We start from the raw sequence: 57,671 nt of genomic DNA, 5'->3' as shown, positions 1-57,671 counted from the left end.
CGACCGCGGTGAACAGCGTGTCCTGAACGGGCTGTCGTTCTCGGTCGACGACGGCGAGTTCGTCTCGATCGTCGGACCGTCGGGCTGCGGCAAGACCACTCTCCTGCGCACCCTCTCCGGCCTCCTCAAACCGACAGGCGGCACCATCTCACTCGGAGGACGGGTGATCGACGGCGTTCCCGAAGGACTCGCGATGGTCTTCCAGGACTACCGCGCTTCACTGTTTCCCTGGCGAAGAGTTGGAGCCAACGTCGAATTCCCCCTGCTCGGAATCGTCGGAAAATCCGAACGACGCGCCCGCACAGCCGAATCCCTCGCCGCCGTCGGACTCGAGGGAATGGAGGAACGCTACCCGTGGCAACTGTCCGGCGGTATGCAGCAACGTGTCGCAATCGCCCGGGCTCTCGCGATGCAGCCGAAACTGCTACTGATGGACGAACCGTTCGCATCCGTCGACGCCCAGACACGATCGGACCTCGAAGACCTTCTCCTACGGGTACGCGATCGATACGACATGACGATCCTGTTCGTCACGCATGACGTCGACGAGAGCGTCTACCTGAGCACTCGGGTCGTCTCGCTGAGCAAAGCACCGACAGTCAAGACCGCGGACCTGCGTATCCCGCTCGATTTCCCCCGCGACCAGATCCGCACTCGCGAAGAGGAACTGTTCGTCACCACCCGCGGCGAAGTCGCCCGCCTCATCCGGCAAGCGTGTCCCGGCGGCCTGCACGTCGAAGTCTGAGCCCGTCACACCCCCCGAAGTTCCCCCCTCGACCGGAACCTGGAGAACACATGAAGACACGATTCGCACGAGTGTGCGCGGCCGTGGCCACCCTCGCACTGGCCGGCACCGTCGCCGCCTGCGGGGGCGAGACCTCCTCCTCCGGGGCCCCCTCCGAAGACGGCATCACCCGCATGACGCTGTCCATCCCTCCCGTCGGAGATTCTCTGCCGGTGTACGTCGCCCAGATGAAGGGCTACTTCGCAGACAACGATCTCGAGATCGAACTGACCCCGGCAGCCAACGGGGCGACTACGATCAATGCGTTGATCTCCGGCAGCACCGACCTCGCGCTGGTGTCCTACCCGTCGATCATCAAAGCAGTCGACTCCGGTCTGCCCGTCACGATCGCTGCAACAGGCATCGATGGAACAGACGATTACAAGGGCGGCATCTACGTACGGAGTGATTCCTCCGCCGCCACGGCAGCAGACCTGCTGGGCAAGAAGGTCGCTACCCCCTCCCTCGGATCCGTGGGCGACATCTTCCTCCGAGGCGTTCTCCTCTCCGAAGGTTTGGATTACAACCAGGTCGACTTCGTCGAGCTTCCTCAGGCGAACATGGCTACCGCCCTTGCAGCCGGCGACGTCGACGCGGCATTCATCACCGAGCCGACACTGAGTTCCGCCCTCGAGACCGTCGATCTGCGCTCCATCGCATACCAGAACGGCCCGCAGGGTCTCTTCGCCACGTCGGAGAAAGTGATCGAAACCAATCCCGACGCCATTCGTGCCTTCCGCGCGGCGCTTGCAAGGGCCGTCGAAGACATCGAGCTCGATCCTCACGCAGTAGCTGCAGAAACGCTGCCTCGGTTCTCGGACATGGACGAGGACACCGCGCGAAACATGAATCTGCCGGAGTACGTCACCGAGTACGACGCCGAGGACGTCCAATCCGTGATCGACCTCATGGTGGAAGTGGGCATCGTCAAGGAATCGTTCAGCGCCGACAAAATGTATCGATCGCTGTAACTGCGCCGGCTTCCTCACTTCATCACGTCACCTCATCACGTCGATCCACAAGCAAGGACATCATTTTGAGCGGCACAGCACTCGTAGTGGGAACTGGAGAGTCCCCCTACACACGGCACGCCCCGCCAGGGACCACCACCGGATCGGTCATCGCCGACGCTGTCCTGCGCGCACTCGCGGACGCAGGTCTGTCCATCCGTGACGTAGACGGTTTCGGAGTCTCGAGCTTCACCCTCGGGCCCGATCATGCTGTCGACCTCGCTTGGCGAATGGGTCTTCGCCTGACGTGGTTGATGCAGGACACCAATGGGGGTGCGAGCGCAGGCGGAATGCTCCAACACGCCGTACGTGCGATCGAAGCGGGTGACGCCTCCGTCGTCGTTCTTGCTGCCGGTGACGTGATGGACAAAGCAGCGCACGAACGGCTCGTTGCCACGTACAACCGGGCGACCGAAGAACATCTGGCACCGCTGCCGATGTCGGGACCCAACGCACTGTTCGCGCTGCAGACGACACGTCAGATGCAGACCTTGGGTCTCGAGCGAGTGGACTACGGAAGGATCGCCACAACACAACGGACCTGGGCGAGCGCCAATCCTGGTGCTGTATATCGTGACCCGTTGACTCTCGACGAGTACCTGAACGCCCCGATGGTCGCCGGCCCCCTCGGACGATACGACTGCGTACCTCCGGTGACGGGCGCAGATGCGGTCGTGGTCGTTGCCGAACATCGCGCCGCGAAGGGTGGGCCCCGCGCTCGTGTCCTGGCCGTCACCACGTCGTACAACAGCGATGACCAGCTCGGCGACGGACTGGTTACAGGTCTCGCCGCTGTCGGACCACGAGCGTGGGACCTCGCCGGCGTGGAGCCGAACGATGCGGATGTGGTGAGCGTCTATGACGACTATCCCTCCATGGTCGTCGCCCAACTCGCAGATCTGGGGTTCCTGACCCCGGACGAGGACACGAGCAAGTTCATCGCCGAGCGAATTGCGACCCGCGATCTTCCCGTGAACACCTCCGGCGGTCAGCTCTCCGCCGGCCAGGCCGGGTCCGCCGGAGGCATGCACGGGCTCGTCGAAGTCGCGCGCCAACTTCACGGACGGGCACCGGGTCGGCAGGTCGACGCCCGAATCGGTGTCGTCAGCGGCTACGGCATGGTGCTCTACAGGCACGGATCCTGTGCCAATGTGGCGATTCTGGAGGCGGCATGAGCATCATCGTTCAGTCCTGCCGGAACTGCGGCGAACACTATTTCCCGTATCGCCTCGTCTGTCCCGCATGCGGGGAAGCGAGTTTCGCCGACGTCGAGATCGATTCCGGCACCGTCGAGGATGTGGTCCGGACCGCCGCCGACGTGGCCATCGGCACCGTACGGTGCGGGCCGCGCCTGTGCGTCATCGCCCGATTGACGCCGACCGACCTGCGTCCCGGCGCGGTGGTGGCACTGAACCACACGATCACCGACGGTGCCGATCCGGCCGGTTTCGTGCCGGCCCGTACCCCCGGTCTGCAGTGAAAGGAAACCTACATCCAGTGAACAGCAATCGATTTCCCGACGATCTGAGCCCGACCGACATGACGTTGCCGGGCATGTTGAGCCTTCGAGCACGATTGACCCCACACGCTCCCACCCTCATCTTCGGTGAGACCCGCCGTACTGCAGCGGAGATGCGCGAAGCAGTGGCCCGAACCGGGCACATGCTGCACAGTCACGGCGTGCACCGAGGGGATCGAGTGGCGCTGATGTCCTCGAACCGAATCGAGTTGCTCGACCTCATTCTCGGCTGCGCATGGATCGGGGCCGTGGCCGTCCCCATCAATACGGCGGCGCGCGGCACCCAACTCCATCAGGTCCTCAGCAACTCCCAGGCACGTCTGCTGGTCATCGAATCCGCGCTCATCGAGCATGTGCAGGCCATCGCGCCGCTGGAGGATGTGACCGACGTCTGGCTGATCGACTCCCGCCCAGGTCACGACGATCTCCCGTGGCGGACCGTATCGTTGCCCACAGCTACGGAACAGATTGATCCGATTCGCCCCGAACTCGGCGATCCGGCGGTGATTCTGTACACCTCCGGCACCACGGGCGTTTCCAAGGGCGTCGTCTGCCCTCATGCCCAGTTCTACTGGTGGGGCTGCAATGTCACCGCTCAGCTCGGCATCACATCCGAGGACACTCTCTACACCTGTCTCCCCCTCTTCCACACCAACGCACTCAATGCGTTCAGCCAGGCGCTGGTGGCAGGCGCATGCTACGCCGTGGGCCCCCGCTTCTCGGCCTCCCGGTTCTGGGTCGATGCAGCGCAGAACAACGCCACGTTCACCTACCTGTTGGGTGCGATGGTGAGCATTCTCTGCAGCAAGCCCGAAAGCTCCGCCGATCGAGCACACAATGTCCGCGCTGCCCTCTCTCCCGCCACACCGGCAAAGCTGCTCACCCCTTTCCGAGAGCGTTTCGGAGTGACCCTGATCGACGGATACGGCTCTACTGAAACCAACGCGATCATCTCCTCGTCCCGCACCGAGCAGAGGGCCGGATACATGGGACGGATCCAGCCCGGCTTCGTCGCCCGAGTCGTCGACGAGCACGGTCTGGAAGTCGAACCCGGAACTCCCGGGGAACTGCTTCTTCGCAGCGAACAACCGTTCGCCTTCGCATCGGGGTACTTCCGAATGCCCGAAGCTACGGTGGAAGCCTGGCAAGACCTGTGGTTCCACACCGGTGATCGCGTGGCGATCGACGCCGACGGCTGGGTTCGCTTCGTCGATCGGATCAAGGACGTCATTCGTCGACGAGGCGAGAATATTTCGTCGGTCGAGGTGGAGCAGGTACTGCGCCTACATCCGAACATCGACGACGCTGCCGTCTTCGCCGTCGAGTCGGAACTCGGCGAGGACGAGGTGATGGCCGCCGTGGTGGTCGAACCGGGCGTGAGACTCGACTTCGAGGAAGTCACTGCATTCTGCGAGCCCCGCCTGGCCTACTTTGCCATCCCTCGATTCTTCTCGGTGCACCAGGCGCTCCCCCTCACGGAGAACGGGAAGGTGAACAAGAACGTTCTTCGCAAACTCGGAGCCGACGCCGCCGTCTGGGACCGAGAATCCGCCCGTATTCGTGTCAGCGCACCCTGACGGTCACTCGTCCACATCAGCGACTCACCAGGTCCACATCATTCGCAGGAGGTAATCGAGTGCTCGAGTACAAGAACTACATCGGCGGTCGATTCGTGGATGGGACAGGGGCATTCGCTGCTATCGACCCGGCCACCGGACAACCCGCAGCCTGGGTACACGAGGCCGATGTACGCCTCGCCGACCGTGCTGTGGACGAGGCGCACGACATATTCGACCGAGCATGGGGTCGAATCGACAGCGTCGAGAGGTGCGGAATCCTCTACGCTGTCGCCGCAGCTATCGAAGATCATTCCGATGCCCTGGTCGCTGCGGAGGTCACGGATACCGGACAACCGTCGAGCCATGTAACCGAGTTCGACATCGTCCACGCCGCCGCACAGTTTCGTGCCTGTGCCGACGCACTCGCCACTGCGATTTCGCACGTTACGCCCGGCCGCCGTCCTGCGACCTACCAGATCCGCAAACCGCTGGGTGTGGTCGGGGTGTTTCCCTCGTGGCGTCTACCACTCCTGTCCCTGGCCTCCGGCCTCGCTCCCGTTCTCGCCGCGGGAAACACCGCTGTCGTGAAACCGGCGGTCGATACACCGGGGACCGCGACGTTGCTGGCCGGAATTGCCACCGAAGCCGGTCTGCCGGCCGGCGTCTACAACGTCGTGCACGGGTTCGATACAGGGGCGGCATCGGAACGGTTGTCCAAACATCACAGAGTACGCAGCATCCTGCAGGAGGAAGGACGACGGCTGCGACACCGGTCGGCGTCAGGGACACCGGAGCGGGTCACCTGCGTCGCGATCGTATGCGCGGATGCCGACATCGCTGCCGCGGCCGGGAGCATCGCGAGATCGATTGCGTTCAAGTCCGGCCAGTCCGATGCAAGCGTCGATCGCGTGTATATCGACCGGTCCGTGTACGACGAGATGTGCAGTCGCCTGACGGAGATCCTCGACAGCCAACATGCCGGCGCGGACTTCGGACCGCTCATCTCGCGACCACACTACGAAGCGGTAGTCCACGCTTTCGATCGCGCAGCAACATCCGGATCGAAACGCATCACGGAACACGACCCGACCGACGTACCCCGCGACCTGCGTGACGGCTTCTGGATTCGGCCGACTCTCTGGGCGGCGGACGATCTGCCCCGAGCCCGAGCGTTCCAGCGCATCGACGGGCCTACCGCGATCCTCGTACCGTTCGACGACGAGCGTGAATTGAATCGGCGCGCCTTCTGCGGAGAGGGCCGTCTCTGGACCTCGATATGGACAAGGGCTCCCGAGCGGGGTCACGACCTCGCTCGAACGATCGACGCCGACACCGTCTGGGTCGACTCGTGGTTCGTCGACCACCCCTATCTTGCAGAACCTCCGGGAAAGACACACGACATGTATGACGCCGGAGATCCGGCGACGCGAATGAACTCGCACACCCACCTCACCAGAATCTTCTCCTTACCACCGGACTGACCGTCCGATCGCCGGAACACCAGGGTCTCTTCCCGATTCGGCAAAAGAGAAAGGAAGTCACCATGTCAGCACACGCCCCCGTACGTATTCTGTATCAGAGCTACACGGACCCGGCCCTCCACCAGCCGTATCTCTCTCGGCTGGCCGACTACCTTGCCGGGATCGCCGCACCGGGTGTCTCGTTCGAGGTCCGCGGAATCAGCCCCGCAGACACTCAGCTGGGACGTCTGAGTGAGCTACGGTGCAGTGTCCAGTCCATCGCCGGCATCGTCGAAGCGGAACGGGAGGGGTTCGACGCGGTACTCGTCGGGCACTTCCAGGACGCGGGCCTGTTCGAGGCACGGACCGCCGTCGACATCCCGGTCATCGGACACGGCGAAGCCAGCATGCATCAAGCATGCATGCTCGGTGGACGGGTCGGGATCGTCTCCATCGACCCCGTCTACCTCCCGTGGCATCACGAACAGATTCGTCGGTACGGACTCGAATCGAGAGTTGTCGACGTCCGATGCATGCAGATCACCCCCGACGAGGCAGTAGCTGCATACGATGATCCGGCCGGATACGACGCAATCAAAAAGATGTTCCTCGACGCGGCACAGGCCATGGTCCGTGAGAGCGGCGTCGAAGTAGTGATGTCCGCAGGAGGATTGTTCGCATTGCTGAGCGCCACCGACACCGACCTGCAGTTGGACGGCGCCATGGTTGCCAATCCCACCTACCTCGCCGTGCGACAGGCAGAGCTCGCGGTCAGCGTTGCGCGGGCAACCGGCACACCCGTCTCGCGCGGAGGCACATTCGCCCGAGCCACTCCACGTGCAGTGGAAGAACTTCTCACTCTGATCGGAAGGAACTGAAGTGACTGTGATGGAATACACCGCAGAGGCAACCGCAGACGGCAACGGCCGAAACGGCCGTGTCGCTTCGAACGACGGACTGGTCGACGTCGCTCTCGGCATCCCTGTCGAACTGGGGGGCGCCGGCGGCGGATCCAATCCGGAACAACTCTTCGCTGCCGGATACGCCGGTTGTTTCCTGTCGGCATTGTCGTCCGTTGCGCGCGTGCACAAGGTGCGGCTCACCGACCCCACGGTGACCGCGCGAGTCACGATCGCGGATCACGGTGAGGGGTTCGGTCTCTCGGTCGAGCTCGTGGTGAACATGCCCGGAGTCGACGAGGACGTTGCACGCACCGTGGTCGAGGGCGCACATCAGAAGTGCCCGTATTCCAAGGCAGTCCGGAACAACGTCGATGTCGCACTGACGCTGAAATAGTGCACTCCATGCGAGCCGCCCTACTCCACCGCTACGGGCAGTCCCCACGGATCGAGCAGACCGAAGTCCCTCACCCTGGAGCGAACGAATCTCTGGTCGAAGTGGCGGCCGCCGCGGTCGGCCACCTGGACGTGACCATCGCGTCGGGCCGATTCTCGGTTCCGCCCCGCCTCCCCCACATCGGGGGGACCGACGCAGTCGGGACCATCGTCGAATCCGATCGATTCGAACCGGGAGTACGCGTGTTGGTCCGTGGCGGGGGGGTGGGCGTCGACCGGCCCGGATGCTGGGCCGAGTACGTGGCAGCCCCTGATACCGCACTCATGGAGTTGCCCCGGTCTCTACCTCCAGCCGCAGCAGCCACTTTCCTCTCCCCCTCCACCTCCGGCTACCTCGCGGTCACGGGTGTCGCTCGGATAACACCCGGCGAACGGGTGCTCGTCACCGGAGCGTCGGGTGCCGTGGGCGCCGCATCCGGCCAGTTCGCCCTCCATGCCGGCGCGGCGAGTGTCACCGGACTCGTCTCGACGCACGCCAAGGCCGCAACTCTCCCCCAGGGAGTCGAGCCGCTCGTGTCGTCTCCGGATGTCCTGGATCGTCTTGCATCGAAACCGATGTTCGACGTACTCATCGATACTGTGGGCGGACAACAACTGGCGAGCCTGCTCGGGGGCGTCGTGCCGGGAGGTCGGGCAGTCCTGATCGGCTACACACGCGGTGAAGCCGTCAGCCTCGACCTGCCCAACTTCCTCCTGCACGACGTGGCGCTACTACCCTTGAACATGATGCGCCGACGAGAGGAACAAGCGTCGCTCGTCCCGATGATGTGTGACCTGATCACCTCGGGCCGACTGGCGCTTCCCGTGCACGAGTTCGCTCTGCACGAACTACCCTCTGCTCTCGATGCCCTGAGGAGCGGGCACGTCAACGGCCGCGCTGCCGTAGTCCTCTGAAGCACGCAACTTTCTTCCGGTGACAGGTTCACCCTGTCCCGGAACCGATTTCGAGATGAACCGGGCCGCCGACACAAGCGCATCCGAGTCCTCGGGACCGATTTGCAGTGACGACGCCTCCTCACCGTGTCGGAGTGCCCGGTCGATGACATCGGTCGGACCCGAGATGCCCTCGTTCGGGGCGCCTTCTGTGTTCGGAGAACGGATCGGCCGAGTCGTCGACAAGAGCAAAGGCTGCGGCCCCTCTCCATTGCTATTACAAGATGGGCATAGCAATCACGTGATTGGCATTTGCCCGTAATCGTTCGAGAACTGAGGATTGAAACATGAAACCCATCCAGGACGGTTGGATTCGCAATTTCGTCGACGGCGAATTCGTCGAACCCGATTCCCGACGCGGGTTCGATCAGATCGACCCCTCGACGGGCCGGATCGTCGCCCGAGTCCACGAAGCAGACCGCCCTCTCGTCGACCGTGCGGTCACCGCGGCGCGCCACGCACTGGACAGCGGCTGGGCCGACACTCCCGTACGAGAGCGCACCGCGCTGCTACGTCGAGTCGCCGATCGGATCGAAGAACGGTTCGACGAGTTCGTCGCCGCCGAAATGACCGATACCGGAAAGCCTCTCACCCAGGCCCGAGAACTGGACGTCACTCGGGCGATCGTGAATTTCCGCACCTTCGCCGACATCGTCGCAGCCGCCGGACAGGAGTCCTTCCTCACCGATCTTGCAGGCGGAAGACAAGCCCTCAATTACGCTGTCCGCAAGCCGCTCGGCGTCGTGGCCGTAATCGTGCCGTGGAATCTCCCACTGCTCCTGCTGACGTGGAAGGTCGCACCCGCACTCGCATGCGGCAATGCGATCGTGGTCAAACCGAGCGAGGAGACCCCCTCGACAGCAACGCTTCTCGCCGAGGTACTTGCCGAAGCCGGCCTGCCCGCCGGTGCCTACAACGTCGTGCACGGCTTCGGCGCCGACTCGGCGGGTGAATATCTGACCACCCATCCGGGTATCGACGGTGTCACCTTCACCGGATCGTCAGCGACCGGTGCCCACGTGATGAAAACGGTCGCACCCCGAGTTCGTCCGGTCTCGTTCGAACTCGGCGGAAAGAACGCCGCAATCGTATTCGACGATGTGAACATCGACGAAGCAGTGACCGGGCTGGCAAAGTCGATCTTCACCAATACCGGTCAGGTGTGTCTGTGCACCGAGAGGGTGTACGTCCACCGGGCGATCTTCGACGACATCGCGGCCGGACTCGCCGAGCGCGCCGAGAGCCTTCGACTCGGCGACCCCAACGATCCGAACACGACGACCGGTCCGCTGATCTCCCAGGGGCACCGGGACAAGGTCCTCGGGTATCTCCGGCTCGCCGAGGAATCCGGAGCGAAGGTACTGACCGGGGGCAGCATTCCCGAGCTCGGACCGGACCTCGACGGCGGATCCTGGATCGAACCGACACTGTGGACCGGGCTGACGAACACCGACCGCATACTCCGAGAAGAGGTTTTCGGTCCCGTGGCAGCACTCGTACCGTTCGACACCGAAGACGAAGCGATCGCACTCGCGAACGACACGGAATACGGGCTCGCATCAGCCGTGTGGACGAACGACCTCCGTCGAGGCCACCGCGTCGCCCAGAAGATGCACGTGGGCATCTCGTGGGTCAACACCTGGTTCACCCGCGAACTTCGATCTCCGTTCGGCGGGATGGGACTCTCGGGGATCGGACGAGAAGGGGGGGAGTCCTCACTCCACTTCTATTCCGAACCGACCAACGTTTGCGTGCAACTGTGACCGAGAATCACCGATGAAGGACAACCACATGAACATGGCCACGGACACTGTCACAGAGCTGGCCGCCCGCCTGGACTCGGCTGAGCAGGACCGCATCGAAACGAACAGCTTGGCAGACGACATCGACATCGACGTCGACGCCGCCTACGCAATCCAGGAAGAACTCGTCGCCCGTCGATGTGCACGGGGAGAGAATCTGGTCGGCGTCAAACTCGGCTTCACCAGCCGAGCGAAAATGGCCCAGATGGGCGTATCGGAAATCATCGTCGGGCGACTCACGGACGCCATGGAGGTCGCCGACGGCGAGAGCGTAGACCTCTCGCGCTTCATCCACCCGAAGATCGAACCCGAGATCGCGTACCGCATCTCCGCCGATATCGACTTCGACGGACCTATGCCGAATATTGCCGCATACGTAGATGCTGTCGCTCCCGCGATGGAGATCATCGATTCACGGTATCGGGATTTCCGTTTCACCTACACCGACGTGGTGGCGGACAACACCTCCGCAGCAGCTTACGTCATCGGGCCGTGGCATCCGCTGCAGGATGTCAGCAATCGCGCTGTCCGCCTCTCCACATCCGGCACCGTCGTGGAAGGCTCGACGAACGCTGTCCTCGACGACCCGGCCAATGCCGTCCGCGAGTTGTTGGAAATCGCACGACGTCGGCAGATTCCGTTGCGCGCCGGGTATGTGGTGCTGGCCGGAGCCGCAACTGCGGCAACACCGCTGACGACAGGCAGCGTCGAATGTGAAGTGGAAGGTTTGGGAACCGTGAGCCTGAAGGGAATCGCATGACCGGGAACGCACGAGTGATCGAGGGGCTCGCCACACCTCGGGGTAGGTTCCCCCACGTCAAGGTCGCCGGCGATTTCGTTTACGTCTCCGGCACCAGCTCTCGTCGGCCCGACAACACTTTCATAGGTGTCGAGGTAGACGAGATGGGCACGACACGCCTCGATATCCGCGCCCAGACGCGCGCGGTTATCAGCAATATCCAGGCAATTCTCGCGGAGGTCGGAGCCGACCTTACCGACCTCGTCCAGGTCACTACCTACCTCGTGTCGATGAACGACTTTGGCGGATACAACGAGGTTTACGCCGAAATGCTCGACGAAGCAGGCCCGACACGGACGACCGTGGCAGTGCACCAGCTGCCCCATCCGCACCTGCTCATCGAGATGCAAGCAGTAGCCCATCTACCTGGCGCCCGTCACCACTGAACCGAAAGAGAACGCCATGACAACCATTCCGCCCGTCATCGACTTCCACAAGTGGATCGCCGACAACCGGCACCTCCTCGCTCCGCCGGTGAACAACCAGACCATGGCTCTCGGGGACGACTTCATCGTGCAGGTCATCGGTGGTCCCAACCAGCGCACCGACTACCACGTGGATCCATACGAGGAGTGGTTCTTCCAGATCGAAGGCGATATCCACGTCAATGTCATGACCGAGGAGGGCACTCGCGCGGTGCACATTCGCGAGGGCGAATCCTGGCTGCTCCCCGGAAACATCCCCCATTCGCCTCAGCGCCCCACCGAAGGCATCGGACTCGTAATCGAGCGTGTACGGCGCGAAGGAACACTAGAGAAGTTCCAGTGGTACTGCCTCGAGTGCGATGCTCTCATCCACGAAGTCGAACTGCAGGTACGTGACATCGTTGCGGACCTGCCGCCCGTGTTCGTCGATTTCTATAACGACGAGACCGCGCGGACCTGCAGTACCTGCGGCGCACTGCATCCCGGAAAGGGATGACATGAGCGACATCATCGACGTACACACCCATTACGTTCCGAAGGGGTGGCCCGACCTGAGTGCCGACGCCGGGGTCGACGCACCGTGGCTTCGGGTCGAAAGCGAATCCGACGCAATCATCATGATGGGTACGCGTGAGTTCCGCCGTATCCAGTCCGATGCGTGGGATTACGAAGTGCGACTGCGTGACATGGATGCGGACGGTGTCCGGGCACAGGTCGTCTCCCCCACCCCCGCTTTCTTCAATTACGGACGTACGCCCGAAGAAGCCGAGCGGATCGCGCGCATCTTCAACGACCTGGCTCTCACGATCGTCGAACCGGCACCGGATCGGCTCATTCCGTTCTGCCAAGTCCCCCTGCAGGACACGGATGCCGCATGCCGCGAATTGGAACGGTGTGTCGAAAATGGGCACCGCGGCGTCGAGATCGGTAATCACGTCGGTGATCGCGATCTCGACAGCGATGGGATAGTGACCTTCCTGCAGCACTGCGCCTCGCTGTCGGTTCCGGTGTTCGTGCATCCGTGGGACATGGCAAACTCGCCACGCTTGGACCGGTGGATGGCCCAGTGGCTCGCAGGAATGCCGGCCGAGACCCACTTGTCGATTCTCTCGCTGATTCTGGGCGGAGGATTCGACCGGATTGACGAGGGTCTGCGAATCGCGTTCGCTCATGGCGGTGGGTCCTTCGCATTCTGGCTCGGTCGCGTCGACAACGCGTGGCACCGCCGTCACGACATCATCGGCACGTCGGCCAAGCCACCCTCCCAATATGTGGACCGGTTCTACGTCGATTCCGTCGTATTCGACGAGCGAGCCCTTCGACTGCTCGTCGATACGATGGGTTCCGAACGGGTACTCGTCGGTAGTGACTATCCGTATCCCCTCGGCGAGCGACCGGTGGGAAGCGTGGTTCGTAAGAGTGAGTTCCTGACGCCCGAGGCCCGCGCCATGATCGAGCACGAGAATGCAATGCGGTTCCTCGGGGTGAGTTGAGACGGATTGTTGAAAGCGATGGGAAAACGCCTGTCGCACACGAGTCTCGACGGACACGCCTGGGACTGGCAGAGTCGGGCACTCTGCCGGTTCTACGGCGCGGAGATGTTCTTTGCACCCGAAGTCGAAACCCGAGGTGCACGAGCGCGCCGGGAGCAGCTGGCATGCAGTATCTGCATGAGCTGCAGCGTTCGTGGAGAGTGCGGCGACTATGCGCTCGCCGCCGGAGAAACACACGGCATCTGGGGCGCCATGACGGAGCACGCCCGACGAAGAGCGGTGAACCGGTCGACCGGACGTGACACGCACAGCCCACACCGGTCCGGCTTCTGCCCACCGCGCAAGCGCGTTCGTCGCGCGTCTTTGGCGGTGACGTCGAACACCGTCGTCACCTGGGTAATACGTTCGTCAGATCTGTCTCAGGTCAGTCGTCCGTTCACACGCAGGCGGGCGATGCCGCCGTCGGGATAGACGTCGAGCCGCACGAACTCGACCGGCGTCGGCGAATCGACGCGGAAACGATGCCGGCAGTCCGGCAGCAGTGCGGTCCGCGGCACGAGGTCGACCCAGGACGATTCGTCGGACATCGCGTCCTCGCTGGGAATTCCGCTCAGGCGTGCCGCTCCCGGTGCGTTGCCGACGAAATAGGAGGTGTCGATCTCGACATGATCGACGCAGCCCTGCCCGGCGAGGCGGATCACCACGTAGTCGTTGCCGTCGTCGCGGCGACGGGCGTTCTCCCAGCCCTCCCCCATGTGCCGCGAGCGACCGAGGCCGATGATGTTGCGCGGCGACGAATAGAAACGGTTCGAGCACGCGACGACGTCGCCACCGTTCTCGAGGGCCGCGAGATCGATCGTGCCCGTGAGGAAGGCCGGGTCCGGGCGCGCATGTCCGTGCACGCGGAATCGGGCCACATCGCCGTCGGGAAAGATGTTCAGGCGCAGGTGCGTCCAGCGCCGGTTGTCGTCCACCGCGAAGGCGTTCGCGGTGTCCCCCTTCAGGGCCACCCGCTCGAGGACCGGTTCCCACGGTGCGTCCAGGAGTTCCCGATCGGTCGGGTAACCATCGAGGTTCACCCCCTCGACGGATGCGAAGGGCGGGTAGTTGCCGGTGAACCAGGCGGTGTCGATCACCATGCCCTCGACGACACCGGGAACGCCGAGCCGGACCACCGCGAAGTCGTGCCCGGACTCGCGGCGACGCCGGGTCTCCCACCCGTCGTAGACTTTTCCCTTGTGCCCGAACTCGGACGGATCGAAATCGGGTGCGCCCGGCGAGATCAGGTTCTCGCGACTCGCGAAGAACTCGTCGTTCGCGTACACGACGGCTCCGCCCAGCGATCGCGCGGCGAGATCGGGCAGTTGCAGGAAATCTGCTTCGGTCAACGGTTTTCCTTTCGGGAGAGCAGCGCACCACGCGGTGCGGGGTCGGTGGCGCCGAGGGTGACGGTGAGTGGTTCACCGGCGAGCCAGGTCTGCCGCACGACCCCGGCCAGCGCGCGTTCGGCGTAGGGCGTCACCGCGTTGCGGTGGTGCAGTCGCTCCGGGAAGACCACGAAGGCGTCGTCGGGCGCGAAGACGCACAGGTCGGCACTGTTGCCCACGGCGATGGCACCGCGGTCGGCCAGGCCCACGAGGTCGGCGGTGCGACCGGCCATCCAGCGCACCACGTCGACGAGTGTGTGCCCGCGCTTGCGGGCCTCCGACCACACGATGGGCAGTCCGAGTTGCAGCGACGAGATTCCGCCCCAGGCCTCGCCGAAGTCGCCGGTGACGAACTTCTTCAGTTCCGGCAGGCACGGCGAGTGATCGGAGACGATGCAGTCGAGTGTGCCGTCGGCCAGGCCGCGCCACAGCGCTTCCCGGTTACGGGCCTCACGAATCGGTGGGCAGCACTTGAAATGTGTGGAGCCGTCGAGGATCTCCTCACTGAACAGCGACAGATAGTGCGGGCAGGTCTCCGCGGTGACGGGCAGCCCCTCGGCCTTCGCCGCGGCGACGAGCGGGAGGCTTCCCGCGTCCGACAGGTGCAGGATGTGCACGCGGCATCCGGTCTGCCGCGCGCCGTCGATGACCTGGGCCACGGCACGAGATTCGGCGACCGGTGGTCGCGAGTACAGGAAGTCGTCGTATCGAGGACCGGCCGGCGGGTCCTGCGCATCGAGGGTCGGTCCGTCCTCGGCATGCACGATGAGCAGGCCGCCGAAGCCGGCGATCACACGCATCGCCTCGACCATCTGCTCGCGGTCCAGCGGCGGGTACTCGTCGAGACCCGAATACGCGAGGAAGCACTTGAAGCCGTACACCCCTGCGTCCCAGAGAGGTTCGAGCTCGGCGAGGTTGCCGGGGACCGCACCGCCCCAGAATCCGACGTCGACGGTGACCTGCTCGGCCGCGACCTTCTGCTTCACCTCGAGGGCCTCCACGTCTACGGTGGACGGGATGGAGTTGAGGGGCATGTCGACGATCGTCGTCACTCCCCCGGCCGCGGCGGCACGTGTCGCCGTCGCGAATCCCTCCCATTCGGTGCGGCCGGGTTCGTTGACGTGGACGTGCGTGTCCACCAGGCCGGGGAGCAGCATCTCGTCGTCGGCGAGGACGATCTCCCGTGCACCGGCCGGAGCGGCGTCGTCGTACTCCTCGATTGCGACGATGCGACCGTCGCGCACGTGGACGGCGCAGCTGCGTTCCTCGTCCCCCACCACGGCGCGTCGCGCGCGGATCATGGTGGTCATCGCGTCACCGCCGTCGGTCGACCCGCGAGCCGGGCCAGGTGGTCGAGATTCGTGCCTGTGCGATCGCATACTTCCTTCTCGGTGAGGGCTCCGCAGCTCGTTCCTCGCAGGAGAAAGGCGGCGAGAGCACGGGCGGTGGCGGGTTCGTCGAGATATCCCGACGACAGGGCCGGGTCGAGATAGGCCGCGACGCGTCCCGCGGCGGTGGACAGCGACCGGCGATAGAACGCGAAGGTCGCGGCGTAGCGGGTGGGCAACTGCGCCGGGTGCAGATCCCAGCCCTGGTAGAAACCGCGGCGCAGCGACCGGTCGATCAGGCGGGCGTGCAGTCCCCATGCCGCACGGATCTCGTCGCGGGTGCCGACGGGAAGGCGGTTGGTGGACCCGTCGGACAACCGCACCCCGGTGCCCGCTGCCGCGACCTGCATCGTGGCCTTGGCGTGGTCGGCGACGGGGTGGTCCATCGCCTGGTACTCCGCGGCGATGTCGCACGCGGCCGAGTAGTCGTAGGTGCCGTAGTGCAGTCCCGAACAGCGTCCGCGGGCCGCTCGGATCATCGTGGCGACGGCCGCGGTGCCGTCGGGTCCGCAGATCGCCTGTGGCGTCTCGATCTGGATCTCGAACCGCAGGGGTGCGGCGAGGGGGTAGGTGGCCTCGAGGTGTTCGCAGACCGTCACCATGGCGGCCACCTGTTCGGGCGCGGTGACCTTGGGCAGCGTCACGACGAATCCGTCCGGGAGAGCGCACTTTCCGGTGAGTTCGGCGACGAAGACGTCGAGTGTGCGGAGGCCGCGGCGCCGGGTGGCGGCCTCGAAGGACTTGAACCGGATGCCGACGAAGGGTGTCGCGGTGGGATCGGTCGCGAGTTCGGCGGCGGCGCGGGCGACGTGGGCGTCCTCGTCGGCGTCGCGTTCGTGCTCGGGAATGCCGGGGCGAGTGAAACCGTCCTCGAAGTCGATGCGCAGATCCTCGATCGGTTCGGTGCGCAGTTTGGCCTCCACGAGCGGGAGGACCGTCTCGGCGAGTTCGGGTTCGATGCCGGTGACCGCGGCGAGGTCCGCGGGTCCGTCGATGTGGGTGTCGAGGGTGTCGAGCGCGTCGGCTCCCCACCGTGCCACGATCCCGGCGTCGTAGCGGTCGGCCGGGAGGTAGACGGTGTGCACCGGTTGGCGGGCACCGTCGGTCCCGGGATAGGTCGCGGCGTATGCCGCGTCGGTGTCCGCGAGCTGCGCGTCGAGCGCAGCCGCAAGCCTGTGCAATCCTGTCGGCACCCGAACTCCTGTCCTGTATCCACGGCTGTATACGTCGTGGTGCGCCGACGTTATCGGCGCCAGGTCATGTGTTCGGTTAACTGCGGTTACGGGCCCGTTACACATCTGCCGGGGCGGTGTTCGTCCTCGGCTGAACCCGATCCGATGCCGCCGGATCGACGGCACAATGGTCGGCATGGAGCCGGAGCAGGGTCGCGTGATCGATTTCGCCACCGCCGCGAAGTCGGCACGGACTCCCGCGCGGGGAGCCGACAGCACCGAGCCCCGGCTGCTCCGCCAGATCTACGGCGAGATCCTGCGCGACGAGCGTCGCGATCAGGACCGCAGCCTCGAGGACGTCGCCCGCACGGTGGGGATGTCGAAGCAGTATCTGTCGGAGGTCGAACGTGGACGCAAGGAGGCCTCCTCCGAGATGCTGCGGTCCGTGTGCGATGCGCTGGAGCTTCCGATGGAGCAACTGCTCGCGCGCGGGATCCGCCGGATGACCGCGCACCGCACACTCCGGGCCACGGGTCACGCCGGCGTCGAGTTGTGCGCGGCATGACGGTGTGACTGCGTCACAGTGTGACCACGTGACGGTGTGACGGGTCATCCGTCCCGGTCGACGACGACGTGATCGGCCAGGCCGTAGGCCACCGCCTCCGTCGGCGAGAAGATCCGGTCCCGGTCGGTGTCGCGGCGCAGTCGGTCGATGTCGCGCCCGGTGTGCGCGGCCAGGATCTCCTCGGTCTGGGCCCGCACCCTCATCACCTCCGCCGCCTGCAGGGCCAGATCGGAGATGGTGCCCTGCCCCTGCGCCGAGGGCTGGTGCAGCAACACCCGCGAATGGGCGAGCACGTGTCGGCGACCGGGGGCTCCGGCCGCGAGCAGCACGGCGGCCGCCGAGGCGGCCTGACCCATGCAGTAGGTCGCGACCTTCGGACGCAGGAACTGCATGGTGTCGTAGATCGCGAGCATCGCGGTGGACGATCCACCGGGCGAATTGATGTAGAGACCGATCTCCCGGTCGGGAGATTCGGCCTCGAGATGCAGCATCTGGGCCATCACGACGTTGGCGACCCCGTCGTCGATCTCGGTGCCGAGGAAGACGATGCGTTCGTTGAGCAACCGGCTGAAGACGTCGAACGACCGCTCCCCCGCCGGTGTGCGTTCGATGACGTTGGGGATCGTGTAGGTGCTCATCGTCCCAGTCCCATCTGTCGTCCCGCGGCGAACGGCGCCAGTTCGGCGAGCGACCCGACGACGGTGTCGACGATGCCGTACTCGCGTGCTTGTTCGGCGGTGAACCACCGGTCGCGGTCGCTGTCGCGTTCGATCTCCTCGAGTGAATGTCCGGTGGCGTCCGAGAGAATCTGCTGCGACTGCAGTTTCATGTATTCGAGATTCTCGGCCTGGATCGCGATGTCGACGGCCGTCCCCGAGAATCCGGCCGAGGGTTGGTGCATCATGATCCGGCTGTGGGCAAGGCTCGCGCGTTTGCCCTTGGTGCCTGCCGCGAGCAGGACCTGCCCCATACTGGCGGCGAATCCCGCTGCCACGGTGACGATGTCGTTGGGAACGAGTTGCATCGTGTCGTAGATGGCGAGGCCGGCGAAGACGGATCCGCCGGGCGAGTTGATGTGCAGGACGATGTCGCGCCGGTCGTCGGCGGAGGCGAGCAGGACGAGTTCCGAGCAAACGCGCTCGGCCATCTCGTCGTCCACCTCTCCGGTCAGTCGCAGGATGCGCTGACGGAAGAGTCTGTCGGCCAGTTGGTCCCGGTACGAGAGTGGTTCGGTGGTCGTCATGCAGCCAGCCTGACCCCCGATGGGCGCGAACCGGCGGTTCGTCTGCTCACGGCAGACGGACCGGTCGTTCCGGCAGATCAGTCCCCCGCGGACCGGACGGCGCTGATCACCGCTGCGACAAGGACGGCCAGCAACAGGATCACGAGCAGGACGGGTCCGAGCAGCAGCACCAGCGCGATCACGACGGCCAGGCCGATCTTCGCCTTGGTGCTGAGTCCGGAGATCAACCCGCCGAGTGCGGCGAGGGCCGGATTGCGACCCTCCAGCGCGGCCCGGATGCCGGCGAGGACCGCCTGCAGTCCCACGCCACCGCTGGTGACCTCGCCGAGGAGCGAGTCCACCCATCCGCGGATCTTCCGGATCAGTCTCGCCCCGAGTCCCCGGAGTCCGGCCAGCGCGGTACGGACACCGGTCCGCAGTGCATCCTTCAACCTCTCGAGGAGCGATGCGGGTTCCGGCTGTGTCTGCTCGGGTCGGGTCTGCTCGGGTCGGGTCTGCTCGGGTCGTGTCCGCTCACGTGCCCGGCGTGTCGGTTTTCCTGCCCGGGCGTCGTTCGCCGGCGGACGCGGTCGTCTCTCCGTCGGAAGTGCCGGCTTCGCACGAGCGCGGGGCGTGGCGTCCGAACGGGTCGATGTCCGAGTGGTCGATCGGGATGAGGTTCGGGTCGAGGTGCGTCGCGAGCCGGTTCCGGGGTCGCGATCTCGGCGCCGCGCGGTGCTGTCGGGTTCGCGAGTGCCGCGCCGCGCCGCGGGCTCGGGCTCGCGAGGTCGACGGCTGCGCGTCCGCGCAGGCTCGGCGGGAGTCTCCGTCCCCGTGGTCCTCGCGCGCGTCGCGGTCGACCGCCGCGCCGGACGGGAGGTTCGGCGGGCTTCGTTCTGCCGAGCACTCATACCGCTCGCCTTCTCTCGTGGACGGGCACGGTGCCTCTCAGTGAACGCCGGATTCCGGGTCCGGTCAACGGCAGACGGAGCGTTCAGCCGGTACGGAAAGAGATGGACCCTGTTCAAGATCGGTAACGGCTCTTGGAAGAATGAGCAATGCCCTCACAGCACACGGGGAGGTGTGCGCATCATCGTTCGCGACGGGGAGTACGCGCGCGACGTAATCCGAAGGAGCACCGACCAAGGTGACCGAGCTTTTCAGTTTCGAAACACTCACGCCCACAGCATTTCTCGACCGTTCCGCCCGAGTCTTCCGTGACGACCTCGCGGTGGTGGACGGAGACATCCGCCGCACCTACGCCGAACTGCGCGATCGGTGCCTGCGGCAGTCGGGCATGTTGCACGCTCTCGGCGTCCAACCCGGCGACCGTGTCGCGGTGCTCGCGCCGAACACCTCGCTGATGCTCGAGGCGCACTACGGCGTGCTCTACGCAGGCGCCGTGCTCGTCTCGCTCAACACTCGCCTCACCGCGCCGGAACTCCGGTTCGTCCTCGAGCACTCGGGCAGCCGGGTCCTGCTCGTCGAGCAGTCGCTGGCCGACCTGGCCCGCGAGGCGACGGCCGGCCTGCCGTCCATTACCGTCGTCGGCGACGACTACGAGGACAGGCTCGCGGAGGCCCGCCACCGGTACGTGCCGCTCGCCGACGAGCGCAGCATGATCGCTCTGAACTACACGTCCGGCACCACCGGTGATCCGAAGGGCGTGATGTACCACGCGCGCGGCGCCTACCTGCAGGCCCTGGCAATGGTCGCGCACTTCGGGCTGGACAGCGGATCCGCCTATCTGTGGACGCTGCCGATGTTCCACTGCAACGGCTGGACGTTCACCTGGGCGGTCACCGCGGCCGGTGGCACGCACGTGTGCCTGCCCAAGGTCGATCCCGAACGGATCTGGGATCTCGTGCGCACCGAGAACGTCACGCACCTGTGCGGCGCGCCGACCGTGCTCGCGTCGCTGGTGGACGCCCCCACTGCCGGCGGCATCGACCATCGTGTGGTCGCCGCCATCGGTGGCGCACCGCCGGCGCCCGCCCTCATCGAGCGGTGCACCGCCCTCGGACTCGACATCACCCACCTGTACGGGCTCACCGAGACATACGGTCCGGCGGCGATCTGCGAGTGGCGTTCGGAGTGGGATGTCCTCCCCGAGGACGAGAAGGCACGGCTGCGTTCCCGGCAGGGTGTCGGCAATATCGTGGCCGGTGAAGTCCGCATCGTCGACGCGATGGGATCCGACGTTCCGGCCGACGGTGAGACGTCCGGCGAGATCGCACTGCGCGGCAACAATGTGATGCTCGGCTACTACAACAACCCGGACGCGACCGCCCGCGCGGTGCCGGACGGCTGGTTCCGCACCGGCGACATCGGCGTCATGCATCCGGACGGCTACATCGAGATCCGCGACCGCGCCAAGGACGTCATCATCTCCGGCGGCGAGAACATCTCCTCCGCCGAGGTCGAGGCGGCTCTCATCAGCCACCCGGTCGTTCTCGAGGCGGCCGTGGTCGCAGCACCGAGCGAGAAGTGGGGCGAACGTCCCGTCGCCTACGTGACGTTGCGCAGCGGCGCGAACGCCGACGAGGCGGAACTGCGGGCACACGTGCGTTCGCAGCTCGCCGGCTTCAAGGTGCCCGACAGCATCGTCTTCGGTGCCCTGCCGAAGACCGCGTCCGGAAAGATCCGCAAAGTCGAACTGCGCGAGCGCTTCTGAGCTCCGGCCGGGACGGTTCCCGACGTCACCTCTCGTCGAGGACCGTCCCGGCCCGCTCGGGCAGGGTGAACGCGGCGAGTGCGGCGACGACGAACGACGCCGCGAACGCGCCGAAGACGAGACCGTTGCCACCGGTGTCCAGCAGCACCGGCACCAGCAGCGGGGCGATGATCGACGCGAGCCGGCCGAAGGCCGCGGCCGAACCGGTACCGGCGCCGCGGACCGGTGTGGGATACAGCTCGGGGCCGATCGCGTACAACGCACCCCATGCTCCGAGATTGAAGAACGACAGCGCCATACCGGCCGCGACGATCGTTCCCGGTGTCTCGGCGAGGCCGAACAACCCTGCCGAGACGGCCGAACCGGCGAGGAAGACACCCAGCGTCGTGCGTCGTCCCCACACCTCGATCAGCCACGCCGCGACGCCGTAGCCAGGCAGCTGGGCAAGGGTGATGATCAGCGTGTATCCGAACGAGGTGACCAGGTCGAAGCCCTGCGCGACGAGCAGGCTCGGCAACCAGATGAAGACGCCGTAGTACGAGAAGTTGATGCCGAACCACACGATCCACAGCGCCGCGGTGCGACGGCGCAGATTCGGCGCCCACACCGAGCCCCGGGGAGCGCGCTCGACTTCCGCGACGGTCCGGACGGGTTGTTCGTCCTCCGGAACGGACGTGACACCGGCCGATTGCTCGTAGTCCCGCACGATCGCCTCGGCTTCCGCGTGCCGTCCGCGACTCTCGAGATAACGCACGGATTCGGGTAGGCCGAACCGCACGACGAGGGCGTAGGCGGCCGGGACGAGCCCGACGGCGAGCGCCCACCGCCACCCGTTGTCGCTGGTGGGAACGACGAAATAACCGATGAGAGCGGCCAGGAGCCAGCCGACCGCCCAGAACGCCTCGAGGGCGACGACCACGCGTCCTCGCACCTTGCGGGGCGCGAACTCACTGACCAGCGTCGACGCGACCGGCAGTTCGGCACCGAGACCGAGTCCGACGACGAACCGCAGGACGATGAGCATCGCCACCGAGGTCGACAGCGCCGCCGCACCGGTCGCGAGACCGTAGACGAGCAGCGTCGCGGCGAAGACCTGCCGGCGTCCGATGCGGTCGGCGAGCAGACCACCGAGGGACGCACCGATCGCCATGCCGACGAAGCCGATGGATCCGATCCACGAGAGCTGCGTCGACGACAGATCCCACTGCACGGCCAGGGCTGCCATGACGAACGAGATCAACCCAACGTCCATGGCGTCGAGGGCCCAGCCCACGCCGGAGCCGGTCAGCAGGCGGCGATGTCTGCCGGTGAACGGCAGGTCGTCGAGCCGCTGGGTGCGAGTGGTCATGCACCGAAACGTACCGCAGCGCTCGGGCGCCGATCAGCCGCGCGCGGCGGCCTCCAGCGCCGACACGTCGATCCGGCGCATCTTCATCATCGCGGCGGTCACGCGCTTCGCGACCTCCGGATCGGGGTCGGCGAGAAGTTCGTTCAGCCGTTTCGGTACCACCTGCCACGACAGGCCGTACTTGTCCTTCAACCATCCGCAGGCGGATTCCTCACCGCCGTCGGCGGTCAGCGCGTACCAGTAGTGGTCGGCCTCCTCCTGATCGGCGCAGTCGATCTGGAAGGACACCGCTTCGGAGAACCGGAACTGCGGTCCCCCGTTGAGTCCGTAGAAGACCTGACCGTCGAGGAAGAACTCGACCGTCATCGGGGTCCCGGGCGGAACCGGGATGTCACCTCCGGTGGACTCTTCGGTGTAGCGGGTGATCTCACCGATCTTGGAGTTGGGGAAGATGCCGAGGTAGAAGTTCGCGGCCTCCTCGGCGTTCATGTCGAACCACAACCACGGAGTGATCCTGGGCATCGTGACTCCTCGTATCGTCGAATGTGTTCCACTGTCACGAAGGCAGACCCCGCTCGGCTCGCATACTCATCGCGGAGCAGGAGTGGGTATACGACGTCCGTGGCGAAGAAGACACGCGATCGCAGGGAACGACCAAGGCAGCGGCACCGGCCGCCGGGAAACGCGCCCGCAACTCCGGCACGGTACGTCGAGGATCCGACCCTCCCGGCGGCCTGGCTCGTCGACATCGACGGAACGCTCGCGCACATGAGCGACCGGAGTCCGTATCACTGGCACAGGGTGGGCGAGGACACCGTCTCCCCGGCGGTCGAGGCCGCGGTGCGAGCGTTCGCCGCCGCACCCGACAGGGCGGCGATCGTGCTGCTCTCGGGACGCGACGGCGTGTGCCGGCCGGAAACCGAGGAGTGGCTCGCCCGGCACGACATCCCCTACGACGAGCTGTACATGCGTCCGGCCGGCGACAACCGGAAGGATTCGATCGTCAAGGCCGAGCTGTTCGACCGTCACATCCGGCACCGCTATCGCATCATCGCGGTGCTCGACGATCGCGATCAGGTGGTGCGCATGTGGCGACGGATGGGACTGGTGTGCTTCCAGGTCGCCGAGGGCGATTTCTGACGGGAATCTGCACACGTCCGGCTCTCGCCCCGGTGACTCAATCGTTCGGGGACACTTCGGTACTCAGCGCGGTCGGTGGAACGAAAGGCGCCCCGCCGAGATCGACGCGCCGGGCCCCGCACCCGACGCAGCGCACGTACAGCACCTGTCCGATCGACGTGGCGTGACTCGACTCCACGCTCCACGCGTGTTCGTGAGCGGGAGTCCGGACCGGGCATTCCTGTGGGTTCCGAGCTTCGATAGCGGTCATGTCCACCACCATGATGTAATGGCCTTATGCATCTCACCCCTTACGGCGAGTATGCGGTCCTCCTCGCGGCGTCGCTGGCCGGCGACTGGCCCGACGATCGGGACGGCATCGTGGCCCGTACGCGCGAGGTGGGGATGACCATGGACTTCCCGACCGCGCCCGACGACCATCCACGCACCCGCGAGGTCATCGACGACTGGCTCGCCATCGTCGACGCGTCCGACCCCAGGGAACGTGCGCGCCTGCTCAACGCGCAGATGGCCACCGCAGCGGCCTATCCCCGGCTGACCGATCACGACGGCGAGGGGTGGCACCTGCACTACCGCGACGAGGTGCAACCGCTCCCCGACGTACTGCGCGCGGTGATCAGCGTCGGCACGGCACTGCACCTCACCACGCGCGGAATGCACCGCCTCCACCGGTGCGCCGCAGCGGACATTCCCACCAACCCGTGCTCGGCCGTGGTCGTCGACATCACCCGCAACGGTCGCCAGCGGTACTGCTCCGTGCGCTGCGCGAACCGCGCCGCTGTGCGCAGGCACCGAGCGCGGGCGGCCCAGCAGCGTCGACCCGCATAGCCCGAGTAGCACATCGCCACCGGCGACGGGACTGTCCCCCACGTTCCCCCGAACCCGACGGGTTGGGAAGCTGAACGGCAGACACCCGACCGATCCGGAGGCCCCGAGAACCATGGCTGCTCGTTCCACCACCCACCCGCCGAGGATCGACGCTCCGGACCTCGGTGTCCTCACCGACGCGGACGGCGACGAGCTGCTCGCGCACGGGATCTTCGAGAGCGTGCGCTACACCGACACGGACCTCACGGGCCGTGATCTGACGGGGATCGTCATGTCCGAATGTTCGCTCGTCACACCGATCGTCGCCGACAGCGACCTCACGAGCGCACGCCTGCGCGACACTCTGGTCGAGCGCATGCAGGCACCGAATCTGTTCGCGCCGCGCAGCGGCCTGCACCGCGTGCACATCCGGGACAGCCGGATCGGTGCGCTGGACCTCTTCGACGCGGATCTGCGCAGCGTCACGATCGCGGATTCGAAACTCGGCCTGGTCAATCTGCGGGCCGCCACGGGACGCGACGTGCTCTTCCGCGGCTGCATCCTCGACGAACTGGATCTGGGAGGCGGCACGTTCACCCGCGTCGCCTTCGAGGACTGTTCCGTCGGTGTCCTCGACGTCGACCGCGCATCTCTCGACCAGGTCGATCTCCGCGGGTTGCGGATCGACACGATCCGCAACCCGGGCGGTATGAAGGGTGCGACGATCAGCGCCCATCAGGCCGTCGAACTGGCAGGACACTTCGCCGCTCATCTCGGTCTGCGCATCGAAGACCCCTCCTGAGGACGATTCCCCGCCCGACCGATCACATTCGTGCGGGTGGGACCGAGGAGACATCGAACGCCGCCTCGTCGAACGTCGACAGCTCCCGCAGCATCCGGTCCGTGGACCACGGCCAGTTGAAACTGTTGCGGCCGTTGACATCGAAGAAGTAACTACGACAACCGCCGGCGTTGTACACGGTCCCGTCGAGTGCGTCCTGCACCGTCCGGTTGAAGGCATCCTGCACGGCCCGTCGCGGCTCCATCCGGGTCCATCCCTCCTGCCGCGCTCGGATCAGCGCCTGCATGACGTATCCCAGTTGCGCTTCCAGGATCGTGAAGGCGGACGTGTGTCCGGTGCCCAACGAGGGGCCGAGCAGAACGAAGGCATTGGGGAAACCGGCGACCGTCGTTCCGAGATACGCCTGGGGGCTGCCACTCCAGTGATCGTCGAGGCTACGACCCTGCCCGTCGACGATCCGCCCGGCGATCGGCATGTCCAGGATGCGGAAACCCGTACCGAAGATGACGGCGTCCACCTCGCGTTCGACACCGTCCCCGCCGATCACCACATTTCCCCGCACCGACGCCACGGCGGTGGGATGCACTTCGACGTTCGACCGGGTCAGGGATCGGTAGTAGGTGTTGGAGAACAGCATGCGTTTGCAACCCGGCGTGTACTCCGGTGTGAGGAGGTCGCGTAGTCGCCGGTCGTGCACCTGCAGACGCAACCATGCCCGGCCGACCTGCTGCAGCACCTTCATGAACGCCGGGTTCCGGAAGCCGAGCCCCAGCATTTCCATGATCGCGTACTCGGATCGTCGCAACACTTCGTGGGCACCCGGCACTCGGCGCAGGACGGCACGTTCGAGACGCCGGAGGGGATAGTCGGGTTTCGGCAGCACCCATTGGGCGGTGCGCTGATACAGGTGCAGTTCGGCAACGTCCGGCTGGATCTCGGGAACGAACTGCACCGCCGACGCGCCGGTCCCGACCACCGCGACGCGTTTTCCGCTCAGGTCGTACCGATGGTTCCATCGGGAGGAGTGGAACACCTCACCGGGAAAGGTGTCGAGCCCGGGAATGTGCGGGATGAGCGGTTCGTTCCACGGGCCCGCGGCCGCGACGAGCGCATCGGCCGTGATCACTCCGGCGGACGTGTGCACCGTCCACCGATGGGCGCGGTCGTCCCACCGGGCGCGCTGCATCTCGGTGCCGAACCGGATGTGCGGGAGCACTCCGTTCGTCTCGGCCACGTCTTCGATGTACCGCCGGATCTCGGCCTGTCCGGCGAACAAGCGGGACCACTCGCGGTTGGGCGCGAAGGAGTAGGAATAGAGCGCCGACGGCACATCGCATGCACAGCCGGGGTAGGTGTTGTCCCGCCAGGTTCCGGCGATCGCGTCGGCCTTCTCGAGGACGACGAAGTCGATACCGTGTCGGCGCAGGTGGACCGCGGCACCGAGACCGGAGATACCGGCACCGATGACGACCACATCGTGGTGAACGTAGGCGTTACCCGGCGTCATACCAAAAGTATGACACGTGGGGGCGTGACGGCCGACACCCTCTCCCGTCGCCCGATCCGGCCTCACGCCAGTTCGGCGAACCGTTCGGTCTCGCGCGCCTGCCCGGAGACGATGATCGTGTCGCCGGGAGAGATCACGGTGTCGGCCGTGGCGTAGGTGAATCCCTCCCCCGGTCGCTTGATCGCCACCACCGTCACGCCGTAGCGGCTTCGGATCGTCGTCTGCGACAAAGGCTTTCCTACGGCGAATGCCGGTGCGACCGTCTTGACCATGGCGAAGCCGTCGTCGAACTCGATGTAGTCCATCATCCGCCCACGCACCAGGTGCGCAACGCGTTTGCCCATGTCGTGCTCGGGTCGCACGACGTGATGCACACCGATCTGGGTGAGGATCCGGGCGTGCGCGTTGCTGATCGCCTTGGCCCACACGTTCGGTACCGCCATGTTGATCAACGCCGAGGCCGTGAGGAGGCTCGCCTCGAGGTCGGACCCGATCCCCACGACCGCCCGGCCGTATTCGTGCACCGACAACTGCCGAAGTGATTCCTCGTCGGTGGTGTCGGCGACGGCAGCGTGCGTGAGCCGGCCCGACACCTTCTCGATCACCGCTTCGCTCGCATCGATACCGAGCACCTCGGTGCCCTGAGCCATCAGTTCGAGCGCAAGCGATTTTCCGAATCGTCCGAGCCCCAGGACGACGACGACATCGGCGGCCGGTTTCCTAGCCAATGAAGGGCCTTTCTGTGGGTAGTTCGTAGCGGCGACCACGGTCTCGGGCCGCCAATGCACTGACGAGCGTGATGGGTCCGATCCGGCCCAGATACATCAGCGTCACCAGGATCAGTTGTCCCCAGGACGGCAACTGAGCGGTGATGCCGGTGGACAGCCCCACGGTCGCGAACGCCGAGGTGACCTCGAACAGCAGTACGTCGAGGTCGAATGCGGTACCGGCGAGAAGCACGAGTGTCGGCACCATCACCAGCGCCACACCGATCAACGCCACCGCCAGGGCCTGGCGTTGGAGACGCGGATCGATGCGCCGATCGAACACCGTCACGGACTTCTCGCCCCGGACCTCGGCGGCGATGACGAACAACAGCAGGGCGAACGTCGTGACCTTGATACCGCCGGCGGTGCCGCCGCTCCCGCCTCCGATGAACATCAGTACATCGGTCACCAGCAATGTCGCGTTGTCCACCTGGGCGTAGTCGACGCTGTTGAACCCCGCGGTGCGCGGCATGACGCCCTGGAAGGTGGCGGTGAGCAGCTTCGCGCCCCAATCGTGTCCCTGCAGAGTGTGATTCCATTCGAGCACCAGGACCAGCAGCGGGCCCACCACCAGAAGCACCGCGGTCACCACCACCGTCAACCGGGTATGCAGCGACCAGCGCTTCCGGTGTCCTCTCAGGTGCCTGCCGAGTTCGAACAGCACCGGAAACCCGATGCCACCGAGGATCACCGCGATCATCAACGGCACACAGATCCACGGATCGGCGGCGAACCCGACGATGTTGTCGCTGTAGAGAGCGAACCCCGCGTTGTTGAACGCCGAGATCGCGTGGAAGACCCCCAGCCACACCGCTCGGGCCGGGGTTTCGTCGTAGCCCACGGCGAAACGGAGCGCCAGGGCCGACGCCACGACGGTTTCGATGAGCACGCTGGTACGCACCACACCGACGACGACACTGCGGACGTCGCCGAGTCCGGACGTACGAACCTCCGCCGCAGCGTTGAGCCGGGCCTTCAGGCCGATCCGGTCGGCCAGCACCAAACCGATCAACGAGGCCATCGTCATGATGCCGAGTCCACCCACCTGGATCAGCCCGACGATCACACCCTGCCCGAATCCGGACCAGTAGGTGGGCGTGTCCACGACGATCAGGCCGGTCAGGCACGTCGCGGAGGTCGCGGTGAACAGCGCCGCCATCACGCCTGCTCCGGTACCCGACTGCGTCGCGGCCGGGGTCAGCAGCAGCACCGTGCCCACCGCGATCGCTGCGGCGAAGCCCAGCGCCACCACCCTGGCCGGGCTGCGCGTCAACCGGTTCGCGAGGCGCCGGATCGGCGCGGACACCACTTCGGTGCGTCTACTCACATCGCCGAACACTAGACCCGCCGGCCGCACGCCCGGAATCTCGGGGGGATCACTACGGTGTCAGGCGTTCCCGGCCTGCTCGACGGGAACGCACGTCCGCGCACGCCTCACGCCCTGCATCTCGCGAATCCAGAGCCCGAGACCACAGGTGGGGAAGACCGCCCCCAGCACGCACACCGCTTTCCAGCCTCCACCGAAGTACGCGAGGGTGGACAGCACACTCCCGAGCGATCCTGCGAGGAAGTAGCAGGTCATGTAGGCGGTGTTGAGGCGGCTTCGAGCGTCGGACCGAAGCGGGTAGATCAGACTCTGGTTGCTGATGTGTGTTCCCTGGATCCCCAGATCGAGCAGTGCGACCCCGATCGCCAGCGCGACGACGTGACGCTCCCCGACGGCGAGCAGCACGAAACTCGCCGCGGTGACGGCGACGAAGAATCCGGTCTGGCGACGCGCATATCCCCGGTCGGCGAGAGCACCCGCCACACGCGCGGCCAACGCACCCGCGACCCCGAAGAGGGTGAACATCCCGATGCGCGCATCGGACCACCCGTATCCCGGTCCGGCGAGGAGGAATCCCACGCTCGTCCAGAACACCCCGAACGACGCGTACGTCAGTGCGCCGTACGCGATCCGTTGCCGCAGAACGGCTTCGGCGGACATCAGTCGGAGTACCGAGGCCAGCACCGCACGGTACCCGGCATCGGTGGTGGGGGCCGACTCCGGCAGGGTGCGGATCAACAGCACGGTGAGCAGCATCAGCACCGCTGCGCATACGAACACCGCCCGCCAGCCTGCCACCTCGGCGATCAGTCCTGCCACCACGCGGGACAGCAGGATGCCCAGCAACAGACCGGTCATGACGTTGCCGATGACACGTCCACGCTCGTCGTCGCGGGCGAGACTCGCCGCGAAAGGCACCAGCACCTGGCCCACGACCGATCCCGTACCGACCAGGACGGCGCACGCCGCCAGGATCCGCCAGTCCGGCGACCACGCCATGACCAGCAAACCGGCAGCGGTGACGAGGAGCATCCAGCGCAGGAGTGTCCGTCGTTCGACCATGTCCCCGACGGGAACGAGGAACGCCAGGCCGAGCGCGTACCCGATCTGTCCGGCCGTGACCACGAGCCCGACCTCGGCAGTGGAGGCGTCGAAGGTCTCGGCGATGGCGCCGACCAGCGGTTGCGCGTAATAGCTGTTGGCCACCACCAACCCCGAGGCAAGGGCCATCACCGCGACGAGTCGGCGATCCATACGAGGCGTCGAGATATCGGTGCGTGACATGGATCCGATCGTCGAACGCCGTCCATCGATCTGTCCAACGGGATAAATCGATCGATCGCAGAAGTAGAATCGATCAATGGAGTTTCGTCAGCTCCGCCATTTCCTGGCGGTCGTCGAGCACGGTCACTTCACCCGCGCCGCCGAATCCGTGCACCTGTCCCAGTCGGCCCTCAGCGCCTCCGTCCGCGCGCTGGAGAACGAGCTGGGAACACCGTTGTTCGAACGCACCACCCGCTCGGTGGTCCCGACCGATGCCGGCAAGGTGCTCTATCCCTATGCGCAGAGAATGCTCGGGGAAGCACAGGACGCGGTGGCCGCCGTCGGCCGGTTGCGGACCGGAGAACTGGGCACACTGACGCTGGGGACGGTGCAGACGTTCACCGCAGTGGACCTCCCCGCACTGCTGGCGCGCCTGCACGGCAGGTTTCCGGGAATCGGAGTGACGCTGAGAGAAGCGACCACGGACGAACTCTTCGATGCCGTGACCACAGCGGAGCTGGACCTGGCATTCGTCGCACTCGATGCACGCCCGCTCCGGTCGGGGCTGACCGCCCTCCGGACCTACCGTGAGGAACTGACCGTCGTCGCGGCCCCGGATCATCCGCTCGCTGCGGTGACGGACATCGAGATGCACGACCTGCAGTCCTGTTCGTTCGTCGATTTCCAGGCGGGCACCGGTCTGCAGACCACGATCGAGTCGTTGTTCGCGGCTGCGGGAGTGCACCGGCACATCACGTTCCGGGTCGGCGACATGGACCGGCTCCTCGAACTGGTCCGCTACGGCCTCGGAGTGGCGGTCGTGCCCGAACCGATCGCGCAGCGCAGCGGGCTTCGGCGGATTCGCATGAACACCGGAAACCGGTGCCGCACTCTCGCACTCGTCGGACGCACCAACGCGTCCCCCAGTAGGGCCGCGAGACTCTTCCTCGACCTGCTCACCGATCCGATCGCATGACCCCGGTGCCGAGCGAGTGTTCTCATCCCACCGAGCGTGATTCCAGGGCGATGTCCGAACCGTCCGTCAGGTCCCGCACCTCCGCGTAGCGCTCCCGCACGTGCGGGGTCGGGTCGGCCTCGTAGCGGCGTGTCGCGCCGGATTCCCACGCCGGGGGCTCGTCGCCTCCGCGCAGCACCCACGCTGCCTGCCTGGCGGCGCCCCGCGCCACGTACTCCCCCGGTTCGGGCACGTCGACGGGCACGCCGAGCACGGCCGGCGCCAGCTCGCACACCGCCCGCGAGCGCGCGCCTCCCCCGACGAGCAGCACCCGGCGGACCTCGGTGCCCTGCACCCGGATGTGGTCGATGCCGTCGGCGAGCGAACACAACAGACCTTCGAAGGCCGCCCGGGCGAGATGCGCCGGGGTCGCCGTGCCGAGCCGGAGTCCGTGCAGGGCACCCGTCGCTCCGGGACGGTTCGGGGTGCGCTCCCCTTCGAGATACGGGATCAGCACCAGCCCCTCACTCCCGGGCGGCGCCGAGAGCGCGAGGCGAGTGAGCTCGGCATGGTCGACGCCGAGCATCGTCGCCGTGGCGTCCAGCACGCGAGCACCGTTGAGCGTGCACACCAGCGGCAGGTGCCTGCCGGTCGCGTCGGCGAAACCGGCGACGTACCCGTCCGCGTCGCGGGCCGGAGTGGAGGACACCGCGCACACCACTCCCGACGTGCCGATCGAGACGACCACGTCGCCCTCACGGACACCGAGGGCGAGCGCGCCCGCGGCATTGTCGCCGGCACCCGGCCCGAGGAGGGCGCCGGAACTCGTCTCACCGACGCGCTCGGCCGGCCCGGCGACCCGCGGAAGGAGGGGGCTCGGTCGACGCAGGGCCAGTTCGAGCAGCTCGTGGCGGTAGGTGTTCGTGGAGGCGTCGAAATAACCGGTGCCGCTCGCGTCGCTGCGGTCGGTGATCAGCCGGTCGAGATCGCGGTCGGTGCGCATCGTCCACGTCAGCCAGTCGTGCGGCAGGCACAGTGCCGCAGTGCGATCGGCGTTGCCGGGTTCGTGGTCGGCGAGCCAGCGGGCCTTCGCCACGGTGACGGCTGCGAGCGGCACCACTCCGACGGCGTCGGCCCACACGGCCGCGCCGCCGGCTTCGACGACGAGATCGACTGCTGCCGTGGCGGATCGCGTGTCGTTCCACAGCAGCGCGTCGCGGACCACGTCGCCGCCGGCGTCGAGGCACACCATGCCGTGCTGCTGCGCTCCCACCGAGATCGCCGCGACGTCGTCGAGTCCTCCCGCTTCGGAACACGCCCGTTCGAAAGCGGCGCGCCACTCCAGCGGGTCGACCGCGGTACCGGGCGGATGCGGAGCGCGACCCTCGCGCACGACGGCTCCGGTGTCGGCCTCGCACACGACGACCTTGCACGACTGGGTGGACGAGTCGATCCCGGCGACGAGCGTCATCGCGCTGCCTCCCGGGCCGCGGTGCGATCGGCCAGCGTGGGCAGGTCGGCGCCGGCGCGCGCAACGGTCAGGCCGGACGTCCACGCCGCGGTGTCGAGCACGTCGCGCAGTTCACCGAGGCCGATGCCGCGCAAGCGTTCCCGCCGGTCGGCGCCGAGGAGGCCGCAGGTCCACAATCCGTCGAGCAGACCGGTGGTGAAGGCGTCACCGGCCCCGACCGTGTCGACCACCTCGACCCGCACGGCGGGTACCTCGACGGTTCCGGCCGCGCACAGCGCCACCGCACCGTGCTCGCCGCGGGTCACCGCGACGATCGCCGGTCCTCGCGAGAGCCACTCCCGTGCGGTGTCGACAGGGTCACGATCGGGCGCGAACCACCGCAGATCCTCGTCGCTGGCCTTGACGACATCGGCGAGCGAGACGAGGCGTTCGATACGTGCCCGTCCGCGCGCCGGGTCGTCGATCAGCGCCGGGCGGACGTTCGGATCGAAGCTCACCGTGGACGCCGTCGACTGCTGCGCAACGAGTTCGGCGACGAGGTCACAGCCCGGTTCGAGCACCGTCGCGATGGATCCGGTGTGCACGAGCACGGCGTCCACCGACGGAGGTGGCTCGACGGGATCCCAGACGATGTCGAATTCGTACTTCGCGGAACCCTTCTCGTCGATCTCCGCCTGCGCGGTCGCCGTGCGCTCGGCTGCCGCGCTCCCCGGTGTCAGCGACACACCGGAGGCCGCGAGGTGGTCGACGATCCGCCGCCCGCGGGCGTCGGTGCCGACGCGTGTCGTGAACCGCACGGGCCGGCCGAGTCGCCCGAGACCCAGTGCGACGTTGAGCGGGCTCCCGCCGACATGCTCGACGGGTTCGGCACCGCCGCGGTGGACGATGTCGACGAGGGCTTCACCGACGACGAGGGCGTGGCCGTTCATTCCGGCTCTCCCGGAAGTTCCTTCAGGGTGGCGCGGGCGCCGTCGTTGTGCAGGGCGTCGAGCGCCCAGGTGTACGCATCGACGAAGCGATGGTTCTGCGCGAGATCACCGAAAACCTCGGTGTTCTCGATGAAAGCGGTGGGATGCGTGAGTTGTCGTCGCGCGATCGGGACGAGCGTATCGGCGAGTCGGTCGACCACCTCGATCGGTTCCCCCTGCTCGTCGACGCCTTCGGCGTAGCGCGCCCATGAGGCGACGATCGCCGCGGACAACTGCACGTGACCACCGGTGGCGAGATTCTCCCGGATCACCGGCACCAGCCACTTCGGGATGCGGTCGGACGATTCGGCGCACAACCGTGCGATGGTGTCCCGGATCTCGGGGTTCGCGAACCTCTCGATGAGGGTGGTCTTGTACTCGTCGAGATCGATACCCGGCACCGGTTCGAGGGTGGGCGTCGCCTCGGTGTCCATGTAGGCGCGCACGAACCCGGCGAGGAGCGGATCCTGTGCAGCCTCGTGGACGAGCCGGTATCCCATGAGATACGCGAAATAGCAGAGTCCCTGGTGACCCGCGTTGAGCAGACGCAACTTCATCAGCTCGTAGGGAGCGACGTCATCGACGATCTGCACCCCCACATCCTCGAGAGGCGGTCGCCCGTCGGCGAAGGCCTCCTCGAGGACCCACGAGGTGAAGGATTCGGCGGCGACCGGCCAGCGGTCCTGCACGTCGAAGCGTTCGGACAGCGCCGAGACCACCTCGTCGGTGGTCACCGGGGTGATCCGGTCGACCATGGAGTTGGGGAAGCGGACGTGCTCGGAGATCCACTCCGCGAGGTCCGGATCGAGAAGGCGCGCGTATTCGGTGAAGACGCGGCGCGCGACGGCTCCGTTGCCCTCGATGTTGTCGCACGACATCACCGTCGGGGCGCGCAGCCCCCGCTCCCGGCGCCGGGCGAGAGCTTCGGTGACGAGACCGAAGACGGTGGTCGGGGGTTCACCGGACCGCAGATCGTGTTGCACGGCCGGATCGTCGACGTCGAACTCGCCGGTGTCGTGACGGATGTTGTAACCGCCCTCGGTGACGGTCAGCGAGATGATCCGGGTGCTCGGGGCCGCGAGGAGCTCGACGACGGCTTCGGGATCGTCGGGGGCGTAGCGATAGTCGACGATCGAGCCGATCACCCGCGGCTCCCACGTGCCGTCGGGATGGGTGAGCACCAGCGTGTACAGGTGGTCCTGCGCGGCGAGCGCCTCCTGCATGCGGCGATCACCGGGGAGCACCCCGACGCCGCAGATACCCCATTCCTTCGCCTTCCCCTGTTCGAGGAGCCGGTCGACGTACATCGCCTGGTGCGCGCGGTGGAATCCGCCCACACCGAAGTGCACGATGCCGACGGAGACGTCATCGCGCCGGTAGCTCGGGACGGGCACGCCCAGCTCGGGGAGCGTCTGCTCACTCACACGCATGGTCTTCGGTCCTTTCCTGCCGGATCGGTCACGTCCACGACGGCCTTGATGTTTCCGGGTGTCCGATCGGATTCGAGCGCGTCGGCGGTCTTGTCGAGGGGAAACCGGGCGGTGACCATCGAGTCGAGATCGACCCGGCCCGACCCGACGAGTGCGAGCGCGGTCGGCCACGTGTTCGCGTAGCGGAACACGCCGGTCAGGATCAGTTCGCGGTTCTGGACGAGCTGCACCGGCAGGGTCATCGTCTCGGCGCCGGATCCGACGAGGACGACGGTGCCGCCGGGACGGACCGCGCGGATACCCGAATCGACGGCGGCGGGGGCGCCGGACGCGTCGATGTAGGCGTCCACCCGCAGGGCCGACGGGTCGTCGACGCGGGGGTCGAGCGCAGCGCTCGCCCCGAACGACAGTGCGGTCTCGCGTCGTCGTTCGTCGAGGTCGGTGACGACGACCTCGACCGCACCGAAGGCGCGGGCGACCTGGGCGATGACGATGCCGACGGGTCCGGCGCCGGTGACGAGGACGCGGGAGCCGGCGGTGACGCGGGCCTTGCGGACCGCGGCGATACCGACCGACAGCGGTTCGCACAGGGCGGCTGCGTCGTCCGACACGGTGTCGGGAACCGGATGCGCGAAGGCGGCCCCGATGGTGACGTACTCGCACAGCGCGCCGTCCACGGGCGGGGTGGCGTAGAAGCGCATGTGCGGGCACAGGTTGTAGTCGCCGCGTCGCGTCTCCTCGGTGAGCGGGTCGGGACGCTGCGGCTCGATCGAGACCCGCTCGCCGATCCGGCCCACCGGAACACCGTCCCCCACCGCGACCACGACTCCGGCGGCCTCGTGACCGAGCACGATCGGGGCGGTCACGACGAACTCCCCGATCCGCCCTTCGCGGTAGTAGTGCGCGTCCGATCCGCACACCCCCACGGTGGTCACCCGGACGAGGACGTCGCCGGGCTCCGGCGCAGGTAGCGGGCGCTCCTCCATCTCGATGCGGCCCGGCTCGAGAAGGACCGCGGCACGCATCGTGTCCGGGAGCGCCGGACGAACTGTTGTGTGGGTCACACTGCGATGCTAACGTACTGAGCAGATGCACGCACCCTTGAGCAGATGCTCACGGATCGAGACCCGAAGCCCGTCCGCAGCAGAGACCCGCTCGCACCGAGGAGAGCTCGTGACCGCCCCCGGCCCCACCCACAACCCGGACGCGGAGATCCCGGTATCCACCGAGGATCTCCGTCTCGCCGTGCGGGCCGCGACGCTCTACTACCTCGACGGCCTCACCCAGGCGGAAGTGGCCCAGCGTCTCGGCGTCTCCCGCCCCACCGCCGGCCGCCTCGTGGCGCGCGCCCGCGCCCAGGGCCTCGTGCGCATCGAGGTCACCGTGCCACCCACCTGGCGCGACGATCTGCACGCCGAGACCGAACAGGCACTCGAGGAGCGCTACGGACTCGTCGAGGCCGTCGTCGTGGGGCGCCGCGTCGACGACGCCGGCCCCATCGAGGATTCCGCGAGTTTCGCCGGCCTGGGGCGCGCCGCCGCCGGCCTGCTCACCCGGCGCCTCCGCCCCTCCGACACCCTCGGATTCACCTGGGGGCCGGAGACCGTCGCCGTGGCACAGGCTCTCCCGGCGGGCGTCGCCACCTGCGCGACGATCGTGCAGCTCGACGGCTCCATCTCCACGAGCGCCTACCAGACCGGCACCGAGTTCGTCCTCGGCCGCTGCGCCGAACAGCTTCGGGCGCAACCCCTCCGGCTTCCCACCCCGTTGTACGCCGATCCGTCCACGGTCTCCTCGATGCGCGCCGACTCGCTGATCTCCCGCACCCTCGAGGTCGGCCGCCGCGCCGAGGTGATGATCTTCGGTGTGGGCGCGGTGTCGACCTCGACCACCCTGTTCGAGGGCAGCTTCCTCGACACCACGATGCTCCACGAGCTCGACGGTCTCGGCGCGGTCGGGGAGATCGGCGGCCGGTTCTTCCGTGCCGACGGCACCCCCGTGCACGGCGAACTGGAGACCCGCACGATGTCGGTGCCCCTCGACGACGTCCGCGACTGCCCCGCAACAATTCTCGTCACCGGCGGGCAGTCCAAGCACCGTGCGGTGCTCGGTGCTCTCCGCGGCGGTCTCGCCACCATGCTCGTCTGCGACATCGCCTGCGCCCAGTACCTGCTCGACCATCCCGACCACACCCTCGAGAACGGCACCACGAAGGGCGAGGCACCACCGAAATGAGGTAGACCATCGTGCCTACAGCAAGAAGAACCATCCGCGCGGCCTCGGCAGGGGCCGTGGCCCTGAGCGTTGCACTGACCGGTTGTGCCGGTGCAGGATCGATCGGTACGTCCGGCCGCACCGTCACCATCGCGATGGTGTCGAACTCCCAGATGCAGGACGCACAGCAACTCGCGTCGCAGTTCGAGGCCGAGAATCCCGATATCGACCTGAAGTTCGTCACCCTCTCCGAGAACCAGGCCCGTGCCAAGATCACCGCATCCACGGCGATGGGCGGCGGCGAGTTCGACGTCGTGATGATCAGCAACTACGAGACGCCCCAGTGGGCGGAGTACGGCTGGCTCACGAACCTGTCGCCGTACATCGAGCGGACCGACGGCTACGACGCCGACGACATCATCCCGTCGCTGCGTGAAGCACTCTCGTACGAAGGCGACCTGTACTCGGTCCCCTTCTACGGCGAATCGTCGTTCCTGATGTACCGCAAGGATCTGTTCGAGCAGGCCGGTATCACGCTGTCCGATCCGCCGACCTGGAACGAGGTCGCCGACGCCGCAGCACGACTCGACAGCCCCGACATCAACGGGATCTGCCTGCGCGGCAAGCCCGGCTGGGGCGAGCTGCTCGCTCCGCTCGACACCGTCATCAACACCTTCGGCGGACGGTGGTTCGACGAGGATTGGAATGCACAGCTGAACAGCCCCGAGGTACGTGAAGCGGTGCAGTTCTACGTCGATCTCGTCCGCGAGCACGGCCAGCCCGGTGCTGCGACGAGCGGGTTCAGCGAGTGCGCAACACAACTCGCGCAGGGGCGGGTCGCCATGTGGTACGACTCCACCTCGGCCGTCTCGACCCTCGAGGATCCCGCGTCGAGCAATGTCGTCGGGAAGATCGGGTACGCGGCCGCACCGGTCCGGGAGAAGGACCCCTCCGGCTGGCTGTACACGTGGTCGCTCGGTATCCCCGCCGGCAGCGAGCACACCGAGGATGCCTGGAAGTTCATCTCGTGGATGACCGACCAGCAGTACCTGCGCACTGTCGGTGAGCAACTCGGCTGGGAGCGCGTGCCTCCGGGCAGCAGGCTCTCGACCTACGAGATCCCCGAATACGCCGAGGCCGCCGCGGCCTACGGTCCGATCACCCTCGAATCCATCGAGGGAGCCGACCAGCAGAACCCCACGGTCGACCCCGTCCCGTACACGGGCATCCAATTCGTGGCCATCCCCGAGTTCCAGGACCTCGGTACCCGGGTCAGCCAGCAGATCAGCGCCGCCATCGCCGGACGGCAGACCGTCGAGGAAGCTCTCGACCAGGCACAGAAGTACGCCGAGGCCGTCGGCGCAACCTACCGGGAGAAGCAATGACCGCACCTGCAGCGCAGCGTCCCGCACCGGACGCCGACGACCGAATCCGCGCCGTACGGGAGGCGAAGGAAGAGGGCGTCTCCCGAGCCGAGGGATGGCGCCGACGCGGACCCCTGCTCCCGGCCCTGATCTTCACGATCGTGGTCACGCAGATCCCGTTCCTGTTCACGTTGTACTACTCGACCCAGTCGTGGAACCTCGTCAGTCCCGGCTCTCGCCGGTTCGTCGGACTCCAGAACTACGTCGATGTCTTCCAGGACAGCCAGTTCTGGCAGGTCACCCTCAACACCGTCATCCTCATCGTCGGCACCGTCCTCATCTCGGCGATCCTCGGTCTGCTGCTCGCGTTGCTGCTCGACCGGGCGTTCCTCGGGCGCGGTATCGCGCGGACGTTGTTGATCACCCCGTTCCTCGTCACGCCGGTGGCGAGCGCGCTGATCTGGAAGACGTCGATGTTCGATCCCGTCTTCGGCATCGTCGACTTCGTGCTCTCACCCTTCGGGGTGGGCGAGGTGGACTGGATCAGCCGGTTCCCGCTGCCGGCGGTGATGGTCGCACTCGTGTGGCAGTGGACGCCGTTCATGATGCTGCTCATCCTCGCCGGCCTGCAGTCCATGCCCCGCGACATCCTCGAGGCCGGGCGGGTGGACGGCGCCGGGGCGTTCTCCCTGTTCCGCGAACTGACGCTGCCGCACCTGCGCCGGTTCATCGAACTCGGCACCGTTCTCGGCGCGATCTACCTGGTCAACACGTTCGACGCCATCTACATGATGACGCAGGGCGGCCCCGGCACTGCCAGCGCCAACCTCCCGTTCTACATCTACCAGCGCGCGTTCCTCGGCTTCGACATCGGCCAGGCCGCGGCGATGGGTGTCGTGGTCGTCGTCGGCACGATCGTCATCGCCACCTTCGCACTGCGCCTGATCTTCACATCGTTCACCGGCAAGGAGGAAGCGGCATGAGCACCACGGCCACGCAGCCGCAGGCTTCGGACACCACGGCGCCTACCGGCCGTGCCATGCGCACGGCCCGGAAACGCAAGAACCGCAAGATGAATCCGTGGGGTGTGGTCGCGTGGATCGCCGCCATCGGATTCTTCTTCCCGGTCTTCTGGATGGTGCTCACCGCCTTCAAGCAGGAGGCCGACGCCTACTCCGACCCACCGAAACTCTTCTTCACCCCCACTCTCGACCAGTTCCGGGCGGTGTTCGAGACGGGAGTCGGCACGGCCCTGCTCAACTCGGCGTTCGCCACCGTCGTCTCGACGGCCCTGGTCCTCCTGCTCGGTGTGCCGGCGGCCTTCGCGCTGTCGCTGCGACCGGTGAAGAAGACCCAGGACGTGCTGTTCTTCTTCATCAGCACGAAGATGCTGCCCATCGTCGCCGCGATCATCCCGCTGTACGTGATCGTCGCGAATATCGGCCTTCTCGACAATATCTGGGCGCTGATCATCCTCTACACCGCGATGAACCTGCCGATCGCGGTGTGGATGATGCGATCGTTCTTCCTCGAGGTCCCGGGTGAGCTGCTCGAGGCGGCGAGCATGGACGGAGCGAGCCTGTGGACATCGGTGCGGGAGCTGATCCTGCCCCTGGTCTCCCCCGGCATCGCCGCCACCGCCCTGATCTGCGTGATCTTCTCGTGGAACGAGTTCTTCTTCGCCGTCAACCTCACCGCCGTTCAGGCACAGACGATCCCGGTCTTCCTCGTCGGCTTCATCACCGGTGAGGGGCTGTACTGGGCACGGCTGTCCGCGGCCGCGACGATGGCGGCCCTGCCCGTCGTGCTCGCGGGCTGGCTCGCCCAGAACAAGCTCGTGCGCGGATTGTCGTTCGGCGCCATCAAGTAGACCCGATTCCCGCTACCAGCAAGGACTTCCCTCATGGCCGACATCACCTACCGCAACGCCTCGTGCATCTACGAGAACTCCGACACCTTCGCGGTCGATTCGCTGAACCTCGACATCGAGGACGGCGAGTTCGTGGTCCTCGTCGGGCCGTCCGGCTCCGGCAAGAGCACCGCGCTGCGCATGCTCGCGGGACTCGAGGACATCGACGAGGGGTCGATCTCCATCGGTGGCAAGGACATGACCGGCGTGCCGTCGAAGGACCGCGACATCGCGATGGTCTTCCAGAACTACGCCCTGTATCCCAACAAGACGGTCGCCGAGAACATGGGATTCGCCCTGAAGATGCGCGGGGTGAGCGCGGACGAACGTCGCCGCAAGGTCGAGGAGGCAGCGAAGATCCTGGACCTCACCCCTTTCCTCGACCGCAAGCCGGCCAAGCTGTCAGGTGGTCAGCGTCAGCGCGTGGCGATGGGACGCGCGATCGTGCGTGAGCCTCAGGTGTTCTGCATGGACGAGCCACTGTCGAACCTCGATGCGAAACTGCGCGTGCAGACCCGCACCGAGATCGCGGCACTGCAGCGCCGTCTCGGCACCACCACCGTGTACGTCACCCACGATCAGGTGGAGGCGATGACCATGGGCGATCGCGTCGCGGTCCTGAAGAACGGAGTGCTGCAGCAGTTCTCGAGCCCGACCGAACTCTATGACCGCCCCGCCAACGCCTTCGTCGCCGGGTTCATCGGCTCCCCGTCGATGAATCTGCTCACGGCGAAGGTCGTCGACGACGGTGTCGTCGTGGGTAACACCGTCATTCCCGTCGAACGCGCACGCATCGCGCGACTGCACTCAGCGGGCATCGAGGAGGTCACCGCCGGAATCCGGCCGGAAGACTTCGAGATCGCCGACGAGGGCGTCGAAGCCGTCGTCGAGCTCGTCGAGGAACTCGGCAGCGAGTCGTACCTGTACACGCGGGTGCCGGGAACCGGAAACCAGGTGGTCGCGCGTGCTCTGGTCCGCACCCCCGCCCGTCTCGCCGACACCGTGCACCTGCGCAAGCGCGAAGGTACGGTGCACCTGTTCCACACCGAGACCGGAGAGCGGGTGGGCGACTGACCCGGCGACGCAAGGATCTCTGTGGGCGAGCAGAAGGAACGAAACTTGCGTCGATCTCGATGCCGGTTATGCTGCCCCGCATGATCAGTGGCCGGGCGCGCTTCGTCAGCTTCGTCGCCGTCGCAGGTGCGGCACTCGTCGTGGTGGGCTGTTCGCGGAGCATCGAGGGTGAAGCCATCGCGTCCGAAACACCCACCGGGGCACCACGCGCCACTGCCACGTCGTCGGCACCGTCGACGACGACCACCCCCGCGCCGAAGCCGGCCGATCCCGACGACTACGCCGCCACGTCCGACGGCGTGTACTACTTCACCTCGGAGAGCGGCAGGTTCGGGTGTGCCATCCTCGTCCACACCAGCCCACTCGCGGGCTGCCAGGGCGATATGCCGGCGAGTGCGCCCCGGGTCCCCGGCAGTGGTGCGCCGGACATGCTGGTGCCCGCCAACGCCCTGATGCTCGCGGCGGACGGCCCCGGCGAGTGGGTCGGCATCGGCGAGATCTCGTTCATGGAGTTCGGTGGCGCCCCCAAGACACTGCCCTACGGCCGCACCCTCACAGTCGATCCGTTCACCTGCGTCGTCGACGAGAAGACGGGTGTCACCTGCGAGACGGACGAGCACGGATTCACCGTGTCGGACATCGGCGGCGAGGTCTGGTGATCGCGAGGGCCGTGGTCAGGGCAGGTCGTGCCGGGCCATCGGCATCATGAAGTCGCCGACCTCCTCCCGCATCCACCACTGCCCCGTCGCCCGTCGTTCCGCGCGCGTCGCGAAGCGGTAGCGGAACAGGCGTGCTCGCACCAGCCGGGGCGGCTCGTCCGGAAACGGATTGTGCCGGAGCAGTTTCACGATGGCGGGATCGTTCTCGAGCAGTTTCCCGGCGAACCTGGGGAACCAGCCCGCCGCGTAGTCGCGGGAGATTCCCGCGAACCACATCAGCCAGTCCAGACGCAGGTGATACGGCGCGTACTGGCGTGGGCGCCGCCGCACATCACCCGGCTTGCCCTTGAACTCGTACTCGCGCCATTCCGTCGCCGGCGTCACGACCGCATCGGATGTGCCTTCGACGATCACCTCGCGCCGGGTGCGGGTGACGGTGCCGAAAGCGCCGTAGGTGTTCACGAAGTGCCACTTGTTGAACGAGGCGTTCATCGCCTGCCGACGCGACATCATGTTCGCCACCGGCCAGTAGCTGAGCCCCGCGACCAGCACGGTCAGCGCCACCACGGCGACGGTGTATGCGATGGGGGTCGGACCGTAGGTCGTCGTCGCGTCGACCGGTATCCCGTAGAAGCTGTCGGGCACCACCGACAGCGCGACGACGATGGTGATCCAGTTGAGCCACGCGAAGTTGCCGCTGATCACGAGCCACAGCTGCGTCACGATCATGATCAGCGCGGCGATCCCGGCGACCGGTTGCGGCAGGAACAACCCGAACGGCACGACGAGCTGGGTGACGTGGTTGCCTGCCACCTCCGCCCTGTGCATCGGCCGCGGAAGAAGGTGGAAGTACCGGCTGAACGGGCCGGGCATCGGCTGGGTTTCGTGGTGGTAGTACAGGCACGTCAGGTCGCGCCAGCACCGGTCGCCGCGCATCTTGATGAGTCCGGCACCGAATTCGAGCCGGAACAGCAACCAGCACAGCAGGATCAACACGAGCAGCGGCGGCGCGGTATCGGCATTGCCGAGGAAGATCGCGAGCACCCCGGCCTCGAGCAGCAGCGACTCCCATCCGAAGGAGTACCAGACCTGCCCCACGTTGACGATCGACAGGTACAGCAGCCACATCACGAACCACACGAGCATGCAGACCACGAGCGGTAACTGCTCGGTGACACCGAGCACCGTCACCACGGCCAGCGCGAAACCGACCACGGCGACGGCGGTGAACAGCCCGTCGGAGTATCTCCAGTGGAACAGGCTCGGCGACTGCCGGAACGACGTGAGAGCGAGGAAGCGCGGGGCGGGAAGGATGCCGCGCTCCCCGATCAGCGCCCGGAACTGCAGGAGCGCCGCGAGGAAGGCGACGGCGTACAACGCCGCGAGTCCGCGGGTGACCAGCAGCCTCCCGATCGTGTACCCGTCCGCGTCCAGCCAGTCCATCGCTCGGCTCGTTCGTCCTCTGTCGTGCGCGCCGATTCGAGCATGCCACGTCCGGTCCGGTGGTGGAGACGGACTCGCGAAGCCGTGCGGTGTAGACAGGAATAGTGAGCAAATCTAACGAATCGGACGGTACCCGATCCCGTATCTCGATTCCGCGGCGATGGAGTCAGATAGATCCGTCGCGCCGCGGGATCGTCCTTGCCTGGCTGGCCTTCACGGTGACCTTCGGCGGTGCCCGCCTCGTGACCTGGCTCATTCAGATCGACACGAGGGGTTTCGGCGACATCAGCACCGGCGGGGTACACCTCCACCACTACCTGTGGGGCATCCTGCTGCTCGCCGGCGTGGCGATCTACGGCATGGTCGACCGGTCGCCGAAGACGCGGACCTGGATGGGTCTCGCCCTCGGTGTGGCCCTCGCCCTGATCGTCGACGAAGCAGCCCTGCTCATCACCCTCGAAGACGTGTACTGGCAGACCGAGGGCTGGCCGTCCGTGGCGTTGGCGATCAGCCTCATCGGGATCGGCGGGACCGGTCTCGTGCTCACCCGGTCCGGTGCCGACGCCGACGACCGCTGACGATCGGCTACACGTCGATCGCCCGCCGCAGCCCACTCGCTCGGAGCACCTGCCGGGCCACACCCGCGCGTACCGCGTCCTCGGTCCCGATGATCCGCACGTGCGACCGCGCCCGCGTGATGGCGGTGTACAGCAGTTCGCGAGTGAGCAGCGCCGATCCGGAATCGGGCAACACCACCGACACAGTGCCGTACTGACTGCCCTGGCTGCGGTGGATCGTCATCGCGTAGACGGTGCTCACCGCGGGTAACTGGCTCGGGCGCAGTTCGAACGGCGTCTCGCCGCGCGCGAATGCCGCCACGAGTTCGTCGCCGCGCCGCACCACCACGCCGGTGTCGCCGTTGTAGATCTGCATGTCGTGGTCGTTGGCGGTGACGAGCAGGGGCCTGCCGGGATACCACCCCTCGGGGTCGAGATGCTGTCCCGCAGCCTCGCCGATCCACTCGGCGGCCTGCCGCGCCCACCACTGCACACCGGCCGGACCGTCGCGGTGCGCGCACAGCAACCGGTGTTCCTCGAACCGTGTCAGCGCCGTCTTCACCTCGCCCGTCTCCGCGGCCTTGGTGACCTCCTCCGCGGACCGGACGATGTCGTCGCGCAGAGCGTCGAGGTCGTGGGGAGGAACGAACGAGACGTGCGGGTCGCCGCTGCGCAGGATGTCGAGCACCTCGTCGCCGTTCCCTTTGCGGACGGCCACCGCCAGATCCGCGATCGCACCACCGAACCGGCGTCCCCGGCTGAGGCGCACGACGCCGCCACGCAACCGGTCGCGCTCCTTGTCCGAGAAGCCCTTTTCTTCGGCAGGATCCCCCTCCGCCACCAGATCGCGGATGACGATCCGCTCGAAGACCGGGTCGAGTGTGCCCGTCACGGGCCGGGCCACCAGGTCGGCCAGCACCGCACCCGCGTCGACGGACGCGAGCTGATCGGGGTCGCCCACCAGCACCAGCCGGGTGTCGGGCCGCACCGCCTCGAGCACACGGCACATCATCGTCAGCGACACCATCGACGTCTCGTCGACGACGATCACGTCGTACGGCAGATGGTTGCCCGTGTGGTAACGGAAGCGCGTACGTCCGCGCTGCCAGCCGAGCATCCGGTGCACGGTCATGGCCGTGAGATTCGACGGCAGACCCAGTTCCGCCTCCTGCTCGCGCACCGACTCCTGCAAGCGCGCGGCGGCCTTTCCGGTGGGAGCAGCGAGACCGATACGAAGGTCGTGCCCGTACAGACGGGTGAGCAGCGCGAGGATCCGTGCGACCGTGTGGGTCTTGCCGGTGCCAGGTCCGCCGGCGATCACCGTGGTCGGCCGGGTGACCGCGAGCGCCGCCGCGACGCGCTGACGGTCGGGTGCCGGTGCGGGCCTGGCGGGATCGTCGGGGTGATGGAACAACTCGTCGAGTGTGGCCGCGATCCGCTCTTCGTCGAGGTCGGGGAAGGTCGCCGTGCGCTCGGCGAGTACCCGGCGGATCGTCTGTTCCTGCCGGAAATACCGGTCGAGATAGAGCAGCGGGCCTTCCGCGGTGTCGACGAGGCGCAGCGGACGCAGCGGCCCGCGCTCGCCGCCGACCACGAGGGGACTGCGCCGCAACGCCGCGAGCACGTCCTCGTCGCGGGGCCACGGCAGGCTCGCGGGATCGACGACGGGGTGCCCGTCCTCGTCCTCCTCGACGGTGACCTCGCGGAGCCGGGTGAGGTCGAGGCACACCGATCCGGACCGGACGGCACGCACCGCCAGTGCGGTGGCGAGATGCACGTGCGGGTCGTCCTCGCCGCCGAGCGTCGCGAGTCGCAGAGCGACGTGCACGTCGGCGGCGGAGAGTGCGCCCACCTCGTTGAACTGCCGCAGAACACCCTTGCCGCGCTGAGCGATCCGAACGTCGGTCATGGACTCGATCACGAGATCACGGCCTTTCCGGCGAGAAGGTCGGACAGGTCGGTGACGAGATCGGCCGGCGGATGCCAGTCGAACACCCCACTGCCGGGTGGGCTGTCCGGCCCGGCCATGCCGCGGACGAACAGATACTGCACGCCACCGAGGTGGACGTGCGGATCGTAGTTGTGCATCCGCCACCGCAGATAACGGTGCAGGGCAACCGAATAGAGCAAGGCCTGCATCGGATAGTGGGCACGGAGCATCTCCGCCGCCATCGCCTCGCGGGTGTAGTGGGCGGTGGTCAGCTCGTCGACGGCCGCGAGCCGGTTGGTCTTGTAGTCGACGACGACGAATCGCGGCCCCTCGGTACGCAGTACGGCGTCGATGCTGCCGTTGAGATAACCCCGCAGCGGCACGGGTTCGAGGGCGCGCACCGGATCGGCGTAGGCCGCCATCGGATCGTCGGCGGGCAGGTGCCGCCGCAACAGTCCGCCGACCGCGTCGAGGGTGACGGTGACGGGCACCGGGCGCTCGCCTCCCGTCAGCGGCAACTCGAAGTCGAGTTCGGAGAGCCGGTCGGACGGGGCGAAGTCGGCGAGGGTCCGGCCGAGCGGCCCGAGCGGGGTGCGCATCACCGGGAGCAACGCCGCCGCGAGCTGCGCGGGATCGATCGGCGACATCTGGCGGCGCACCGTCTCGCGGCAGCAGTCGAGCAGTTCGGCCTCGAGATCGGCGGCCGAAGTGTCGACGACTTCGAGGACCGCGTGCACCAACGTGCCGAACACCGTGCCGCCGGGCAGGCCGTTCATCGGCGACGGAATGCCTGCGTCCCCCGGTTCGGCGCTCAATGGAGGCTCACCCGGCTCGTCGGTCGTCACCGGCTCTTCGACTTCGCTACCCATCCCGGGCGCATCGTGCACCGAGGCGGTGAGCGCCGAATAGGAAGTCCGGCGCCAACTTTCGTCGACGACCCGATCGAAGCGGGCGGCGGCGAGCGGTCCGGTCTCCACGCGGGGGCGGGTCCAGCGCAGCACCGGAATCGGATGCGGCCCCACCGCTTCGGCGGCGATGACCCCATCGGCGCGCGCGGCCCACCTGTCGAACTCCTCGGCCATGGCCTCGTCGTGGCCGATCCGGCCTTCCGCGGCGATCTCCGCCGAACCGGGCTCGCGAGCGAACAGCAACCGGTGCAGCGGCGACCGAGAGGTGGGGGTGGACGGTGCCCACCAGAGGGTCAGCGCACACTGCGCACGCGTCACCGCCACGTACAACAGGCGCAGTTCCTCCCCGGCCTCCTCGAGTTCGTGCAGGCGGCGCCGCGCGACGTAGCCGGGTCCGCTCTTGCCGCCCACATCGAGGATGCGGCGCCCGTTCTCGTGCAGCAGCAGCTTGTCGGGTTCGGGGTTCTTCGCGGCATCCCACCCGTACGGGACGTGGACGACGGGGAACTCGAGTCCCTTGCTGCCGTGCACGGTGAGGATCTGGACCGCCGCGGCGTCGCTGTCGAGGCGTCGGATCCGGTCGGCCCCACCGCGGTCGGGATCGTTGATGCGATCCTCGAGCCAGCGGGTGAGGGCGGCCGGACCCAGCGACTGCGCAGAGGCGACGTCCTCGAGCAGCTGTGCGACGTGACGGATGTCGGTGAGGGTGCGTTCCCCGGACGGTTCGTCGAGAAGGCGGGCTTCCACCGAACCGAAGGACGCGAGCCGTTCGAAGACGGCGGCGAAACCGGAGCGGGCGTAGACGTCGTTCAGTTCGCGGAGCAGTCCGCCGACCTCCACGACCAGCGCTTCGCCCTCCGAATCGATGTCGGCCATCGTGCGGCCGAGCAGCGGGGTGAGCGCCGCGAGTCGGACCCGGTCGGCGCGGTGGGGCTGTTCGAGCGCGTAGAGCACCCACAACCAGTGCTGCGCGGACGGTGTGGCGAACACACTCGTGCCACCGGCGACCACGCACGGCACGTTCGCCTTCGTCAGCGCGTCGTGGACCAGCGCCACCTGCTTGTGCTTGCGCACCAGGACGGCGATGTGGCCGGGTTGCACGCGTTTCGGCCCGGCACCGAGGTCGACCGTGACGTTCTCGTCGTCGAGCAGGCGCACGATGTCGGCCGCGACGTCGCGGGCGACCCGCCCGCGGAGGCCGTCGAGGTTCTGAGGGAAACCCCAGTCGTTGAGCGGACCGGCGCCGGCGCGAGGCAGATGACGTACCCGCAGGGGCGCGATGCCCGAGAGCCGGGACTCGGCCGCAGCGGCTTTCACCGGGTTCACCACGATGCGGGGATCACCGAGCGCGGCGCCGAGATGGACATGTTCGAGCGCCCGGACCAGATCGCCGTCGCTGCGCCAGTTGGTGGTCAGCTCGCAGTAGGTGTCGGATTCGGAGACCGCGTCGAGATAGCTGAGCACTTCCGCACCGCGGAACGCGTAGATGGCCTGCTTCGGGTCGCCGACGAGCACGAGTGTGCTGTGCCCGTGGAACGCCCGGCGCAGGATCTCCCACTGCTTCGGGTCGGTGTCCTGGAACTCGTCGACGAGGACGACGGAGAAACGCGTACGCATCCGCCGGCAGGCGGCGTCGCCGTGCTCGGGATCGCCGAGGACCGCGTGGAGCAAGGACAGCTGGTCGTCGAAGTCGCGCAGACCCAGCCGTCGCTTGCGTCGTTCGACCTCTTTCCGGACAGCATGCGCGAACTCGACGCGTTCGCCGGCCGCGGTGCCGTCGGCGTCGCTCGGGGCGAGCTCGGCCTGCGGATCGAAGATCGCCTCCTTCGCGGCGACTGCCGCCTCGGCGTAGGTGATGGGAGCCTGCCCCCGGCCGTAGCGCTGCAGGTAGAGATCGGCAACGACGTCCACCCGCAGGTCGTCGACGTCCTCCACGACCGTCACGTCGGGTTCGCGCTCCCCGGCGATCCCGAGCTCGTCGAGCATGCGGCGGCAGAAGCCGTGCGTGGTGGAGATGGTGCCGGAATCGAAGTCGGACAATGCCTGTCGCAGTCGGGCCCGCCGCGCGTCGACGTCCTCGCTCGCGAGGTGACGGACGAGCACGTCGCTGCTGAGCCGCGCACTGCCGGGATCGGCGAGAGCCGTGGCGACCTGCGCGAACCGGTTCCGCGTGCGTTCGCGGAGTTCCTGCGTGGCGGCCCGGCTGAACGTGACGAGCAGCAGGTCGGACAAACGGGCGTGCCCTTCGGCGACGAACCGGGTGGCGAGCCCCACGATGGCGTACGTCTTGCCTGTTCCCGCACTGGCCTCGAGCACGGTCGTACCGCTCGGGAGCGGCCCGAGCAGATCGAAACCTTCCGGCGGCGGACCGCCCACCGCTCGCGGATCGGTGATGGCACTGTCGGGCACGCTGTGTCCTTCTCTCACGGGCGTCCCTTCTCTCACGGGCGCCCCTGGTTCTCGGAGGCGAGCAGAGGCTCCCACAACCGCCGGGCGAGCACACCGAAACGGGTGGGGTCGTCGAACCAGCCGGCCTCGGCACCGGCCGGGGCGTCGGCGGTGAGCTGCCCTATCGTCACGTCGGGCCCGTACAGATACCTCACGTGCCGGTCCTTCCTGTCGCCGAACGCGCCGCCGAACGACTTCGAGGCCGCCGACAGCGCCATCTCCACGGAATCGCCGCGGTGGCGGCGCTCGGCGTACTCGGCCGAGGTGCCCGTCACCAGCGGCAGCGGCCGGCACAGTCCGCGGTCGCGCAGATCGACCAGTGCGGTGAGCACCTCGACGGCGTCGTCCGGGGCACGGAGGGTCGAGCGCCAGGCCGGATACGACCGCGACCGGCTGCGTCCGGTGGTCACCGCGCGCCAGTGCCCCGGATGGCCCGATGCGACGACGGCGAGCAATCGGATCCACGCTTCCAGGCGATGTTTCGGCGACAGCTTGGAGTACGTACTGCGGGCGAGTACCTCGTCGTGAACACCGCCCACCGTGCCGGTGAGCCGACGCCCGTCGCCGAGATCCACACGGATGTCGACGGTGCGGGCCCGGCCGGTGTGCACCCCGGCACAGGCGTGCACGAGACGTTCGACGTTGTCGCTCACCGCGTCGAGGGTCTTCCGGCCGAGCGCGAAGGGCGGCAGCGTGCCGCGACGCCACTCCGCGTCCTGGAAGGCCCCCGCGGACATGCCCGCCAACCGCGCTTCGAGCATGCGGTCGCCCAGCTGCCACTGCGCGAGACCGTCGAGTTCGACGTCGAGCGCGTCGGCGATGCCCTCGTCGGTGTCGGGAATCCGCAAGCCGAGCCGCTGCCGGAGGAATCCCTGGGTGGGATGTGTCAGGAAGGCGACGAGCTCGTCGAGATCGACATCGGTGCGCGCCGGGGCCGGAAGATCGTCGAGGAGCAGCGCACCCGATCGGTCTCGCACCTCCGAACCGCCCTGTCCGGCACGCGCTCCCGCCAGTGCGGTGACACCGAAGCCGAACGGGTCGTCGGCACGGAAGTTGCGCGGATCGAACGGCTGCAACGGATGACGCCGCACGATCCGGTCGTCGTCGACCTCGACGCCGGTCATCGTCGCCACCACGTCGCGCACCTCCGTGAGCGGAATCGCCGGTGGGCGCAGTGCTCCGGTGACGGCGTCGGCACCGGTGTGGAACAGCAACACCCGCTCCTCCGCTGCCATCAGTGCGTCGAGGAGTAGCTGCCGATCCTCGCTGCGCGGATCGCGTTCTCCCACACAGGGATTCTGGGTCAGGACATCGTCGCCGTCGATGTGCGCCGAGCGCGGGAAGACGTCGTCGTCGAGACCGAGGAGCACCACGACGCGATGCGGCACCGAGCGCATCGGCACCATGGTGCACACCGTGAGTTCGCCCGTCCGGAAGTTCGAGCGCGTCGGGCGCCCCGCGAGCCGGGAGGCGAGCATGGACCGGACATCGCTCAGGGACAACTGCGTGTCGCCGGCATGCTCGACGGCCTCGCCGATCTCGCGACGCGCGCGCGTGAGCTGCCATGCGTCGGCCGCGGGGACATCGGTGAGAAGGTCGATGCCGTAACCGAGTTCGTCCGCCCACCGCGCCGCGGGGTGCGGTCCGCGCAACCGGAGCAGAACCACCGTCAACCGGTCGATGAACTCGGCGAACCGTCCGGCTAGGTCGATGTCGTTGCTGTCGACGTCGTCGAGGGGCAACGACAGCGACAGCCACTCCCCGTCCGTGCCGTCGGCGGCGACACCGAGCAGGATGCGATCCAGCGCCGCACCGAAGGTGTTCTGCATGAAATCGCCGAGACCGAAGCTCTTGCGCTGCCACGGCCCGAGGCCCCAGCGGGCACCGGCCTCGGTGGTCCACTCCTGCAGGCGCTCGAGTCGATCGTCGTCGAATCCGAACTTCCGGCGCACCGGAGCCGAGGCGGCGAGGTCGAGAATCTCGCTGGCGGTGACCCGGCCGTCGGCGAGCGCGAGGAGTCCGGAGACCACCGACAGCACCGGGTCTGTCCGGCGCAGACCGCGATCGGCGAGGCGGACCCGCAGCGTGTGACCGGGATGCTCCCCCACCCCGGCGCCGAAGGCCGCGTGGACGAGTGGGGCGTACGTCTCGACATCGGGGCACATGACGATGACGTCGCGCGGTTCGAGAGTGGGGTCGTCGCGGAACAGATGCAACAGGCACTCGCGGAGAACTTCGACCTGACGGGTGGGGCCGTGGCACGCATGGATCATCACGGTTCCGTCGGGTTCGGCCGATCCGTGCACGGGAGTCCGGTCGTCCCGGAGATCGGCCTGCAACCGACCGAGGAGAGTCACCGGCGGAGGGGGCGAAGCGTGCAGGAGGTCGGTGCAGTCGAGGCCGGAGAGTCGGCTTTGGAGTTCGCGCACGTCGCGGCCCAGCGCGGCGAGCAACGGATGCTGCACCCCGAGGGCACTGTGATCGTCGGCGCGGCGCATCGACGCCGGGCGCCGGACGGACCCGTCCCACATCGCCGGACTCGGGTGCGGCAACCAGATGTGCACGTCGCGGTGATGCCCGAGCGCGGACAACACGTCGACGAGGACGGTGTCGAGCCGGGTGGGACCGAAGATCGAGAGCCGCTCCGGCAGATCGACGACGCCCGGGTCGTCCCGCAACCGGCCGCACAGTTCGTCGAGTCGCTGCGACGGGCTGTCGACGCCGATGCGCGCGCGCAGACGTCGCCACAACTCCGCCTGCCACCGGAGATGATCGTCGAGCGGGGCACCCGTGCCGTCGACATCCTCCCCGGCCGCCCACCGGGCGATCATCCCGGGGCGCTGGAGTCCGTAGCTGCGCATCAGGCGGGCGAGATGCGCGGCCGTGGCGTACCGGCGCCCGGACCGATGGTCGTCCGCGCCGTGACCGAGATGGCGCGCCAAAGTGGCGCACCACGCTTCGTCGACACACTCGTCGATCACGCCGAGCAGCGACCACAGCATGCGGGAGGGGTGCCACGGGTCGTCGGCGGCGGCGATGCCGGAGGCGGCAGCGAGTGCTTCGTCGACGAGGCGGGGCGGGGACGGGAAGTCGATGTTCGCGGCCACCCCGTCGCCGTCGGAGGAACCGAGCGTGCCCGACAACCGCTGGGTGAGCCACCTTTCGACACCGCGCGCGGGCACCGCGACGACCTCTCTCGCGAACGGGTCGTCGAGGGGTTTCGCGAGCACCTCGGCCAGCGCGTCCGCAAGGATGCCGGTGCGCTCGGCACGGTGCAGTATCAGCACGCGTCGATCTCCCTCGTCGTCGCTCGTTCCCGTCCGGTACGGCTTATCACACCGTCCGGACAGGCGACGGCGCCGCAGGTCGCGGGCGCGGCGGGCGGCGGACGGGCTACAGGCGGGGCGAACCTCGCCGGGAGAGGATCACGTCTCCGTCGACAGGTCGAACAGTGACAACTGGTTCTCGGCCGTCTCGGCGGTGACGTCGGCGTGGTACCGCTCCCCCAGATTCTGTGCGACATGGGCAGGGCAACCGAGTTCGCTGCCGATCTGATCCCAGGTGTATCCGGCCTCGCGGCGTTCCCACGCGTAGCCGCCGTCCTCGTGCCACGGCATCGACATGATCCGATGGTGTCCCGGGTCACACTCCGCACCGCGGACCCGGCCCGGCGTGTCGCCGGCCGATCCCGCGAACGACGATGCCGCCGCACCTCGACGAAAGGTGCGGCGGCATCGGAAGGAGGTGGTTTCCCGTCGATCGGGAGCCGGCCCGATCAGGGGACCCCCCGGGTCAGTTCTCGGCGAGCCACTTGTCGAGATCGGTCCGATCGTTCTGGACGATGCTCTCCACGAGCTGGACGATCAGGCCTTCGATCTGCCCGCCGACGACAGGAACCTTGACGGCGGCCTCGCCCCGCACCTCGATCTCGGTGCCGCCGGCCGCGTTGCCGCGCAGCTCCGAACGGGCCGCGATCGTGATCGGCAGCCCCGACGTGCTGCCGGCGAGGGTTCCCTGCGCGGTACCGCCCTCGAGTCCGCCCCACTCGTCGGTGCGCTCGATGATCAGAGGTCCTCGCACCACGCCCCGGACGATCGCGGGCAGAGCCGAGGTGTCCATCTGGTCGGAGACCTTCGCGCGGAAGGTGCCGGGGCGGGAGTCGACCTCGAGCTGCCCCGCGCCGGTCTGACTCGCAGCCAACCGGCTGTTCCAGAAGTCCTCGCTGGTCAAAGCGCCGTGGACGCGTTCGACGCTGTGGTCGAGCGTGGACGTGAAAACGAATTCCTTGGACATGACCGGAGACGATATCCTCCCACCCGGATCTGGACGAAACGGGCCTACCGGTGTCGTTCTGCCACGTCAGAGAACAGCGACGAGAGTCGCCGCAGCTCCTCCGACGACACCCGCCAGAGCGAGTCCGGCCGCCAAGGATCCCGCGACCACCGCGGCGGCTGCGAATCCACAGACGGCGAGGACGACGAACATCAGCAGACCCGCGATCGGGTGCTCGAGCAGAGCCGGCATCTCCTCCGCCGGAGCCTTCACTTCCTCCACGGAGGCATCGATCTTCGGCGCGGGAGTATCGACCGATCGTGACGGAACGGCCGTCGCCGGAGCGCTGATCACGTCCGGTGGCATGACGGGTGCTGCCGTGGTCATCGTGTCGTCCCCGCTTTCCTCGTGCTGCTTGCGGCCGCCTCACGGTCGCCGGTCGCCTGGAGTATCAGGCGGACCGCGCCTCGTTCCGGCCTCGAAATCTCACGTCAAGGTGTGCTCCGAAGTTTCCCCGTGAGTAACCGGTCCAAACCGGGACCGAAGTGACTCGCGTGCGCCGAGTGGTCATTACAGCACCGAACCCGACCATGGAGTGTGTTGTGAATCACATCGACGTTAACAGCTCCGGGGCCCGGGTAGCCGACAGTTGTCACATCATTTTCCGATCGATGTGAATTCGTCGGTAGATCACCGACTCTTCCAGTGCGAAGGAGGCGAACGCACGATGACAGAGAACCGAACTCCCGCGTTGCTCACCCAGTTGCGCACACTCCACGAACTGACCCATGCAGAAACCCAGGTCGCCGAAACGCGTGTCGCGCAGGCCCGGACCGAAGCGGTACGTAAGGAGCTGACCGAGAACGCCGAGAACTGCCGCATCCGTGCGGTGGCGATCGAAGAAGCCATCCGCGATCTGGGCGGACTTCCCGATGTGGTCGGGCCGTTCCTCGGTCGCGCCGCCATCATGGTGAAGACCCTCACCGAACAGGCGCAGCCGTTCGACGAAGCGCTGTTGTCGGACCTCGCCCTCGAACATCAACTCCTCGATCGGGCGCGCTACGTGAAGGCCCTGGCCACGGCGGGCGGTCACAAGTCGATCGTCTCGCTGGCGGACCGCCTGATCACCGCTCACACGGCCACGGTCGAGTGGCTGACCACCGTCATCGCGGAGGAAGCGCTCGGCGGTCCCGCCGCCCTGCGTCGTACACCGCTGCAGGCCGCGGCCGGTGCGGCAGTCCGCCTGGTCAACACGCCGGTCACCTGGTCGACGCGCGGGATCGATCGTGCGATCGACGTCGCCCGTTCGACGCGGCCCCGCATCGAGTCGCTGCTCTCCCGCGGCGCGCATGCCGGTGACGTGGCAGCCAAGACCATCGGCGCCTCGCGGGATGCCGCCCTCGAGACGGCCGAACGGGTGAGTCGGCGCGAAGGTGCCGACGGCGCCGCCGACGCCCTGCACAAGGCACGCACCGCCTCCGGTGTCCTCACCGAGGAGGAACTGCCGATCCGCAATTACGACGATCTCACCGTCCCGAAGGCCGTGGCGGCGGTCAAGGAATTGACCGAGCCCGCGGACATCCGGGCGATCGTCGCCTACGAGGAAGCACACAAGGCACGACACGGCGTGGTCTCCGCGGCCCAGACCCGTCTGGCCGCGATCGCGCAGGAGGTGGTCGGCGTCTGATCCGCCGCCTCTCCAGTTCCGTCACACGATCGCCGGGTCCCTCGAGGGCCCGGCGATCGTCGTCTCACTCGCGGATCCCGCGACCGTTCCCCCTGCCCTGTGTCGGCGCTGCCGGCAGCGGGTACGCGACCTCTACGTTCTCCCGAAAGGAACCACAATGACTCGTATCCTGTTCGTCGTCAGTGCCGCCGATCATTGGACCTTGCAGGACGGCACCCGCCACCCCACCGGATTCTGGGCGGAGGAGCTCGTCGAGCCGTACACCGTCTTCGACGAGGCCGGATACGACATCACCGTCGCCACCCCCGGCGGTCGCACGCCGATCGTGGACCAGGCCAGCCTCGAACCCGACGCCGCCGGCGGGGAGGACCGCGTGGCCGACCTGAAGGCATCGCTCGAGAAGCTGCAACCGGTGCTGGCCGGTGCGGCAGTGCTCGAGGATCAGCGTGCCGAGGACTTCGATCTGCTGTTCGTACCCGGCGGCCACGCTCCGATGGAGGATCTCGCCGTCGACGAGCGGTTCGGTGAACTCGTCCGGCACTTCGTCGAGGCCGACAAGGTGGTGGCGATGGTGTGCCACGCCCCCGCCGCCCTGCTGCCCGCCCACGGCTCCGGTGGCCGCTGGTTGTTCGAGGGTTACCGGTTGACGTCCTTCACGAACATCGAGGAGGTCCAGGCCGGGTTGGCCGACAAGGCGCCCTGGCTGCTGCAGGACCGCCTCCAGGAGGCCGGTGCCGTCTTCTCGTCCGCAGGTGCGTGGGAACCGTACGTCGTGGTCGACCGCGTCCTGTACACGGGCCAGAACCCGGCTTCCTCGCGTCCGCTCGCCGAACGTGTCGTCGCCGAGATCCCCGCGCGCGCTAGGTCGTGACCTTGCGGACGAAGTCGATCGTCCGCTCGAGGGCAGCGCGAGCGTCCGGCGTGGACAGATCGAACTGGTACTCGTGTCCCAGTTCCGGTGTGTGGTCGTCCGGATAGAACAACGCATCCACCTGTACACCCAGCCCGGTGAGCCGCCGTGACAGCGGCCCGGACTGGGTGGCGGTGAGCGGATCGGCGTTGCCACCCGAGATGTAGGTGGCGGGGAAATTCTCGGTGACCGAGTCCAGGACCGACATCTGCCGCGCCGCATCCGACGAGGCGAAGTCGCGAGCACCGGTGTAGGCCCACATCGCCTGTTCGACACCCCATCCGATCAGCCCGCCGCCCCCGCCGAGTGCGGACACGTCGTAGATGCCGCAATTGAGCACCACGCCGCGGACCTGGTCCGGGGTGAAGGCCGGGTCGACACCGAGAGCCTCGGCGTAGTCGGTGTCGGTGATCGCCGCGGCGATCTGGGCGGACAGTTGCGCCCCGGCCGAATCACCGGCGAGCACGATCCGGTCGGTGTCGATGTGCAGTTCGCCGGCGTGCTCGAGCAGATAGCTCTGGGCGTCGACGAGTTGCCGCACCGGCGTCGGATAGCGGTGGCCGGGTGCCGGCGAGTAGCCGACCGACACGACGGTGAACCCCGCGTCGGCCAGACGCCGGTAGTAGCCGGCGTAGTTGGTGCGGTCGCCCGACAACCATGCGCCGCCGTGGGTCCACACGATCGTCGGCAGCGCTTCGGTGGTGCCCGGCGGCGTGTACACGTGACGCCGGCGCCGGGAGCGCTGGTGGTGCGGAAGGTGTTCGAACGCGACGCACGAGAGCTGACGGCGAAGCTCGCGGTGGAGGCGCCGGAGACGGACCTCGTGGCAGATCTCCGGTATCGGGGGGACGACCCCGACGCCTTCCTCGACGTGTACACGCCGCCGGGCACCACCGAAGCGCTGCCGACGATCGTGTGGACCCA

General features: G+C 67.3%; 53 protein-coding genes and 2 pseudogenes (1 of these 55 running past the window's edge). 31 read left to right on the top strand and 24 right to left on the bottom strand.

Annotation, left to right across the window (positions count from 1 at the left end; all coding sequences use genetic code 11):
* The 15 genes from A8G18_RS00270 to A8G18_RS23560 all read left to right on the top strand — a co-directional run.
* On the top strand, positions 1-745 hold the 3' portion of the coding sequence (locus A8G18_RS00270) for an ABC transporter ATP-binding protein (protein ID WP_115311553.1). It extends 50 nt beyond the left edge of the window; the window shows 745 of its 795 coding nt (coding positions 51-795); the start codon falls outside the window, past its left edge; it ends in the stop codon at positions 743-745.
* A 50-nt stretch (positions 746-795) separates the two neighbouring features.
* Positions 796-1,755: an ABC transporter substrate-binding protein gene (locus tag A8G18_RS00265; protein WP_064062269.1), complete on the top strand. Its 960-nt coding sequence runs from the start codon at positions 796-798 to the stop codon at positions 1,753-1,755.
* Between the two features lie 65 nt (positions 1,756-1,820).
* Positions 1,821-2,969 (top strand): thiolase family protein, encoded by a 1,149-nt coding sequence (locus A8G18_RS00260; protein WP_060651741.1) that lies wholly within the window; start codon positions 1,821-1,823, stop codon positions 2,967-2,969.
* Positions 2,966-3,274, top strand: a complete 309-nt coding sequence (locus A8G18_RS23275; RefSeq protein WP_060651742.1) for a zinc ribbon domain-containing protein — start codon at positions 2,966-2,968, stop codon at positions 3,272-3,274. Before A8G18_RS00260 ends, A8G18_RS23275 begins: the two co-directional genes overlap by 4 nt.
* Positions 3,271-4,890: an ATP-dependent acyl-CoA ligase gene (locus A8G18_RS00250; protein ID WP_280746490.1), complete on the top strand. Its 1,620-nt coding sequence runs from the start codon at positions 3,271-3,273 to the stop codon at positions 4,888-4,890. The genes A8G18_RS23275 and A8G18_RS00250 overlap by 4 nt, the downstream gene beginning before the upstream one ends.
* 59 nt (positions 4,891-4,949) lie before the next feature.
* Positions 4,950-6,353, top strand: a complete 1,404-nt coding sequence (locus A8G18_RS23640) for an aldehyde dehydrogenase family protein (protein WP_064062268.1) — start codon at positions 4,950-4,952, stop codon at positions 6,351-6,353.
* A 62-nt stretch (positions 6,354-6,415) separates the two neighbouring features.
* On the top strand, positions 6,416-7,210 hold the full coding sequence (locus tag A8G18_RS00240; RefSeq protein WP_064062267.1) for an aspartate/glutamate racemase family protein: 795 nt from the start codon (positions 6,416-6,418) through the stop codon (positions 7,208-7,210).
* 10 nt (positions 7,211-7,220) lie between these two features.
* Positions 7,221-7,628, top strand: a complete 408-nt coding sequence (locus A8G18_RS00235; RefSeq protein WP_060651746.1) for an organic hydroperoxide resistance protein — start codon at positions 7,221-7,223, stop codon at positions 7,626-7,628.
* Between the two features lie 8 nt (positions 7,629-7,636).
* A complete protein-coding gene (locus tag A8G18_RS00230) occupies positions 7,637-8,581 on the top strand; it encodes a quinone oxidoreductase family protein (RefSeq protein ID WP_064062294.1) in 945 nt (314 codons plus the stop codon).
* Between the two features lie 326 nt (positions 8,582-8,907).
* A complete protein-coding gene (locus tag A8G18_RS00225; RefSeq protein ID WP_064062266.1) occupies positions 8,908-10,383 on the top strand; it encodes a 2-hydroxymuconic semialdehyde dehydrogenase in 1,476 nt (491 codons plus the stop codon).
* A gap of 28 nt (positions 10,384-10,411) precedes the next feature.
* Entirely contained in the window at positions 10,412-11,182 is a 771-nt protein-coding gene (locus tag A8G18_RS00220) for a 2-keto-4-pentenoate hydratase (protein ID WP_202968355.1), read from the top strand.
* Positions 11,179-11,607: a RidA family protein gene (locus A8G18_RS00215; RefSeq protein ID WP_064062265.1), complete on the top strand. Its 429-nt coding sequence runs from the start codon at positions 11,179-11,181 to the stop codon at positions 11,605-11,607. The genes A8G18_RS00220 and A8G18_RS00215 overlap by 4 nt, the downstream gene beginning before the upstream one ends.
* A gap of 16 nt (positions 11,608-11,623) precedes the next feature.
* Complete coding sequence (locus A8G18_RS00210; RefSeq protein ID WP_059381518.1) at positions 11,624-12,142, top strand: 3-hydroxyanthranilate 3,4-dioxygenase; 519 nt, start codon at positions 11,624-11,626, stop codon at positions 12,140-12,142.
* A 1-nt stretch (position 12,143) separates the two neighbouring features.
* Positions 12,144-13,139: an amidohydrolase family protein gene (locus tag A8G18_RS00205; RefSeq protein WP_064062264.1), complete on the top strand. Its 996-nt coding sequence runs from the start codon at positions 12,144-12,146 to the stop codon at positions 13,137-13,139.
* Positions 13,140-13,157: 18 nt separating this feature from the next.
* A complete protein-coding gene (locus A8G18_RS23560; protein ID WP_084421297.1) occupies positions 13,158-13,610 on the top strand; it encodes a WhiB family transcriptional regulator in 453 nt (150 codons plus the stop codon).
* On the opposite strand, the gene alc is transcribed toward A8G18_RS23560, so the two are convergent.
* Genes alc through A8G18_RS00190 form a run of 3 tightly spaced genes read right to left on the bottom strand, consistent with a single transcriptional unit; the run spans position 13,559 to position 17,147 of the window.
* Positions 13,559-14,527, bottom strand: coding sequence for an allantoicase (gene alc, locus A8G18_RS00200; protein ID WP_064062263.1), 969 nt, complete (start codon positions 14,525-14,527; stop codon positions 13,559-13,561). The two genes, A8G18_RS23560 and alc, sit on opposite strands and share 52 nt — an antisense overlap.
* Positions 14,524-15,876 carry an allantoinase AllB gene (allB, locus tag A8G18_RS00195; RefSeq protein ID WP_064062262.1) on the bottom strand — a complete coding sequence of 451 codons (1,353 nt, stop codon included), beginning with the start codon at positions 15,874-15,876 and terminating at the stop codon, positions 14,524-14,526. The genes alc and allB overlap by 4 nt, the downstream gene beginning before the upstream one ends.
* Entirely contained in the window at positions 15,873-17,147 is a 1,275-nt protein-coding gene (locus tag A8G18_RS00190) for a DUF6986 family protein (protein ID WP_064062261.1), read from the bottom strand. The genes allB and A8G18_RS00190 overlap by 4 nt, the downstream gene beginning before the upstream one ends.
* Positions 17,148-17,313: 166 nt before the next feature.
* Here A8G18_RS00190 and A8G18_RS00185 point away from each other — a divergent pair, with 166 nt between their 5' ends.
* On the top strand, positions 17,314-17,691 hold the full coding sequence (locus tag A8G18_RS00185; protein WP_064062260.1) for a helix-turn-helix domain-containing protein: 378 nt from the start codon (positions 17,314-17,316) through the stop codon (positions 17,689-17,691).
* A 44-nt stretch (positions 17,692-17,735) separates the two neighbouring features.
* Here A8G18_RS00185 and A8G18_RS00180 read toward each other — a convergent pair whose 3' ends face one another.
* The 3 genes from A8G18_RS00180 to A8G18_RS00170 all read right to left on the bottom strand — a co-directional run bounded on the left by A8G18_RS00180 (position 17,736) and on the right by A8G18_RS00170 (position 19,365).
* Positions 17,736-18,329, bottom strand: a complete 594-nt coding sequence (locus A8G18_RS00180) for an ATP-dependent Clp protease proteolytic subunit (protein ID WP_006550620.1) — start codon at positions 18,327-18,329, stop codon at positions 17,736-17,738.
* Positions 18,326-18,934: a ClpP family protease gene (locus tag A8G18_RS00175; protein WP_024103381.1), complete on the bottom strand. Its 609-nt coding sequence runs from the start codon at positions 18,932-18,934 to the stop codon at positions 18,326-18,328. The genes A8G18_RS00180 and A8G18_RS00175 overlap by 4 nt, the downstream gene beginning before the upstream one ends.
* A gap of 77 nt (positions 18,935-19,011) precedes the next feature.
* Positions 19,012-19,365: a hypothetical protein gene (locus tag A8G18_RS00170; RefSeq protein ID WP_064062259.1), complete on the bottom strand. Its 354-nt coding sequence runs from the start codon at positions 19,363-19,365 to the stop codon at positions 19,012-19,014.
* A 695-nt stretch (positions 19,366-20,060) separates the two neighbouring features.
* Here A8G18_RS00170 and A8G18_RS00165 point away from each other — a divergent pair.
* Positions 20,061-21,587: an AMP-binding protein gene (locus tag A8G18_RS00165; RefSeq protein WP_064062258.1), complete on the top strand. Its 1,527-nt coding sequence runs from the start codon at positions 20,061-20,063 to the stop codon at positions 21,585-21,587.
* Positions 21,588-21,612: 25 nt separating this feature from the next.
* Here A8G18_RS00165 and A8G18_RS00160 read toward each other — a convergent pair whose 3' ends face one another.
* Positions 21,613-22,935, bottom strand: coding sequence for an MFS transporter (locus A8G18_RS00160; protein WP_064062257.1), 1,323 nt, complete (start codon positions 22,933-22,935; stop codon positions 21,613-21,615).
* 33 nt (positions 22,936-22,968) lie between these two features.
* Positions 22,969-23,457 carry a VOC family protein gene (locus A8G18_RS00155; protein ID WP_016693879.1) on the bottom strand — a complete coding sequence of 163 codons (489 nt, stop codon included), beginning with the start codon at positions 23,455-23,457 and terminating at the stop codon, positions 22,969-22,971.
* Positions 23,458-23,556: 99 nt separating this feature from the next.
* Between A8G18_RS00155 and A8G18_RS00150 the strand changes: the two genes are divergently transcribed.
* From A8G18_RS00150 to A8G18_RS00140, 3 genes are all read left to right on the top strand, one after another.
* Positions 23,557-24,075 carry a phosphatase domain-containing protein gene (locus A8G18_RS00150; RefSeq protein ID WP_016693880.1) on the top strand — a complete coding sequence of 173 codons (519 nt, stop codon included), beginning with the start codon at positions 23,557-23,559 and terminating at the stop codon, positions 24,073-24,075.
* Between the two features lie 276 nt (positions 24,076-24,351).
* On the top strand, positions 24,352-24,903 hold the full coding sequence (locus A8G18_RS00145) for a CGNR zinc finger domain-containing protein (protein ID WP_064062256.1): 552 nt from the start codon (positions 24,352-24,354) through the stop codon (positions 24,901-24,903).
* A 112-nt stretch (positions 24,904-25,015) separates the two neighbouring features.
* Positions 25,016-25,684 carry a pentapeptide repeat-containing protein gene (locus A8G18_RS00140; RefSeq protein WP_064062255.1) on the top strand — a complete coding sequence of 223 codons (669 nt, stop codon included), beginning with the start codon at positions 25,016-25,018 and terminating at the stop codon, positions 25,682-25,684.
* A 22-nt stretch (positions 25,685-25,706) separates the two neighbouring features.
* Here A8G18_RS00140 and A8G18_RS00135 read toward each other — a convergent pair whose 3' ends face one another.
* The 4 genes from A8G18_RS00135 to A8G18_RS00120 all read right to left on the bottom strand — a co-directional run bounded on the left by A8G18_RS00135 (position 25,707) and on the right by A8G18_RS00120 (position 30,569).
* A complete protein-coding gene (locus A8G18_RS00135) occupies positions 25,707-27,191 on the bottom strand; it encodes a flavin-containing monooxygenase (RefSeq protein ID WP_064062254.1) in 1,485 nt (494 codons plus the stop codon).
* Positions 27,192-27,253: 62 nt separating this feature from the next.
* Positions 27,254-27,919 (bottom strand): potassium channel family protein, encoded by a 666-nt coding sequence (locus A8G18_RS00130; RefSeq protein WP_072740535.1) that lies wholly within the window; start codon positions 27,917-27,919, stop codon positions 27,254-27,256.
* Positions 27,912-29,267 (bottom strand): TrkH family potassium uptake protein, encoded by a 1,356-nt coding sequence (locus A8G18_RS00125; RefSeq protein WP_064062253.1) that lies wholly within the window; start codon positions 29,265-29,267, stop codon positions 27,912-27,914. The genes A8G18_RS00130 and A8G18_RS00125 overlap by 8 nt, the downstream gene beginning before the upstream one ends.
* Positions 29,268-29,345: 78 nt before the next feature.
* Entirely contained in the window at positions 29,346-30,569 is a 1,224-nt protein-coding gene (locus A8G18_RS00120; protein ID WP_064062252.1) for an MFS transporter, read from the bottom strand.
* 76 nt (positions 30,570-30,645) lie between these two features.
* Between A8G18_RS00120 and A8G18_RS00115 the strand changes: the two genes are divergently transcribed.
* Positions 30,646-31,524: a LysR family transcriptional regulator gene (locus tag A8G18_RS00115; protein WP_064062251.1), complete on the top strand. Its 879-nt coding sequence runs from the start codon at positions 30,646-30,648 to the stop codon at positions 31,522-31,524.
* 22 nt (positions 31,525-31,546) lie between these two features.
* Here A8G18_RS00115 and A8G18_RS00110 read toward each other — a convergent pair whose 3' ends face one another.
* The 4 genes from A8G18_RS00110 to A8G18_RS00095 are packed head-to-tail and all read right to left on the bottom strand — an operon-like array spanning position 31,547 to position 36,397.
* Positions 31,547-32,974 carry a xylulokinase gene (locus A8G18_RS00110; RefSeq protein WP_064062250.1) on the bottom strand — a complete coding sequence of 476 codons (1,428 nt, stop codon included), beginning with the start codon at positions 32,972-32,974 and terminating at the stop codon, positions 31,547-31,549.
* A complete protein-coding gene (locus tag A8G18_RS00105) occupies positions 32,971-33,903 on the bottom strand; it encodes a carbohydrate kinase family protein (RefSeq protein ID WP_064062249.1) in 933 nt (310 codons plus the stop codon). The genes A8G18_RS00110 and A8G18_RS00105 overlap by 4 nt, the downstream gene beginning before the upstream one ends.
* Positions 33,900-35,372, bottom strand: a complete 1,473-nt coding sequence (locus A8G18_RS00100) for a mannitol dehydrogenase family protein (protein WP_064062248.1) — start codon at positions 35,370-35,372, stop codon at positions 33,900-33,902. Before A8G18_RS00100 ends, A8G18_RS00105 begins: the two co-directional genes overlap by 4 nt.
* Positions 35,363-36,397, bottom strand: a complete 1,035-nt coding sequence (locus A8G18_RS00095; RefSeq protein WP_064062247.1) for an NAD(P)-dependent alcohol dehydrogenase — start codon at positions 36,395-36,397, stop codon at positions 35,363-35,365. The genes A8G18_RS00100 and A8G18_RS00095 overlap by 10 nt, the downstream gene beginning before the upstream one ends.
* Positions 36,398-36,545: 148 nt before the next feature.
* Here A8G18_RS00095 and A8G18_RS00090 point away from each other — a divergent pair, with 148 nt between their 5' ends.
* The 6 genes from A8G18_RS00090 to A8G18_RS00065 all read left to right on the top strand — a co-directional run bounded on the left by A8G18_RS00090 (position 36,546) and on the right by A8G18_RS00065 (position 42,592).
* Complete coding sequence (locus A8G18_RS00090; protein ID WP_064062246.1) at positions 36,546-37,607, top strand: sugar-binding transcriptional regulator; 1,062 nt, start codon at positions 36,546-36,548, stop codon at positions 37,605-37,607.
* A gap of 11 nt (positions 37,608-37,618) precedes the next feature.
* The gene (locus tag A8G18_RS00085; RefSeq protein WP_245207748.1) at positions 37,619-38,971 is read left to right on the top strand and encodes an ABC transporter substrate-binding protein; all 1,353 of its coding nucleotides are present in this window, start codon (positions 37,619-37,621) and stop codon (positions 38,969-38,971) included.
* Positions 38,968-39,933 carry a carbohydrate ABC transporter permease gene (locus A8G18_RS00080; RefSeq protein ID WP_064062245.1) on the top strand — a complete coding sequence of 322 codons (966 nt, stop codon included), beginning with the start codon at positions 38,968-38,970 and terminating at the stop codon, positions 39,931-39,933. Before A8G18_RS00085 ends, A8G18_RS00080 begins: the two co-directional genes overlap by 4 nt.
* Positions 39,930-40,820, top strand: a complete 891-nt coding sequence (locus tag A8G18_RS00075) for a carbohydrate ABC transporter permease (protein WP_064062244.1) — start codon at positions 39,930-39,932, stop codon at positions 40,818-40,820. Before A8G18_RS00080 ends, A8G18_RS00075 begins: the two co-directional genes overlap by 4 nt.
* A gap of 33 nt (positions 40,821-40,853) precedes the next feature.
* Positions 40,854-41,933, top strand: coding sequence for an ABC transporter ATP-binding protein (locus A8G18_RS00070; RefSeq protein ID WP_064062243.1), 1,080 nt, complete (start codon positions 40,854-40,856; stop codon positions 41,931-41,933).
* 80 nt (positions 41,934-42,013) lie between these two features.
* Complete coding sequence (locus tag A8G18_RS00065; RefSeq protein WP_245207747.1) at positions 42,014-42,592, top strand: hypothetical protein; 579 nt, start codon at positions 42,014-42,016, stop codon at positions 42,590-42,592.
* Between the two features lie 15 nt (positions 42,593-42,607).
* On the opposite strand, the gene A8G18_RS00060 is transcribed toward A8G18_RS00065, so the two are convergent.
* Positions 42,608-44,035: a lipase maturation factor family protein gene (locus A8G18_RS00060; protein ID WP_064062241.1), complete on the bottom strand. Its 1,428-nt coding sequence runs from the start codon at positions 44,033-44,035 to the stop codon at positions 42,608-42,610.
* A gap of 104 nt (positions 44,036-44,139) precedes the next feature.
* On the opposite strand from A8G18_RS00060, the gene A8G18_RS00055 reads away from it, so the two are divergent.
* A complete protein-coding gene (locus A8G18_RS00055) occupies positions 44,140-44,613 on the top strand; it encodes a hypothetical protein (protein ID WP_172506087.1) in 474 nt (157 codons plus the stop codon).
* A 7-nt stretch (positions 44,614-44,620) separates the two neighbouring features.
* Here the strand turns inward: A8G18_RS00055 and recD are convergent, their stop codons facing one another.
* The 6 genes from recD to A8G18_RS00025 all read right to left on the bottom strand — a co-directional run bounded on the left by recD (position 44,621) and on the right by A8G18_RS00025 (position 54,537).
* Positions 44,621-46,501, bottom strand: coding sequence for an exodeoxyribonuclease V subunit alpha (gene recD, locus A8G18_RS00050; protein WP_064062292.1), 1,881 nt, complete (start codon positions 46,499-46,501; stop codon positions 44,621-44,623).
* A gap of 8 nt (positions 46,502-46,509) precedes the next feature.
* The gene (locus tag A8G18_RS00045) at positions 46,510-49,839 is read right to left on the bottom strand and encodes a UvrD-helicase domain-containing protein (RefSeq protein WP_064062239.1); all 3,330 of its coding nucleotides are present in this window, start codon (positions 49,837-49,839) and stop codon (positions 46,510-46,512) included.
* A 32-nt stretch (positions 49,840-49,871) separates the two neighbouring features.
* Positions 49,872-53,165 carry an exodeoxyribonuclease V subunit gamma gene (recC, locus tag A8G18_RS00040; protein ID WP_064062238.1) on the bottom strand — a complete coding sequence of 1,098 codons (3,294 nt, stop codon included), beginning with the start codon at positions 53,163-53,165 and terminating at the stop codon, positions 49,872-49,874.
* Between the two features lie 138 nt (positions 53,166-53,303).
* Positions 53,304-53,501 carry a hypothetical protein gene (locus A8G18_RS00035; RefSeq protein WP_064062237.1) on the bottom strand — a complete coding sequence of 66 codons (198 nt, stop codon included), beginning with the start codon at positions 53,499-53,501 and terminating at the stop codon, positions 53,304-53,306.
* Positions 53,502-53,670: 169 nt separating this feature from the next.
* Complete coding sequence (locus A8G18_RS00030) at positions 53,671-54,171, bottom strand: DUF2505 domain-containing protein (protein ID WP_064062236.1); 501 nt, start codon at positions 54,169-54,171, stop codon at positions 53,671-53,673.
* A 66-nt stretch (positions 54,172-54,237) separates the two neighbouring features.
* The gene (locus A8G18_RS00025; protein ID WP_064062235.1) at positions 54,238-54,537 is read right to left on the bottom strand and encodes a hypothetical protein; all 300 of its coding nucleotides are present in this window, start codon (positions 54,535-54,537) and stop codon (positions 54,238-54,240) included.
* A gap of 340 nt (positions 54,538-54,877) precedes the next feature.
* Here A8G18_RS00025 and A8G18_RS00020 point away from each other — a divergent pair, with 340 nt between their 5' ends.
* Both A8G18_RS00020 and A8G18_RS00015 read left to right on the top strand, forming a co-directional pair.
* Positions 54,878-55,837, top strand: a complete 960-nt coding sequence (locus A8G18_RS00020) for a hypothetical protein (protein WP_064062291.1) — start codon at positions 54,878-54,880, stop codon at positions 55,835-55,837.
* 157 nt (positions 55,838-55,994) lie between these two features.
* The gene (locus A8G18_RS00015) at positions 55,995-56,708 is read left to right on the top strand and encodes a type 1 glutamine amidotransferase domain-containing protein (RefSeq protein ID WP_064062234.1); all 714 of its coding nucleotides are present in this window, start codon (positions 55,995-55,997) and stop codon (positions 56,706-56,708) included.
* On the opposite strand, the pseudogene A8G18_RS00010 reads toward A8G18_RS00015, so the two are convergent.
* Positions 56,698-57,468 (bottom strand): annotated as a pseudogene (locus A8G18_RS00010) (alpha/beta hydrolase); the annotation flags it as partial. The gene A8G18_RS00015 and the pseudogene A8G18_RS00010 sit on opposite strands and share 11 nt — an antisense overlap.
* Here A8G18_RS00010 and A8G18_RS00005 point away from each other — a divergent pair.
* A pseudogene (locus A8G18_RS00005) lies at positions 57,469-57,671 on the top strand (alpha/beta hydrolase); the annotation flags it as partial.

Origin of the sequence: Rhodococcus gordoniae (genome assembly GCF_001646655.1) — a bacterium.
In the GTDB taxonomy this organism is placed as follows: domain Bacteria; phylum Actinomycetota; class Actinomycetes; order Mycobacteriales; family Mycobacteriaceae; genus Rhodococcus; species Rhodococcus gordoniae.
This window is presented reverse-complemented; position numbering and strand designations above follow the sequence as displayed.

Excerpts from the sequence above, each read along its gene's own strand:
- A8G18_RS00175 (WP_024103381.1), bottom strand. The coding sequence starts at position 18,934 with ATGACGACCACCGAACCACTCTCGTACCGGGACCAACTGGCCGACAGA.
- A8G18_RS00155 (WP_016693879.1), bottom strand. The coding sequence starts at position 23,457 with ATGCCCAGGATCACTCCGTGGTTGTGGTTCGACATGAACGCCGAGGAG.
- A8G18_RS00210 (WP_059381518.1), top strand. The coding sequence starts at position 11,624 with ATGACAACCATTCCGCCCGTCATCGACTTCCACAAGTGGATCGCCGAC.
- A8G18_RS00030 (WP_064062236.1), bottom strand. The coding sequence starts at position 54,171 with ATGTCCAAGGAATTCGTTTTCACGTCCACGCTCGACCACAGCGTCGAA.
- A8G18_RS00110 (WP_064062250.1), bottom strand. The coding sequence starts at position 32,974 with ATGACGCTCGTCGCCGGGATCGACTCGTCCACCCAGTCGTGCAAGGTC.
- A8G18_RS00160 (WP_064062257.1), bottom strand. The coding sequence starts at position 22,935 with ATGACCACTCGCACCCAGCGGCTCGACGACCTGCCGTTCACCGGCAGA.
- A8G18_RS23275 (WP_060651742.1), top strand. The coding sequence starts at position 2,966 with ATGAGCATCATCGTTCAGTCCTGCCGGAACTGCGGCGAACACTATTTC.
- A8G18_RS00100 (WP_064062248.1), bottom strand. The coding sequence starts at position 35,372 with ATGCGTGTGAGTGAGCAGACGCTCCCCGAGCTGGGCGTGCCCGTCCCG.
- A8G18_RS00075 (WP_064062244.1), top strand. The coding sequence starts at position 39,930 with ATGAGCACCACGGCCACGCAGCCGCAGGCTTCGGACACCACGGCGCCT.
- A8G18_RS00225 (WP_064062266.1), top strand. The coding sequence starts at position 8,908 with ATGAAACCCATCCAGGACGGTTGGATTCGCAATTTCGTCGACGGCGAA.
- A8G18_RS00145 (WP_064062256.1), top strand. The coding sequence starts at position 24,352 with ATGCATCTCACCCCTTACGGCGAGTATGCGGTCCTCCTCGCGGCGTCG.
- A8G18_RS00020 (WP_064062291.1), top strand. The coding sequence starts at position 54,878 with ATGACAGAGAACCGAACTCCCGCGTTGCTCACCCAGTTGCGCACACTC.
- A8G18_RS00025 (WP_064062235.1), bottom strand. The coding sequence starts at position 54,537 with ATGACCACGGCAGCACCCGTCATGCCACCGGACGTGATCAGCGCTCCG.
- A8G18_RS00140 (WP_064062255.1), top strand. The coding sequence starts at position 25,016 with ATGGCTGCTCGTTCCACCACCCACCCGCCGAGGATCGACGCTCCGGAC.
- A8G18_RS00095 (WP_064062247.1), bottom strand. The coding sequence starts at position 36,397 with ATGCGTGCCGCGGTCCTTCTCGAGCCGGGCCGCATCGAGATGGAGGAG.
- A8G18_RS00215 (WP_064062265.1), top strand. The coding sequence starts at position 11,179 with ATGACCGGGAACGCACGAGTGATCGAGGGGCTCGCCACACCTCGGGGT.
- A8G18_RS00185 (WP_064062260.1), top strand. The coding sequence starts at position 17,314 with ATGGTCGGCATGGAGCCGGAGCAGGGTCGCGTGATCGATTTCGCCACC.
- A8G18_RS00115 (WP_064062251.1), top strand. The coding sequence starts at position 30,646 with ATGGAGTTTCGTCAGCTCCGCCATTTCCTGGCGGTCGTCGAGCACGGT.
- A8G18_RS00240 (WP_064062267.1), top strand. The coding sequence starts at position 6,416 with ATGTCAGCACACGCCCCCGTACGTATTCTGTATCAGAGCTACACGGAC.
- A8G18_RS00120 (WP_064062252.1), bottom strand. The coding sequence starts at position 30,569 with ATGTCACGCACCGATATCTCGACGCCTCGTATGGATCGCCGACTCGTC.
- A8G18_RS00180 (WP_006550620.1), bottom strand. The coding sequence starts at position 18,329 with ATGAGCACCTACACGATCCCCAACGTCATCGAACGCACACCGGCGGGG.
- allB (WP_064062262.1), bottom strand. The coding sequence starts at position 15,876 with ATGACCACCATGATCCGCGCGCGACGCGCCGTGGTGGGGGACGAGGAA.
- A8G18_RS00105 (WP_064062249.1), bottom strand. The coding sequence starts at position 33,903 with ATGAACGGCCACGCCCTCGTCGTCGGTGAAGCCCTCGTCGACATCGTC.
- A8G18_RS23560 (WP_084421297.1), top strand. The coding sequence starts at position 13,158 with ATGGGAAAACGCCTGTCGCACACGAGTCTCGACGGACACGCCTGGGAC.
- recD (WP_064062292.1), bottom strand. The coding sequence starts at position 46,501 with ATGACCGACGTTCGGATCGCTCAGCGCGGCAAGGGTGTTCTGCGGCAG.
- A8G18_RS00065 (WP_245207747.1), top strand. The coding sequence starts at position 42,014 with ATGATCAGTGGCCGGGCGCGCTTCGTCAGCTTCGTCGCCGTCGCAGGT.
- A8G18_RS00080 (WP_064062245.1), top strand. The coding sequence starts at position 38,968 with ATGACCGCACCTGCAGCGCAGCGTCCCGCACCGGACGCCGACGACCGA.
- A8G18_RS00230 (WP_064062294.1), top strand. The coding sequence starts at position 7,637 with ATGCGAGCCGCCCTACTCCACCGCTACGGGCAGTCCCCACGGATCGAG.
- A8G18_RS00205 (WP_064062264.1), top strand. The coding sequence starts at position 12,144 with ATGAGCGACATCATCGACGTACACACCCATTACGTTCCGAAGGGGTGG.
- A8G18_RS00235 (WP_060651746.1), top strand. The coding sequence starts at position 7,221 with ATGGAATACACCGCAGAGGCAACCGCAGACGGCAACGGCCGAAACGGC.
- A8G18_RS00035 (WP_064062237.1), bottom strand. The coding sequence starts at position 53,501 with ATGTCGATGCCGTGGCACGAGGACGGCGGCTACGCGTGGGAACGCCGC.
- A8G18_RS00070 (WP_064062243.1), top strand. The coding sequence starts at position 40,854 with ATGGCCGACATCACCTACCGCAACGCCTCGTGCATCTACGAGAACTCC.
- A8G18_RS00265 (WP_064062269.1), top strand. The coding sequence starts at position 796 with ATGAAGACACGATTCGCACGAGTGTGCGCGGCCGTGGCCACCCTCGCA.
- A8G18_RS00135 (WP_064062254.1), bottom strand. The coding sequence starts at position 27,191 with ATGACGCCGGGTAACGCCTACGTTCACCACGATGTGGTCGTCATCGGT.
- A8G18_RS00220 (WP_202968355.1), top strand. The coding sequence starts at position 10,412 with ATGAACATGGCCACGGACACTGTCACAGAGCTGGCCGCCCGCCTGGAC.
- A8G18_RS00015 (WP_064062234.1), top strand. The coding sequence starts at position 55,995 with ATGACTCGTATCCTGTTCGTCGTCAGTGCCGCCGATCATTGGACCTTG.
- A8G18_RS00060 (WP_064062241.1), bottom strand. The coding sequence starts at position 44,035 with ATGGACTGGCTGGACGCGGACGGGTACACGATCGGGAGGCTGCTGGTC.